Below are 56,767 nucleotides of genomic sequence, written 5' to 3'. Positions count from 1 at the left end.
TCACCGCGATCGGCCTGGTCCCGGCGGACCGTACGGCCCGCGCGTCCGGCGTGGTCGTCAGCGGGCTGAGCCTGGCGATGATCGCCGGTGGGCCGGCCGGGGCGATGATCAGCTACTTCACCGGGTGGCGTGGCGGGTTCTGGGCGGTGACCGCCCTCACCGTGGCGGGCGCCGTGCTGACGCTCGTCGCGCTGCCCGCCGCCGGCGGTCCCGTCCGGGCGAGCGTGCGCAGCGAACTGCGCACGATGCGACGGCCGCAACTCTGGGTGGTGTACGCCGTCACCCTGCTGAGCACCGCCGCCTACATGATCTCCTACAACTACCTGGCGGCGTTCCTGACCGACGTCACCGGTGTGCCCGGGGTCTGGGTGCCGGTGATCCTGACCCTGTTCGGGGTCGGGGCGTTCGCCGGGCTGTCGGTCGGGGGCCGGATCGCCGACCGGCTGCCCACGCACGCGCTGCTGGCCGGGGCACTGGGGATCGGGGTCTGTTCCGTCCTGCTCGCCGTGCTCGCACGGCACGCGCCGGCCGTCGTACCGCTGGTGTTGCTGCTCGGGGTCGCCGGGTTCGTGCTCAACCCGGCGATTTACGGGCGCGTGTTCGCCATCGCGTCCGGGGCGCCGACGCTGGCCGGGGCCACCACCGTCTCGGCCTTCCAGCTGGGCATCAGCCTCGTTCCCGTACTGGCCGCGGCCGCGCTGGACGCCGGGGCGGGGCTCACCGCCGTACCGTGGATCGCCGCGGGACTGGCCGCGGCCACACTCGTCCCCATCCTCCTGGACCGCGCGATGTCACGACGAGCGAGCGGCGGCACGTAGGGCTCCGGACGGGTTCTCCGCAGGGGTGCCGGGCCAAAAGTGCGATTAAGAGGACGAAAGTTTATTGAGGCGATGATTGCCGGAATTCGACTTGCCGACCTCGCAACTCCGTCCACCCCTGTGCGATTATCGCACTATGAAGGAGCCGGGAGAGTGGCTGGACATCGGCGAGCGTGTACGTGAGTGCCGCATGGCAGCCGACATGTCCCAGGAAGAGCTGGCATCTGAGCTGAAGCTCGACCGGACGATGATCGCGAAGATCGAAAGAGGCGTTCGCCGGGTTGACGCCCTCGAACTCGCCAGATTGTCGGCGGTTCTCCAGGTTCCCCTGAGTTATTTCCTCGATCCGCCACCTCTGGTCGTGTCCCGGCGTACGGAGCTGGCTGACGACACGGTCACCGACGCCTCACGTCAATCCCATCGATTGGCGGTCGCGCTCTCCACTTGGCTGGCGGACATCAGGCAGCTCGTGGGCGCAGGAGTGTTCACTCCGCCTGCGATCGAGCACTGTCCGGAACCGGTTCAGGACGCATCGAGCGCCCGCCGTGCGGCTCTTTGGGTGCGCGAGTGCTCGGGGCACGGCCTGGAGCCCATCGATTCCCTCATGAGCGTGTGTGAAAAGCTCGGGCAGCTGGTCGCGGTGGTCGAGGTGCCCGGCGAAGGCGCTTCCCTGGTCGAGGACGACGTGGCCGTGGCGGTCGTCGGCAAACACGGCGATCCCGGCCGCCGCCGGGCGACCGCGGCTCACGAGCTGGGACACCTGATCGTCGGAGACGAGTACTCCACCGACATAGGCGTCCATGCCTCTCGTGACGACAGAGAAGCCATCATCGACGCGTTCGCCGCGGAACTGCTGCTACCGGCCGAAGCCTTTCACCGTGGGGTTCGTACCGGTGAACGGGCCAGGCGCGAGCATCTGGTGATTCTCGCGGCGCGGTACAGGACCTCCTGGTCTTTGACCGTGCGGCAGGCGGTGGAAGCCGGAGCCATCGCCAGAGGCGTCGCGAAAGACATGCGCCGGAGAAACCCGACCAGAGCGGAGTTGATGGAAGCGGTCGGGTGGGCGCCGCAGCCGGATCTGGAAACGGTTCGAGTGCCTCCGAGTTTCGCGCACGCGGTGCTGGAATCGTTCAAGAGGTCGCTCATCACGGGGTCCCGTGCGGTCGAACTCATGCGCGGTCAGATCGCGGCAGCTGACCTGCCGGTGCGCGACGATACGGATTGCGAGCTGTGAGCGACGTCGGCCCGGACCCCGTCCTGGTGTTCGACGCGATGTGCCTGAACCACTTCGCTCGCGCCGAGCGTCTGGACGTGCTGCGCGATCTCCTGGCCGGCACAGTGTGCCTGACGACTCATGTGGTCCGGGAAGAGATACGCGCGGGGGTGGAGACCTATCCGCTCCTCCACACGGTGCTGGATGCGGACTGGCTGGGGCTGGCGCGGCTCGACTCTCTTGACGAGATCAGGTGTTTCGCGAAGTGGGCGCAGCGCATCGGCTCCTCGGGGCGCAACCTGGGTGAGGCCAGTGTGTTCTCCGCGGCCGAGTTGTCGCGGGGGATCGCCGTCACCGACGACCGTGAGGCGGTGGCCGTCGGAAGGGCGCACGGCCTGGAGGTGCACGGCACCGTGTGGTTGCTCGCGCGGGCGAGCCAGGACGGGAAGCTCAACGAGGTGGCCGCGGGAAACATCGTGGACGCTCTGATCGCCACGGGAATGCGGCTGCCGTGCAGCGGCTCGACCTTCGGGCCGTACGTTCGCCGCCACGGCTGCCCCTGAATCGGTGTGGCGGAGGTCACATCGGCTGGATGTCACGGACGGGTGGGGTGCTTCCATCACGTGGTCGTACGCATCGAACGAAAGGTACGGCGATGACCACGCAGCACGAAACCGGCACAACTCCCCACCACATCCTGATCCTGGGCGCGGGGTACGCGGGCATGGCCGCGGCGATCCAGCTCGCGGCGCGGACCAAGGGGCGTGCGGACGTGCGGGTGACCCTGGTCAACCCGCGGGAGCGGTTCACCGAGCGGCTTCGGCTGCACGTCGCGGCGACCGGGCAGCAGGTCGCCGAGCTGAGCATTCCGGAGCTGCTGGAGGGCACCGGCGCGCGGTTCGTACGCGGCTGGGTCACGGCCGTGGACGCGGACGCGCGGACCGTACGGATCGACGACGACCGGGTCCTGCACTACGACACCCTGGTGTACGGGCTGGGCAGCGTGGCCGACACGGTGACGGTGCCCGGCGTGGGGGAGCACGCGTACACGCTGGACGGCGTCCAGGACGCCGAGGCGCTGGCCGACCGGCTGGCCCGGCTGGCCCGCCAGGGGCGCGGCACGGTCGTCGTCGGCGGCAGCGGCCTGACCGGCGTCGAGTCGGCCGCCGAGATCGCCGAGCGCCACCCCGAGCTCGACGTCGTGCTGCTGGGACGGCAGGAGCCCGGCGCGGCCATGGCCGCCAGGCCGAGGGCGTACCTGCGGGCCGCGCTCGCGCGGCTGGGTGTTCAGGCGCGCGGCGGGGCCGAGGTGGTGAAGGTGCTGCCCGGCTCGGTCGAGCTGGCGGACGGGGAGAGCGTGCCCGCCGACGTCGTGCTGTGGACGAGCGGCACGCGGGTGTCGCCGCTGGCGGCCGCCGCCGGTCTGACCGTCGACGAGCGCGGCCGTATCGTCACCGACGCCGCCCTGCGGTCGGTGTCGCACCCGGACGTGTACGCCCTCGGCGACGCCGCCGCGATCCGCCAGGGCTACGGCGTCATGCACGGCACCTGCCAGGGCGGCATGCCGACCGGCGTGCACGCCGCGCTGTCGATCCTGCGGGTGCTGGCCGGCAAGGAGCCCAGGCCGTTCCGCTTCGGCTACTACCACACCCCGGTCAGCCTGGGACGGAACGACGGCGTCGTGCAGTTCACCCACCCGGACGACAGCCCCCGCAGGGTGTATCTCACGGGCCGGTTGGCCGCACGGTATAAGGAGACGGTGACCGCCTCGCCCTGGCCGACCTACGGCCGTATGAAGAAGATGCCCGCTTCGGGCGCGTTCTGGCCGCGCGGCGGCCGGTTCACCCGCGTGGGGGCGGCGGGATGAGCCGTCCGTACTCCGAGCGGGACCAGCAGGTCTTCAACCAGCATCGCAACCTGCTGTTCTCGGTGGCCTACCGCGTCCTCGGCACCGCGGCCGACGCCGAGGACGCGGTCCAGGACGCCTGGATCAAGTGGTCGGCCGACGACCGTTCGCAGGTGGCCGATCCCAAGGCGTACCTGGCGCGGATCGTGTCGAACCTGGCGTTGGAACGGCTGCGCTCGGCCCGGTACCAGCGCGAGACGTACGTCGGGCCGTGGTTGCCGGAGCCCATCCTGACCAGCGGCGACACCGCCGACGACGTCACGGCCGCCGACTCGGTCTCGACGGCGATGCTGGTGGTCCTGGAGACGCTGAGCCCGCTCGAACGGGCGGTGTTCGTGCTGAAGGAGGTCTTCGGCTTCAGCCACGCCGAGATCGCCGAGGCGGTGGAACGTTCCGAGGCCGCGGTGCGGCAGGCCGCCCATCGCGCGCGGGAGCACGTACAGGCCCGGCGGCCGCGCTTCCAGGCGGACCGGTCGCGGCAGCGCGACGTCACGCGGCGTTTCCTCGCCGCCGCGACCGGCGGCGACATCAACACCCTGATGGAACTGCTGTCCCCCGACGTCACCCTGTGGACCGACGGGGGCGGGAAGGTACGTCAGGCCCTGCGTCCGGTCGTGGGCGCGCAGACGGTGGCCGCGTGGTTCGCCGCGATCGGCACGGTCACCTACCAGGGCGTCGAGCCCGCCGACATGAGGGCCGAGCCGGCCGAGATCAACGGCGGCCCCGGTCTGGTGTTCAGCGGTCACGGGCGCGTCGTCGCCACCGTGACCTTCGACTTCGACGCGGAGGGACGCATCACCGCCGTCCACAACGTCGCCAACCCGGACAAGCTCCGCGCCGTCGCCACCGGAACCGCCCGCGACGTCACACCCTGACCGCGGCACGGTCACTCGTAGACGGGCGCGGCCAGTTCCCAGATGCTGATGGGGCGGATGGTCCCCAGGGCGGCGAGCAACCGCTTCTCCGGCACGGCCCCGCTGCCGATCTCCATCATGGCGTCCCCGAAGGCGGCGAACATGGAGCTGCCGTACTCGGTGCGCAGGGCCCAGACGTCCTGCGACACCTCCACGCAGGTCTCGTCGTTCTGGAGGTCGAGCTCGTCCTCGCAGGCCTGTTCCGGGGTCATGGTCCCCTGCCGGATCTCGAACAGGATGTCGGCGCCGGGGCGCTGGTACTGGAGGAAGAGCTCCGGACCTTCGACGGTCGTCTCGGTCAGGCGGAAACCGGGCAGGTCAGGCGCGACGTGCGGGATGTTCCGGTCGGCCATGGCCTGCTCCTGGGCGGCGAGCGCGATCACCTCCTGGTTCGACCACGCCGCCAGGAACAGGGACGCGGCCACGCCGACCGCCGAGACGCGCAGGGGTGTGGCGGCCGGCATGGCCAGCCCGGCCCCCAGGGCGTAGCCGCACGCTCCGGCGGTCATGACGATCAGGCCGAGGCGCCAGTCGCCGAAGCCGACGAGGGCGGAGACGGGCGCGGTCATGGTCAGGCCGGCGTACAGCGCGATGACGGCGAACTGGCCCAGCAGCGACACGAGCCACCAGTTGCGCAGCATGGCGTACCAGGAGAGCAGCATCCCCAGGGGCAGGGGCGCGAACAACATCAGCACCAGGTTGGCCGCGTCGTTCTGCGGCCCGCGCAGGACGATGACCACCTGTGCCAGGCCCACCACGGCCCCCACGAGCGCGGCCCGGATCAACGCGTTCATGCCCGATCATGGACGACCCTCGCCCGTCCCTGTCAAGAGCGGTCGCGGGTCAGCAGATCGTGACAGGAGCCACGCCCGGGGCGTACTGGTCCCAGCGCTGGGCGCTCAGCCGCGCGCCCGCGGCCCTGGCGCACACCCGGGACGCCAGCAGGCCGCCGTCGACCGGCACGTCCCTGCCGGTCCCCGCGTCGAGCAGGACGTGCAGGCCGGGACCGTCGAACCGCAGGTCAACGGGCCGCTCGCCGTCCTCGGTCAGATACAGCGGCTGCGCGCCGCCCACCCGGGTCCTGGTGGGGACGTCCCAGAACATCAGACCGGCGTCGGTCACGGCGGCCACGGTCGCGCCGTCGGGGGAGACGGCGAGAGAGCCCACGCCCTTGCCCGTCTCGAAGCGGCCGATCAGCCGGGTCAGCCCGCCGTCCCAGATCCGGACGATGCCGTCGAAGTCCGCGACGGCGGCCAGGGACGGGCCGAAGGCGATCGTGCTCACCTCGCGCAGGGCGTCGGGCAGCGGCAGCGGCCGGGCCGTGGCGACGTCCACCAAGGAGGGGGGATCGCCGGTGACGACGAGGCGGCGGCCGTCCGGGGTGAAGACGAGCGGCACGCCTGAGTTCTCGACGCCGGGTACGGTCCTGGCGGTCCCGGCGACCGTGTCCCACAGCAGCAGTCCGCGCCGGCCCTCGTCGTACGCGGCCAGCCCGGCGGCGAGCACACGGCCGTCGGGCCCGAAGCTCAGGTCGGTGACCGAGAAGCCGGAGGTCGTGAGCTTGGCGCGCTTCGCCCCGGTGGCGACGTCCCAGAGCTGGATCTCGCGGGGACGTTCGCTCGACGACGTGGCCAGGACGCGGCCCGTACGGTCCATGGTGAACCGGGTGGTGAAGTCGGTCGGCTCCAACCGTCCGGCCCGTACCGTACGGAAGAGCCGCCCGTCGGGACGCCACACCATGACCCGGCCGCCGCCCGCGTCCGACAGCAGGTAGCGGCCGTCGCCAGCGTGGACGGGCGACATGGGCACGTCGTCGCCGGTCGGCCGGTTCTCGCGGTAGCGGGTCAGGTCGAGCGAGGTCACGGTGCCGTCCGAGGAGAGCAGTCGCAGCACGCGGCCGTCCCGGCTGAACCGCGGGACGTGCTCGACGAGCTGCTGGCCGCGGGTGTCGTAGGTCAGCAGGCGGCGGCCGTCGACGGCGGACAGCGTGAGCCGCCGGTTCGACAGGACGGCGATCATCGTGTGATCGGGGCCGAACGCGGCGATGTCCATCCCTGTGGGCTTCAGCGTGCCCACCTGCTCGCCGGTCGCGGATTTGCGCACCCGCACGCGGGTGACGTCGCTGATCGCCACGAGGGAGCCGTCGTCGCTGAAGACGGCGTGGGTCATGGTCTTCAGCCAGGGGGCGGCACGTTCGCGCGTGACCGGGTTCCAGCCTTCGGCATGCATGCGGTTCTGGTCGTCCATGGTGGTGAGCAGGGCCAGGCGGCCGTCAGGGCTCACTGCCTCGGCGTCGCCGGAGGGCGTCCTGACCGGGGTCTTCGTGGTCAGGTCGAGCTGGGTGCCGCTCTCGTTGGGCAGGCTCAGGAACCTGCCGTCCGGGCTGAAGTCCATCTCGGCCGCCACCACGGCGTCCCAGGAGTCGTCCTTCCCGCTCGTCCAGGTCTGCCCGGTGGCCAGGTCCCTGATCGTCAGATGGTCGGCGTACTGCAGGGCCAGCCTGCCGCCGTCAGGGCTCAGTGCGATCCCTTCGGCGCGCGGCTCCAGACCGGACACGGACCGGACCTGTTCGCGGGTGTCCACGCGCCAGACGGCGGCCGTCGTCCCGTCCGTACCGGCGAGCAGGCTGCCGTCGTGGTTGAGCGCGTACCGGCCGGCCGGCCGCTCGGGCGGCACGAAGACCTCGTTCTCCACCTGCGTCAACGCGCCGTACATCGCGCCGCGCGCGGCCACGGTGGGCGCGACGCGGTAGGCCGCCACCGCCAGCAGCATGCCCTCCTTCGGGTCGGTACGCCGTAGCGCCACCGCCTGCGCGGCCAGCGATTCCGACAGCGCCCGGTCACGCTGGCCGCTCACGAGCCGCCGTTGCTGGTCGGCCAGGACCGAGGCGGTGACCGCCACGCCGAGCAGGACGACGAGGACGCCGGTGAACCACCGCCGCCGCAGCCTGCGCCGGCTCGCCAGCCGCACCCCGCCCGCCACGTACGCCCGTTCCACGGGTGTCAGGGTGAGCAGCCGCGGGCGGGTCTCCGTCCAGTCGCGCAGTGATTCCAGCAGGCTGCCGTGCGGCAGATCGGCGTCCTGCCGGCCGCCCGCGTCCCACTCCCAGGCGTCCTCGGCCAGCCGGCGATGCGTCGGCAGCCCGTCGCGCTCGGCCGCGTACCAGCCGCGCAGCCGCGGCCACGCCTTGACCAGGGCCGGATGGGCCAGACGTACCCACTCCCCGGTCACGGAGAGCAGGTCGGAGAACGCGGTGACCGCGGCTTGCGGCAACTCGCCGGCCGGCGTGCGGCGCAGTGTCTCCCGCCCTTCGTCGTCGATCGCCACCAGCCGCAGCAGCATCCCCGGCACGAGCTCCCTGATCTCGGGGGAGAGCTCCTGGTAGAGGCGCTCGGCGCGCTCTCCCAGGGCCGGGTCGGGGTCGGCGTGCGGCGGCGCGACCCCGCCTCCCTCCCGCGACCCCTCGCTCAGCAGCGCGACGTTCCCGTTCCCGCCGATCAGCGCGAGCAGCAGCTCGCGCGCCGTCGGCCGCTCGGCGGGTGTCTTGGCCAGGGCCGCGGCCACCAGCGGGCGCAGCGGATCGGCCAGCGCACCGAGGTCTGGCTGCGCGGACAACACCCGCTGCATGTGGGCGTAGGGGTTGTCGTTCCCGGCGCGGAACGGGTCCTGGCCGGTCGCCGCGAACAGGATGACCGCGCCCCAGGCGAACAGGTCGGCGGAGGTCTCGGCGCGTCCTCCGCTGATGACCTCGGGCGCCATGTACGTCGGCGTGCCGGCGGCCGACGTCGTGGAGGTGAGTGTCATCTCCGTGGCCCTGGCGATGCCGAAGTCGATCACTCTCGGGCCGTCCGGGCCGAGCAGCACGTTGTCGGGCTTGAGATCCCGGTGCACGACCCCGGCCTCGTGGATCGCGGCGAGCGCGGTGGCCATGGCGATGGCCAGCCGGTAGAGGGCGTCCCCGGAGAACGCGCCCGACTCCCGTACCGCGCGCCTGAGGCTGGGGCCCTCGACGTACTCGCTGACGATGTACGGCCGTTCGCCGTCCAGGCGGGCGCCGAGGATCTTGGCGGTGCAGAAGGAGGCGACCCGCTGGGCCACGGCGACCTCCTTGGCCCACCGGCCGCGCAGGTCACCCGATCGCAGCACCTTGAGCGCGACCCGGGTGCCGGCGGCGTCGTACGCCTCGTAGACCACACCCTGCCCGCCGCTGCCCAGCCGTCCCGCCAGCCAGTAGTCGGCTATTCGCTGCGGATCGTCCGGTAAGAGTTCCTCCATACGCCTTTGGATGCGTGATCAGTCGAGGTGGTTCGGCCGCGAGAACCAGCGCCAGGACGGCGGCAGGAGCAGCCGACGTCCGGCGGGACAGAGAAACCTCGCGTGAATCGTGCCTTTCGATCAGGCGACGATCGTCCGTCCCGGCGGGCCTCAGGTGGACAGGGGCAGGCGCGCAAAGGATATTTGACGGGAATGGGAGGATCTATCACATGGATGCGCGTCTGGACCATCTCGTCTGCTGGGTTTCCGACCAACTCGCCGCCCTCCACTTCTACGAGCAGGTGGTGGGCCTTCCGGGAGTCCGGGGGGAGGAGTTCCGCGAGGGGAAGGCGGGGTTCCCGAGCGTACGGATCTCAGCCGAGACGATCATCGACCTGATGGCGCACGACGTGTCGAACGGCGTGGAGGAGGGGACGGGCGTGACCGGCAGCGCCGGGCACCAGATCAACCACTTCTGCCTGTCCGTGAGCCGCGAGGACTTCGACGCCCTCCAGGTCCGGCTGAAGGACCACGGGACCGCGATCACCGGCAGCGGCTCCAACTCCTTCGGCGCCCAGGGCATCGCCCCCGAGACCATCTACTTCCCCGACCTCGACGGCAACGTCATCGAGGTGCGCTACTACCGCTGACCGGGCGGGATTGTCGGTCGGGTTTGGTAGACAGTCGGCATGGGTGTGAGCGTCGACGAGTTCCTCGACCTGGTGCGCGGGTTGCCGGAGGTGACCGAGCACCCCAGCGCGGAGTGGGTCGGTTTCAAGGTCCGTGGCAAGGGCTTCGGCTACCTGTGGGAGAAGACCGAGACCGTCGGCGTCAAGGCCACCGTCGAGGAGCAGCTCGCGATGGTGGCCGAGCGGCCCGACGTGTTCGAGGTGCAGTTCACGGCGGGGCGCTTCGGGTGGGTCGTGGTCCACCTCGGCAAGATCGACCACGACGAGCTGTTCGAGCTGATGGCCGAGGCGTGGTGCCTGACCGCGCCCCGGCAGCTGGTCACCGCCTTCGAGGCGGCACACCAGATCGGCCCGTCGTGAGCCGGCGGTAATCTCGGGCAGCGTGACCTCCATCGACATCCGGCTGCGCGAGTGGCACGAGGACGACGCGCCGGCCGTGCTGGGCGCGTTCCAGACGCCTGACCTGCGCAGACAGGCGCCCTTCCCCATCGTCACGCTCAAGGACGCCGTGGGCTGGATCGCGGCCTGGACGGGTGTCGGTCACGCGTTCGCCGTGGTGGCCGAGGGCGGCACGGTGGTGGGGAACGTGGCGGTGGCCGGGATCGACGTGCACGACAACGGGTGGGTGTCCTACTGGGTGTTGCCCGCGTACCGGGGGCGGGGGGTCGCGACGGCGGCCACCGAGAAGCTGGCGCGGTGGGCGTTCGACGAGCGCGGGCTCTTCCGGCTGGAGCTGGGGCACCGCACGGACAACCCGGCGTCGTGCCGGGTGGCGACCAAGGCGGGGTTCCGGCCCGAGGGCGTCGAGCGCGGCAAGCTCTGCTACGAGGGCGTCCGCCACGACGTCGAACGCCACGCCCGCCTGGCGACCGACTGACGCGGGTCGCGTGCGGCGACTGGGCGCGTGCGGGCTTGTGGTGATCGGGCTGCCTGGTCACGGGGTGGCGGGGTGAACTAATCTTGCCCGCGTGGACAGCGAGCTGCGGGCCGCGGCCGGGCTGCTGGCGGCCCTGAGCAGAGCGGCCGAGATCCTCGCCGGCTTACGCCACCCCTTCGTGCGCAACACCCCCTTCACCTACTTCGTCCCGCCGTCGGGCGTGTGCACCGGCGCCGCGTTCGTCCTGCCCGACGGCCGCGAGGTGCGCTTCGAGCTCTCCCTCACCACCTCCGACAGCGCCTTCCACGTGGAGGGCGGGATCACCGCCGAGGGCGAGCCGCTGCTGGAGCTCCCGCGCCGCAGCCTGCCGAGCGTGCACGACGCGCTCGCCGTCCTGGACGACTACATGGGCGACCTCGCCGCCCCCGCTGACCGCATGCTGGACGGACTGCTGGACGAAATTGTCTAATTGTCTGACAATGTAGCCATGAAGAAGGGACCTCTCGCCGTCGTGGGCGCCTCCGCGCTCTGGGGCACGGCGGGCACCGCCGGACTGCTCGTCTCGGCCGACTCGGTCGCCCTGGCCGCCGCGCGGCTGGTCATCGGCGGCGCGGTGCTCGGGGTGTGCGCCGGGGCCGGGCTCAGGCGGGCGTTGCGGCCGGGGCTGCTGCTGGCCGCCCTGGCGGTGGCGGCGTACCAGTTGTGCTTCTTCGCGGCGGTCGGGCGCACCGGGGTGGCCATCGGCACGGTGGTCGCGATCGGCAGCGGGCCGGTGTTCACGGGCGTGTTGTCGTGGGCGCTGCACGGGCGGCGGCCGAGCGGGCGGTGGGCGCTGGCGACCACGGCGGCGGTCTGCGGGTGCGCGGCGCTGATCGTCGGCGGCGGCGCGCAGGCGGGCGGGCAGATGGTGTCGGGCGTGCTGTTCGCGCTGCTCGGCGGGCTGCTCTACGCCTTCTACGCGGTCTCGGCGGCCAGGGCCATCGAGACCGGGTCCGAGTCCGGCGCCGTGATGGGGGTGTTGTTCGGCGGCGCCGCCGTCGTCATGCTGCCGGTGCTGCTGATCAACGGGGTGGGGTGGCTGGGGGAGCCGCGCGGGCTGCTCGCCGTGCTCTACCTGGGGATCGGCACCACCGCGCTGTCCTACTTCCTGTACGGGCGCGGCCTGCGTACGACCCCCGTCGCCACGGCCGCGACGCTGGCCCTGACCGAACCGGCCGTCGCCGCGCTGCTCGGCCTGCTGGTGCTGGGCGAGCGGCTGGCCCCGCTGTCCGTCGCCGGGCTCGTGATGCTGGTGCTCAGCCTGGTGGCGGTGGCCGTGCCCGAACGCGTACGGGAAACGGCACTAGCATCACAGCCGTGATGTTGCCCCTCAAACCCGTCTCCACCGTCGGCGCGCTCGCCGACGCCCTGCGCAGCAGGGTGCTCTCCGGCGAGATCACGCCGGGGACGCCGCTGCCCGAGCAGGAGATCGCCGTGTCGTACGGCGTGGCCAGGCCGACCGTGCGCGAGGCGCTGGCCGCCCTGGTGCACGAGGGACTGCTCAGGCGGGAGCGCAACCGCAGTGCCTATGTCCCCGAGGTGACGATCTCGGACCTCCAGGACCTCATGTACGTGCGCCGGCCCCTGGAGGACCTCATGGCCCGGGCGGTGGCCAGGGGCCGGGTGCCCGCCGCCGAGGCCGCGCTGCGCAGGTGGGAGGAGCTGCCCGCCGACGCGCCGTGGTCGGCGACCGTGGCCGAGCACATGGCCCTGCACGAGGCGCTGATCGAGGCGGCCGGCAGCCGGCGGCTCGTCCGCCTCTACGCCGCGCTCGCCGCCGAGACCAGGCTCGGCATGGTCCGCCTGCGCGAGGTCTACCGCGACCGGGACGTCCTGGTCCGCGAGCATCGCGAGCTGCTCGACGCCATCGCGGCCGGCCCGGTCGAGGTGGCGCAGGCGGCGGTGGCGGCGCATCTCAGCCACAACTGGGGCAGTCCCGCACACCTCTGAACGGCTACGCCATGTGCACCAATGAGCGCGAACCCTTGCGGGACAACCCCAGGACTCGCAAGAATCGCGCCCATGCACGGCAACCCGATGCCGGACTCCTACGTATATGTCACGGAAGAGGGCGTCACCCGTCACTACGCCGACGGCAGCGTAGAGGCCCTTGCGTGGGAGGACGTGGTGGAGGTCCGTGTCGTCACCGAATCCGGGGAAGACGTCCACTACATCCTGCTCGATCGTGACGGCGAAGGCTGCGTCGTGCCGCGTTCCGCGACTGATGCCACCTTTCTCGCCCGTCTACGCTATTTGCCCGATTTCGATCTCGACCGGCTGAACCTCGCCGCCGATTCCGCGCACGACGGAGTTGTGGTCGTGTGGCGTAGCCCCGATCCGCCGTCCGCATTGCCGGATCTGGAGTACGACTAGCCGGGTTCATTGCCCGGTAACCTGGCGAAATGTCGTCATAAACCTCACATTTCCCCGCCCCGGCGCTGCACTTATGGATCGTTCCGTCAACCCCCGGAACCCCTAGATCCGCGTCCGATTGTGGACATTTCCCGTTATTCCCCAGGTTGGAATCGATCTTTACTCTTTAGTGGGGGCCGCCGCCCTTGATAACGCATGGGTCATTGTCAACCTATGTGGCACAAGGAACGTCAAGTTATCGCGGTGAAAGCAGTTATCACAGGGTGGTGCTATGAGGGTGGGGACTGGGGAGTCCACTGCTGTGCTCCTCAAGGCCGCGCCGCGCCTTGAGTCCAGCATCTGGACCCGGGCGTACCTGCGGCTCCTGTTAGGAGGAGACACGGCGTGCGCGCTGCTCGCGTGCGTCTGCGTTCTGGGCGTACGGCTGGCCTCCGGCGTGTACGTCCCGATCGCCGAGTACGTGCTCGGGCTCAGCCTGCTGGTCGGCTGGCCCGTCGCGCTCATGATGGGAGGGGCGTACCGACAACGCGCGAACGGCGAGGGCACGGAGGAGTTCAAGGCCGTCTTCAACGGCGGCATCGGGCTGATGGCCACCACGGCCATCCTGGCCTACGCCACCCAGACGGCCATCGCGCGCAGCTTCGTCATGGCGATGTTGCCGCTGGCGCTGGGAGGCACGCTCTACTTCCGCTACCGCATGCGAAAACGCCTCCATCGCAGGCGGGCGATCGGCGAGTACACGCGGCAGGTGATCGCGGTCGGGCACCGGGAGTCGATCCTCGACCTCGTGGTGCAGTTCCGCCGCCAGCCGCACCACGGCATGCGGGTGGTGGGTGCCTGCCTGCCCGACGACACGCTCGACGTCGACGTCGACGGCATCCCCGTGCTGGGCTCCTTCAGCGACGTGGCCAAGGTCGTGGAGCACTCGCGGGCCGACGCCGTGGCCGTCCTGGCCTGCCCCGAGCTGGACGGGGCGGCGCTGCGCCGGCTGGCCTGGAGCCTGGAGACGGCGCGTACGGACCTGTTCGTCGCGCCCGCGCTCATGGACGTCGCCGGCCCGCGCATCAGCATCAGGCCCGTCGCCGGGATGCCGCTGTTGCACGTGGAACATCCCGAGTTCGACGGCACGCGGCAGCTCGCGAAGGCGGTGTTCGACCGGCTGGTGGCCGGCGTGGCCCTGCTGGTGCTCGCGCTGCCGCTGCTGGCCCTCGCCCTGGTGATCCGGCTCACCAGCCAGGGGCCCGCGCTGTTCCACCAGACCAGGGTGGGCAGGGGAGGCGAGGAGTTCCGGGTCGTGAAGTTCCGCACGATGGTCGTCGACGCGGAACGGCTCAAGAAACAACTTCTCGAAGCGAACGAGTTCGACGGAGTGCTGTTCAAGATAAGGAACGATCCAAGGATCACCCGGGTCGGCGCCTTTCTCCGCCGCTACTCCCTGGACGAGCTGCCACAGCTCCTCAACGTGATCCGTGGTGAGATGTCCCTCGTCGGCCCCCGGCCGCCGCTGCCGGAGGAGGTGGCCAGCTACGGCGCCGACGTGCGCCGCCGCCTGGTGGTCAAGCCCGGCATGACCGGTCTGTGGCAGGTCAGCGGCCGTTCCGACCTGACGTGGGAGGAGTCCGTACGCCTCGACCTGCGCTACGTGGAGAACTGGTCGCTCATCCTCGACCTGCAGATCCTGTGGAAGACCTGGTCCGTCGTCACCCGTGGAGAAGGGGCTTACTAGCAGTGAAGGCACTCGTGCTCGCCGGAGGGTCGGGCACACGGCTCCGGCCCATCACGCACACCTCGGCCAAGCAGCTGGTCCCCGTCGCCAACAAACCGGTCCTGTTCTACGGGCTGGAGGCCATCGCGGCGGCCGGGATCCAGGAGCTCGGCCTGGTGGTCGGGGACACGCAGGCGGAGATCGAGTCGGCCGTGGGGGACGGCTCGGCGTTCGGGCTGCAGGTGACCTACCTCCGCCAGGAGGCGCCCCTCGGGCTGGCGCACGGCGTGCTGATCGCCCGCGAGTTCCTGGGTGACGAGGACTTCGTCATGTACCTGGGCGACAACTTCATCGTCGGCGGCATCCGCGACCTGGTGGACAGGTTCACCAGGGAGCGGCCCGCCGCGCAGATCATGCTGACCGAGGTCGGCGACCCCAGCCAGTTCGGGGTCGCCGAGCTGGACGCGAACGGCCGCGTCGTCGGCCTGGAGGAGAAGCCGGCCCGGCCCAAGAGCGACCTGGCCCTGGTCGGCGTGTACCTGTTCAGCCCGGCCGTCCACGCGGCGGTCGCCGAGCTCAAACCGTCGTGGCGGGGCGAGCTGGAGATCACCGACGCCATCCAGTGGCTGATCGAGGCCGGGCTGCGGGTCGAGTCGTCGGTGATCTCCGGATACTGGAAGGACACCGGCAACGTCACCGACATGCTGGAGGTCAACCGGCTGGTCCTGGAGTCGGTCGAGCCCGGCGTGCGCGGGCACGTGGACGAGGTCAGCGAGCTGATCGGCCGGGTCGTGGTCGAGCCGGGCGCGGTGGTCGAGCGCTCGCGCGTGGTCGGCCCGGCGATCATCGGCCGGGACGCCCGCATCCAGGACAGCTACGTCGGCCCGTTCACCTCCGTCGGCGCGTCGTGCGTCGTCACCGGCAGCGAGATCGAGTACTCGATCCTGCTGCCCCGCGCGTCCATCGACGGCGTGGGCCGGATCGAGGCCTCTCTGATCGGCCACGACGTCGAGGTCACCCGAGCGCCCAACACGCCCAGAGCCCACCGTCTCGTGCTGGGCGATCACAGCAAGGTACAGATCACTACATGACAAGAATCCTGGTGACCGGCGGGGCGGGGTTCATCGGCTCCCACTTCGTCCGGGGGCTGCACGACGTGTACGTGACCGTCCTCGACAAGCTCACCTACGCAGGCAACCGCGCCAACCTCGAAGGCGTGCGCCACGAGTTCGTCCATGGCGACATCTGCGACGCCGAGCTGCTGCGCGAGGTCGTGCCCGGTCACGACCTGGTGGTGAACTTCGCCGCCGAGTCGCACGTCGACCGGTCGATCGAGGGCGCCGCCGCCGAGTTCATGCGGACCAACGTGCTCGGCACGCAGACGTTGTTGCAGGCGTGCCTGGAGGCGGGCACGCCGAAGGTGGTCCAGGTCTCGACGGATGAGGTCTACGGGTCGATCGACATCGGCTCGTGGGACGAGTCCGCGCCGGTCCGGCCGCGCTCGCCGTACGCGGCCAGCAAGGCGGGCGGCGACCTGATCGCCCGCTCGTACGCGATCACGTACGGGCTGGACGTGTCGATCACCCGCTGCGGCAACAACTACGGCCCCCGGCAGTACCCGGAGAAGCTGATCCCGCTGTTCATCACGAACCTGCTGCGCGGCCGCCAGGTCCCGCTGTACGGCGACGGCGGGAACGTGCGCGACTGGATCCACGCCGAGGACCACTGTGCCGGCATCCGCCTGGTCGCCGAGAAGGGCGAACCCGGCGAGATCTACCACATCGCGGGCACCGCCGAGCTGACGAACAAGGACCTGACCGCCCGCCTGCTCGAAGCCTGCGGCCGTGACTGGGACTCGGTGCGCTACGTCGAGGACCGCAAGGGCCACGACCGCCGCTACTCCCTGGACGACACCAAGCTGCGCAGGCTCGGCTACCGCCCGGAGATCCCGTTCGAGCAGGGTCTGAAGGACACGATCCGCTGGTACGCCGACCACCGCGACTGGTGGCCCTCATGAGGTGGCTCATCACGGGCGGCGGCGGCATGCTGGCGGCCGACGTGCTCGTACGCGCGACGCTGACCGGCGAGCCGGTGCTCGCGCTCACCCGTTCGGAGCTCGACCTGTCCGACGGGCGCGCGGTACGCGACTTCGTCTCCGCCTACCGGCCAGGAGTGGTGATCAACTGCGCCGCCTGGACCGCCGTGGACGACGCCGAGACCCACGAGGACGAGGCGCTGGCGATCAACGGGCACGCGGTGGGCGTGCTGGCCGAGAGCTGCGCGCTGGCCGGGGCGCGGCTCGTGCACGTGTCCACCGACTACGTCTTCGACGGCACCGCGCCGGGGCCGTACCCGGAGGACGCGCCGACCGCGCCGGTGAACGCGTACGGCAGGACCAAGCTCGCCGGCGAGCTCGCGGCGCTGAAGCACGGGCACCACGTGGTGCGCAGCGCCTGGCTCTACGGCGCGTCAGGGCCGAACTTCGTGCGGACCATGATCAGGCTGGCGGCCGAGCGCGAGACCGTGGACGTGGTCGACGACCAGCGCGGCCAGCCGACGTGGACCGCCGACCTGGCCGACTACCTGGTACGGCTGGCGCGGTCCGAGCTGCCGCCGGGCGTCTACCACGGCACCAGCTCCGGGGAGACGACATGGTGCGGCCTGGCCAAGGAGATCTTCACGCTGCTCGGCCTGGACCCGGCACGGGTACGCCCGGTGAGCTCGGCGGGCTTCCCGCGCCCGGCGCGGCGTCCGGCCAACAGCGTGCTCGCGCACACCAAGGGAGAGCCGATCCGGGACTGGCGTCAGGCGTTGCACGCGGCCTGGCCGGTGCTGACGCTCGGGCGCCGGTGCGGCGCCGCCTAGGCGAGGCGGTGCTGTGGCTCATGGTGGCGGCCCTGGCCGGGTGGGCGGGGCTGCGGCTGTGCGGGTGGGAGCCGAAGTTCGTCTGGTCGCAGCTCGTGTCGTTCACGCCCTACGCGGCGGCGTTCTCGGTGGTGCCGCTGGGGTTCGCGCTCTACCTGCGCGCCGGGCCGCTGATCGCCGCAGCGCTCGCCGTGACGTGCGCCTTCGCGGTGGCCGTCCTGCCGCGCGTGTTGCCCGAGGGCAATCCGCCCGCCGCCGGGCCGGTGTTGCGGGTGATGGCGGTCAACCTGCTGCACTCCTCCGTGTTGCCGCCGGTCCTGGTGGAGACGGTCGAGCGCGAGCGGCCGGACGTGCTGCACCTGCTGGAGTTCACCGGGCTGATGCAGAAGCGGGTGGAGGAGCTGGGGCTGACGCGGTCGCTGCCGTACCGGATCGTGTTGCCGGGGGAGGACTCCTCGGGCGCGGCGATCTACTCGCGTTACCCGCTGCGGGCGGCGGACCGGCCGATCGCGGCGCCCGCGTTCGAGGGCAGCCCGCGCCACCTGCCCGCCGTGGTCACGCTGCCGGGCGGGCGGGAGGCCGAGATCGTGGCGGTGCACGCGTGCGCGCCCTCCGAGGGCTGGCGTACGGCGTGCTGGGCGTCGAGCGTACGGGCGCTGCCGCCGGCCGGCGGACCCCTGCGGATCCTGGCCGGGGACTTCAACTCCACCCTCGACCACGCGGTGCTGCGCGACCTGATCGCCACCGGCTACCGGGACGCCGCCGACGTCACCGGCAAGGGGCTCTCCATGACCTGGCCCTACTACGAGCAGCCGCGGCTGTTCCCCAAGGTGGCCATCGACCACGTGCTGGCCGACCGGCGGATCGCGGTCCGGAGCTTCCGGACCCTGCGGGTGCCGCGGACCGATCACCGGGCGACGCTCACCGAGCTCGTCCTCCCTTGATGTGACGTTTCCGGAGCTGAGACCGATATGTCATGGACACCCAGGGGGACGGATGACGAGGTTGCCGGAGAGGAAGACGGTGTTCGGCGTCGTGCTGGACGCCCTCACCATGAACCAGGTGATCGCCCGTTGCGTGTCGGCGGTCACCGAGGACAGGCGGATGACCATCGGTGTGGTGAACGCCGCCAAGGTCGTCAACATGCGCGCCGACGCCGCGCTGCGCCAGTCGGTGCTCGACAGCGATCTCGTGCTGGCCGACGGTCAGGCGGTGGTCTGGGCCGCGCGGGTGCTCGGTCACCGCGTACCGGAGCGGGTGGCGGGCATCGACCTGTTCACCGGGCTGATGGCCGAGGGCGGCCGGCGCGGCTACCGGGCCTACTTCCTCGGCGCGACGGGTGAGGTGCTGGCCGGAGTGCTGGACGAGGTACGCGCCCGCTACCCCGGGCTGGCGATCGCCGGCTCCCGCGACGGCTACTTCGCGCCGGAGGAGTCGGCCGAGGTCGCCGCCGAGATCGCCGCCTCGCGGGCCGATCTGCTGTTCCTGGGCATCACCTCGCCGAAGAAGGAGATCTTCATCCGCGAGTGGGGCGAGCGCACCGGGGCGCGGATCATCCACGGCGTGGGCGGGTCGTTCGACGTGCTCGCCGGGCGGACCCGCAGGGCGCCGCTGCGGTGGCAGCGCTTAGGGCTGGAATGGCTCTACCGCATGCTTCAGGAGCCGCTGCGGCTCGGACCGCGCTACGTGCGCACCAACGGCAGATTCCTGCTCCTGGTGGTCAGGGAGTGGGCCGGTGTCAGACGCAGGATCGAGGAGACGACGTGACGGATCACCGGATCGCTCTGCTGAGCTCCGGCCATCAGGACTTCGTACGGGACATGCTGGACCTGTCGGTCCGCGGGCTGCCCCCCGGCTACGCCGACGGCGGGTTCGTCTTCACCCGCCGGGGCCGCCGGCAGCCGGACGGCATGTGGACGGCCGTGCCCGAGGGGCGCAGCATCCGCTACTCGGCGATCGTCGCGCTCGGCGCCGGCACCCTGGACGAGACGCGGCAGCGGGCCGCGCTGGCCGGTGACGACGTGCTCGACCTGGTGGGGAACCTGGTCAAGCGGCTGCCCGAGGTGACCGGCGCCGGTGACGCCGCGCTGATCTGCTGGGCGGCGGCCGAGACCGGGCACGCCGATCTCGACCTGGCCCTGAGCCGGCTGGGCGAGCTGGACACGGGCCGGCAGATCTACACCGTCGAGGCGGCGTGGGTGCTGGCCGCCCTGGTCGCGGCGGGCGTACGCGACAGCCGGGCCGAACGCGCCCGCGAGCGCCTGCTCGGCGGCCTGGCGGGCAACCGGCTCTACCCGCACGCGCTCGGCCACGGCTCGCTGGTGCCCCGGTACCGCGACCACGTGGGCTGCTTCGCCGACCAGGTCTACCCGCTGCTGGCGCTGGCCAGGCTGCACGCCGCCACCGGCGACGCCGAGGCGCTGCGGGCCGCCGAGCAGGTGGCCGCGGGCATCTGCCGGGCCCAGGGCCCGCAGGGTGAGTGGTGGTGGCACTACGACGCCCGTACCGGCTCGGTGGTGGAGGGATATCCGGTCTACAGCGTCCACCAGCTCTCCATGGGGCCGATGGCGCTGCTCGACCTGGCCGACGCGGGCGGCACCGCGTACGTGGCGGAGATCTCCAAGGGGCTCGACTGGATGATCGAACGGCCCGCGTTCGTGCTGGACGACCTGGCTCTCACCTGGCGCAAGGAGGCCAGGGCCGACCCGCGCAAGCTGGTACGCGGGCTGCGCGCGATGGCGACGGGCGTGCATCGGGACCTGCGGCTCGGCGTGCTGGACCGGGTCTACCCGCCGGTCGCCGTGGACCGGGAGTGCCGGCCGTACGAGCTGGGGTGGTTGCTCTACGCATGGCTGGCCAGATGCGGACAAAGCGCGTGACTTCCGCCTGAATCGGTGCGATAGATCGATTCAGGGCTCGGGGGAGTTTACGGCTCAAGGGGGTTCCCGTGTTGAGGCGGCTTCGCCATGCGCTCCTGTCCGTCCTGCTGATCACGACCGGCCTCGCGATCGTCGCGCCGCCGGCCGCGCAGGCACTGCCGGGCAGTTTCCAGAAACAGGTCGTCTTCAGCGGCCTGACCAACCCGACCAACATCGAGTTCGCCTCGGACGGCCGCGTGTTCGTCGCCGAGAAGAGCGGACTGATCAAGGTCTTCGACTCTCTCACCGACACCACACCGGCGGTCTACGCCGACCTGCGCACGCAGGTGCACAACTTCTGGGACCGCGGGCTGCTCGGCATGGCCCTGCATCCCAACTTCCCGGCCGACCCGCGCATCTACGTGCTGTACTCCTACGACGCGGTGCCCGGCGGCAGCGCGCCGCGCTGGGGGACGGCGGGCGCGACCGCCGACCCGTGCCCGACGCCGCCCGGCGCGACGGGCGACGGCTGCCTGATCACCGGGCGCCTGTCGGCGCTGGCGCCCTCGGGCGGCTCGGTCGTGGAGACCCCGCTGATCACCGACTGGTGCCAGCAGCACCCCAGCCACTCCGTCGGCGACCTGAAGTTCGGCCCCGACGGCATGCTCTACGCCAGCGGCGGCGACGGCGCCAGCTTCAACTTCGCCGACTACGGCCAGGACAACCTGACCAGCTCGGACGTCACCCCGGACAACCCCTGCGGCGACCCGCCGTCGCCCGTCGGCACCGCGCTCAGCCCGCCGGCCGCCGAGGGCGGCGCGCTGCGCTCGCAGGACCTGCGTACGAGCGGCGACCCGGCCGGCCTCAACGGCAGCATCATCAGGATCGACCCGGACACCGGCGCCGCCGCCCCCGGCAACCCGAACGCCGGCAGCGCCGACCCCAACGCGGCCCGGATCATCGCCTACGGCCAGCGCAACCCGTTCCGCATCACCGTACGGCCCGGCACGAACGAGATCTGGGCGGGCGAGGTCGGCTGGAACACCTACGAGGAGATCAACCGCATCGCGTCGCCCACCGGCCCGGTGAGCAACTTCGGCTGGCCCTGCTACGAGGGCCCGGCCCGGCAGGGCGGCTACGACAACCTGAACCTGACCCTCTGCGAGAACCTGTACGCGGCCGGCCCGACGGCGGTGGCGCAGCCGTACTTCGCCTGGAACCACTCGTCCAAGCCCGCCCCGAACGACCCGTGCCCGTCCGGCGGCTCGTCCTCCAGCGGCGTGGCGTTCCACACGGGAGGCTCCTACCCGGCCGCCTACGACGGCGCGCTGTTCTTCTCCGACTTCAGCAGGTCGTGCGTCTGGGTCATGACCAAGGGCGCGAACGGGCTGCCCGACCCGGCCACCGTCACCACGTTCGACTCGGGCATGCCCGCGGTCGAGGTGCAGAGCGGCCCCGGCGGCGACCTGTTCGCCGTCGACTACACCAACGGGCAGGTCGTCCGCTACATCTACGCCAACCACCCGCCGTCCGCCGTCATCGGCGCCAGCGCCACCACGGGCGTCCCGCCCCTCACCGTGAACTTCACCGCCGCGGACTCCAGCGACGCCGACGGCGACCCGCTCACCTTCCAGTGGGACCTGGACGGCGACGGCGAGCTCGACGACTCCACCGCGATCACGCCGTCCTTCACCTACACCCAGCCCGGCTCCTACGCCGTACGGCTGCGGGCCGGTGACGGCCACGGCGGACAGGGAGACGCCACCGTCACGATCAACGTGGGCAACACGTCGCCGCAGGCGACGATCAACACCCCGTCCACCGCGTTCACCTGGGCGGTCGGCGACACCATCGCCTACTCGGGCACCGCCACGGACGCCCAGGACGGGACCATCCCCGGCTCCCGGATGGTGTGGAAGCTGTCCCTGCTGCACTGCCCGCTCACCTGCCACGAGCACGAGATCACCTCGGCCACCGGCACCAGCGGCAGCTTCGTCGCGCCCGACCACGAATATCCCTCCTACCTGAAGCTCTCCCTGACCGCGACGGACGCGCAGGGCCTGACCGACATCAAGAGCGTGGTGCTGCAACCGAAGACGGTGAACATCGGCTTCGAGACCTCGCCTCCCGGGTTGCAGATCGGCTTCAACAGCGAGCAGTCCGTCACGCCCTTCGTCAGGACCGTGATCGCCGGGTCCCACAACTCGATCTCCGCGCCGTCGCCGCAGAGCGCGGACGGTTTCACCCATACGTTCGCCTCCTGGTCCGACGGCGGCGCGATCAGCCACAACATCACCGCGTCCGCCAACGCCACCTACACGGCCACCTTCGAGCGGGCCCAGGCGCCCGACGGGCTCGTGGCCGCGTACGGGATGGACGAGGGCGCCGGCACGGCGGTCGCCGACTCCTCCGGCAAGGGCAACGCCGGCACGGCGGCGAGCACCACGTGGAGCACGACCGGCAAGTTCGGCAAGGCGTTGTCGTTCAACGGCACGTCGAGCTGGGTGACGGTGGCCGACTCCGGCTCGCTGCACCTGACCGACGGCATGACCCTGGAGGCATGGGTACGCCCGACCAGCGTGACGGGCTGGCGGACGGTGCTGATGAAGGAGTTCGGCGCCGATCTCGCCTACGCGCTCATGGGCAGCGGCAGCAGCGGCCCTGCGGCGTTCGTCTACACCTCAGGAGGGACGGCGAACGCCCCGGCGGCCACGAACCTGCCGTTGAACACCTGGAGCCATGTGGCGGCGACCTACGACGGCGCCTCGTTGAGGTTGTACGTCAACGGCGTCGTGGCGGACTCCAACACGATGAGCGGCAACCTGCGCACCGGGACGAGCCCGCTGCGGATCGGCGGGAACAGCGGTTCAGGCGAGTACTTCAGCGGCCTGATCGACGAGGTGCGCGTCTACAACAGGGCGCTCACCCCCGCGCAGATCGCCACCGACATGAACACCCCCGTCGGCCCGCAGGGACCGCCCGACACCCAGCCGCCGACCGCCCCCGGTCCGCTGACGGCGACCGGCGGGCCGGGCAGCACGCAGCTCGTCTGGACGCCCGCGACCGACAACGTCGGGGTGACCGGGTACACCGTCCACCGGTCGGCGACCGCCGGGTTCACCCCGTCCGGGGCCAACCAGGTGGGCTCGGCCACCGGTCCGTCGTTCATCGACTCGGGGGTCGCGCCGGGCACGTACTACTACCGCGTGGTGGCGTTCGACGGCGCGAGCAACACCGGGCCGCCGTCCAACGAGGTGTCGGCGGTGGTGACCCAGCCGCCCACGGTCAGCGGACTGGTGGCCGCGTACGGCATGAACGCCAGCACCGGCGCCGCCGTCGCGGACACCTCCGGCAACGGCAACAACGGCACGGCCACCGCGGCGACCTGGACGGCCGGCAAGTACGGCCAGGCGTTGTCGTTCAACGGCACGTCGAGCTGGGTGACGGTGGCCGACTCCGGCTCGCTGCACCTGACCGACGCCATGACCCTGGAGGCATGGGTACGCCCGGCCGGCATGTCCGGCTGGCGGACGGTGCTGATGAAGGAGTTCGGCGCCGATCTCGCCTACGCGATCATGAGCAGCGGCAGCAGCGGTGTTCCGGCGGCCTTCATCTACACCTCCTCGGGGGTGAACGCGCAGGCGGCGAACAACCTGCCGCTGAACGCCTGGAGCCACGTGGCGGCCACCTACGACGGCGCCACGCTGCGGTTCTACGTCAACGGCGTCCTGGTGGCCACCAACCCGACGGGCGGCAACCTGCGCACCGGGACGAGCCCGCTGCGCATCGGCGGGAACAGCGGTTCAGGTGACTACTTCAGCGGCCTGATCGACGAGGTGCGCGTCTACAACAAGGTGCTCACCCCCGCCCAGATCGCCACCGACATGAACACGCCGGTCAGCTAGTCCCGGCTGCTCTCGTCGCGCAGCCAGGTGGTGTAGTCGCCCGCGCGGATCGCGCGGGCGGCCCGCCGCCTGGCCAGCACGGCCATCGCGGCGAAGACCGCCGCCGCGCCCGCCAGGCGCGGCTCGCGGGCCACGATGGCCACCAGGTCACGCAGGCCGGTGCGCTCGCCGGCCGAGGCTGTGGTGCGTTCCAGCTCGGTCACGCTGGTCTGGGCACGGACCCGGCGGCGCAGCAGGTCGGTGAGCGTGCGCGGCGGATGGATCACCGCATGGACCGCGGTCACGATCACGCGTTCGTCGGGCGCGAACGCCAGCGAGACGGCCAGGTCGTCGGCCATCGCGGGCGGCAGCGCGCGGATGCGCTCGTTGCCCGCGTCGGTCACCGCGATCACGCCCCGGGCGAACAGCCCGGAGCGGACGTGCGGCAGCCGCGTCCAGATCGCGTAGTAGGCGCGCACCGGCCACGGGCGGTCGTCCAGTGTCAGGTCCCGTTCCGGGGCGGCGGCCAGCGGCCCGTCCGGCGCGGCCAGCGCGGCCGCCAGGGCGCGGGCGGCGGCGGTGCTGAGCTCGATGTCGGCGTCCACGTACAGGCGGGGGTAGCCGCGGGCGGCCTCGTCGCCCATGCGCAGGGCCGCGCTCTTGGACGGGACGGGCGTGGTCAGCACCCGGACGTCGTACGGGCGGGCGACCTCGGCCGTGCCGTCGGTGCAGCCGTTGGCCACGACCACCACGTCGAACTCGCCGGGGGCGGCCTCGCCGAGCAGGCCGTCCAGCAGGCGGCCGATCACCTTGGCCTCGTTGTGGGCCGGGATCACGACGCTCACCACGACGGGAGGATCCCCGCGTCGCGGGCCTGCTTGAGCGTGGGGGCGGCGGCGTCCTTCGCCGACAGGACCGGCTCCACATCGGCCGGCCATTCGATGGCGAGGTCGGGGTCCAGCGGATGGATGCCGTGCTCGATCGCCGGGTCGTACGGGGAGGAGCAGAGGTAGACGACCGTGGCCGACTCGCTGAGCGCCATGAAGGCATGGCCCAACCCCTCGGTGAGGTAGATGCCCTGGCGCGAGACGTCGTCCAGCCGTACGGCCTCCCACCGCCCGTACGTCGGCGAGCCCACGCGGATGTCCACGACGACGTCCAGGGCCTCGCCCGACACGCACGTCACGTATTTGGCCTGGCCGGGGGGCACGTCGGCGAAGTGGATACCGCGCAGCACGCCGCGGCTGGAGACCGAGCAGTTGACCTGTGCCAGCTCGATCGAGTGCCCGATCGCCTCCCGCAGGTCGGCGGCGCGGAAGCTTTCCAGGAAAACGCCCCGGGGATCGCTGTGGATGCGGGGGGTGTAGAGCAATGTTCCATCGATGCTCAGGCGTTTCATGAAGACACTTGTAACACTCATTGGCGCTGACCCGAAGTATGGCTGTGGGTTTCCAAAGGGGGAAATCTTGTCATTTCTGGGTGGGGCCCATTGTTGAGTACATCGTGCCGGTTGTGCGGCTCGGCGGACCTGGTCGGCGTGGTGGATCTCGGGGCGACACCGCCCTGTGAGCTCTTCCTCACCGCGGAACAACTCGATCAGCCCGAGCTCACCTATCCCCTTCATCTGCGGGTCTGTACCGGGTGCTGGCTGGCCCAGATCCCGCCGTTGATCACGCCTGAAGAGACATTCACGGAATATGCCTACTTTGCGTCATATTCCGGCTCCTGGGTGGAGCATGCGCGGCGGTTCGTCGACGCGGCCGTGGAACGGTTGAAGCCGTCGTTCGTGGTCGAGGTGGCCAGCAACGACGGATATCTGCTGCAGCACGTGGTCGAGCGCGGCATCCGGTGCCTCGGCATCGAGCCGTCGGCCAACGTGGGGCAGGCGGCCAAGGACAAGGGCGTGCCGACGCTCACCGCGTTCCTGACGCCGGAGACGGGCGCCTCGGTACGGGACGGGAACGGTCCGGCCGACCTGGTCGTGGCCAACAACGTCTACGCGCACATCCCGGACGTCATCGGCTTCACCCAAGGGCTGCGCGCCCTGGTGGCCGACGACGGATGGGTGTCGATCGAGGTCCAGCACCTGCTCACGCTCGTGGAGCTGAACCAGTACGACACGATCTACCACGAGCACTTCCAGTACTACACGGTGGCCTCCGCACAGCGGGCGCTGGCGAGCGGCGGCCTGACCCTGGTCGACGTCGAGCTGCTGCCCACCCACGGCGGGTCCATCCGGTTGTGGGCGCGGCCCTCGGGCACGCCGTCCGCCCGGGTGCTCGACGTGCTCGCCAGGGAGAAGGCCGCCGGGCTGCACGATCTCTCCGGTTACGCGGGGTTCGCGGAACGGGTCGCACGCGTCCGCCGCGACCTGCTGCGATTCCTGATCACCGCCGCCGAGGAGGGCAAGACGGTCGCCGGGTACGGCGCGCCGGGCAAGGGCAACACGTTGCTCAACCACTGCGGGATCCGTCCGGACCTGCTGGCTTACACGGTTGATCGCAACCCGTACAAACACGGCAGGTTCACGCCGGGCACCCGGATCCCGATCGCTCCGCCGGAGCGCATCGCCCAGGACCGCCCGGACTATGTGCTGGTCCTGCCGTGGAACCTGCGCGAAGAGCTCACAGCTCAGCTCTCCTATGTGCACGAATGGGGAGGCCGGCTGGTCTTCCCGATCCCACACCTGGAGGTCGTGTGAAGGTTGTCCTGTTCTGCGGAGGATTCGGGACCCGAATGCGTACCGGGGTGCCCGGCGAGGTGCCCAAGCCGATGGCGCTCGTCGGCCCGCGACCACTGCTCTGGCACGTCATGCGCTACTACGCCCACTTCGGGCACAAGGAGTTCGTCCTGTGCCTGGGGTACGGCGCCCACCACATCAAGGACTTCTTCCTCGACTACCGGGAAGCCACGTCCAACGACTTCGTGTTGCGCGGCGGCAAGGTCGAGCTGCTGTCGAGCGACATCTCCGACTGGTCCATCTCGTTCGTGCAGACCGGGACCAACTCCCCGATCGGCGAACGGTTACGCCGGGTCCGCGGGCATCTGGGCGGTGACGAGGTGTTCCTCGCCAACTACGCCGACGTGCTCACCGACGCGCCGCTGCCCGAGATCATCGACCGGTTCACCGAGTCCGGCGCGGCCGCCTCGATGATGGTGGTGCCGCCGTCCCAGACCTTCCACTGCGTGGACGTCGGCGAGAACGGCCTGGTCGGCGGCATCTCGCCGGTCAGCGAGATGCCGGTGTGGGTCAACGGCGGCTACTTCGTGCTGACCCAGGAGATCTTCGAGCACATCCCGGAGAACGGCGACCTGGTCGCCGACGGCTGCGCCGAACTGGCCAAGCGCGGACGCCTGCTGGCCTACCCGCACCGCGGCTACTGGCGGCCGACCGACACCGTGAATCAGCGCATGGAGCTGGACGACGCGTACTCCCGCGGGGACCGTCCCTGGGCTCTGTGGGAACGGTCCCAATGATCGGACTGCGTCCCGGAGGCGTGACCTCCGTGGTGGCGCTCGCCGCGCACTGCGACGACCTGGCGATCGGAGCCGGCGGCAGCCTGCTGACGATCTGCGCCGCCCGTCCCGGCCTGCGCGTGGACGCGCTGGTCCTGTCCGGCGGCGGCACCGAGCGTGAGGAGGAGGAACGGGCCGCGCTGGCCGACTTCTGCCCCGGCGCCGACCTGCGGGTGAGCGTGCTCAAGCTGCCCGACGGCTACCTCCCGGCCCGGTGGGAGGAGGCCAAGGCGGCGGTCGAGGAGCTGCGGGCGCGTACCGAGCCAGGACTGATCCTCGCGCCCTGGCGGGGCGACGCCCACCAGGACCACCGGGGGCTGGCCGAGCTGGTGCCCACCGCCTTCCGCGACCACCTGACGCTCGGCTACGAGATCGTCAAATGGGACGGCGACCTCGCCGCGCCCGCCGTGTACCAGCCGCTCACCCGGGAGGTGGCGGAGCTGAAGGTGGACCTGCTCCAGCGCCACTACGCCTCCCAGCGGCACCGCCCCTGGTACGACCGCGAGGCGTTCCTGGGCCTGGCCCGCATTCGCGGCATCGAGTGCCACACGCGGTACGCCGAGGCGTTCCACGTGTCCAAGCTGACCATCGATCTGGAGAACTGATGCGGGTACTTCTCACCGGCCACCAGGGCTACCTGGGCAGCGTGATGGCCCCCGTGCTGGCCGAGGCCGGGCACCAGGTGGTCGGCCTCGACTCCGGCCTGTTCGCCGACTGCGTGCTCGGGCCCGAGCCTGAGCACGTCGAGGCGCACGCCGTGGACCTGCGCGACGCCGGTCCCGAGCACGTGGCCGGGTTCGACGCGGTGATCCACCTGGCCGCGCTGTCCAACGACCCGCTCGGCGCGCTCGCGCCCGACCTGACCTACGACATCAACCACCACGCCTCCGTACGGCTGGCGCGGCTGGCCAAGGAGGCGGGCGTGCGCCGCTTCCTGTACGCCTCCACCTGCTCGGTCTACGGCGCCTCCGGCGGCGCGGACCTGCTGGACGAGGAGGCCCCGCTGCGCCCGGTCACGCCGTACGCCGAGTCGAAGGTACGGGTCGAGGACGACCTGACCGCGCTGGCCGACGACGACTTCACCCCGGTGTTCCTGCGCAACGCCACCGCCTTCGGGTTCTCCCCGAGGTTGCGCGCCGACATCGTGCTGAACAACCTGGTGGGCCACGCGCACCTGACCGGCGAGGTACGGGTGTTGTCCGACGGCACCCCCTGGCGCCCGCTGGTCCACGCCAGGGACATCGCCGACGCGTTCGCCGCCGCCCTGACCGCCCCGCGCGAGGCCGTGCACGCGACGGCCTTCAACGTGGGCACCGAGGCCAACAACGTGACCGTCGCCGAGATCGCCGCCGAGGTGGTCGCGGCCGTGCCCGGCTCGACGCTGACCATCACCGGCGAGACGGGCGCCGACCCGCGTTCCTACCGCGTCGACTTCTCCCGGATCAGGTCCGCCCTCGGGTACGAGGCCCGCTGGACGGTCAAGGCGGGCGCCGTCGAGCTGATCGACGCCTACCGCGAGTACGGCCTGACCAGGCACGACTTCGACCGCCGCTTCACCCGGCTGGCCAGGCTCGCCGACCGCCGCGAGTCCGGCACCGTCGACGACACCCTCCGGCCATGACCGGCCCCGAGATGCACGACCTGGTACGCAGGCTCTACCCGCTGTGCCGCAGCATCACCGGCGACGGCCTCCGGCGCACCCTGGACGTCATCGACGGGTCGATCCCGTTGAAGGTCAGCGAAGTGCCGACGGGCACGAAGGTGCTCGACTGGACGATCCCCCGCGAATGGAACATCCGCGACGCCTACGTCAAGGACGCCGCCGGGAACCGGGTCGTCGACTTCCACGACAACAACCTGCACGTCGTCGGCTACAGCGTGCCGGTCGAGGCCACCATGTCGCTGGAGGAGCTGCGCGGGCGCCTGCACACGCTGCCCGGCCAGCCGGACCTGGTGCCGTACCGGACCAGCTACTACGCCGAGACCTGGGGCTTCTGCCTGAGCCAGAACACCCTGGACGGGCTGGCGGACGGGCCGTACGAGGTCAGGATCGACTCCACGCTCGCCGACGGCCACCTGACGTACGGCGAGCACGTGGTCCAGGGCCGCAGCTCGGAGGAGGTGCTGATCTCCTGCCACGTCTGCCATCCCTCGCTGGCCAACGACAACCTGGCCGGGGTGGCGGTGGCGGTGGCGCTCGCCCAGAGGTTGTCCGACCCCTGGTACACCTACCGGTTCGTCTTCGCGCCCGGCACCATCGGCGCGATCACCTGGCTGGCTCGCAACCGGGAGCGCACCGACCGGATCAGGCACGGCCTCACCATGGCCTGCGCCGGGGACGCCGGGACGATCACCTACAAGCGCAGCAGACGCGGTGACGCCGAGATCGACCAGGTCTTCGCGTACGTCCTGAAGGACCGGCCGCACACCATCCTGGACTTCTCGCCCTACGGCTACGACGAGCGGCAGTACTGCTCGCCCGGCTTCGACCTGCCCGTGGGCTCGCTGACCAGGACGCCCTACGGGAGCTACCCGGAGTACCACACCTCGGCCGACAATCCCGACTTCGTGCGGCCCGAGGCGATGGAGGACACCCTGGAGACGCTGTGGAGCGCCGTACAGGTCCTGGAGGGCAACCGCCGCTACCAGAACCTCAGCCCGTACGGCGAACCCCAGCTCGGGGCGCGCGGCCTGTACGGCTCGCTCGGCGGACGCAGCGACACGAAACAGGCCCAGATGGCCATGTTGTGGGTGCTGAACCTGTCCGACGGGCTGCACAGCCTGCTCGACATCGCGGAACGGTCGAACCTGCCGTTCCAGGCATTGGCTGACGCGGCGAACGCCCTGCGGAACGCGGGCCTGCTGAAGGAGTGGGTGGATTGAGCCTGGCGCTGAAAGTCGGCGACGTGGTCGAGGTTCTCAGTGCTGAAGAGATCCTGGCGACCCTGGATGAGCGCGGAGAGCTGGACAGCCTCCCGTTCATGCCGGAGATGTTGCGGTTCTGCGGGCAGCGGCTCACCGTCCACAAGGTGGCCAACAAGCTCTGCGACACGATGACCAGGACCGGGATGCGGAAGATGGAGGACGCCGTCCATCTGACCGGGTCCCGCTGCGACGGCGCCGCCCACGGCGGTTGCCAGACGGCCTGCCTGCTCTACTGGAAGACGTCCTGGCTGAGGAAGGTCGACGGGCCGCCCACGGCCGGCGAGCAGAACCGCCCCGAGCGGCCGCTGCTGCCGATCCTGGAGGTCAACACCCGCAAGGAGCCCGCGCCGGACGGCGAGGAACGTTTCCGCTGCCAGGCGACCGAGTTGCTGCGCGCCGCCCCCGAGCTGCTCCCGTTCCGCGAGCTGAGCCAGTACGTCACGGACGTACGGGTCGGCAACGCCGGGATCGCCTCGACCGTCCGCACGCTGTTCTTCGGCCTGTTCAACCGCTATCAGCGGCTGTCCAGGAAGCTCCCCCGCGCGCTGCGCTTCAGGAACGGCCTGGACTGGGGGTTCGTGCAGCCCGGTCCGCACAACGGCCCGGCGCCGACGGGGACGACCGATCTCCAGCCGGGCGAGCTGGTCCGCATCAAGTCGAAGGACGAGATCGTCGCCACGCTGACCACCAAGGGGTTCAACCGCGGCCTGGGCTTCGAGGAGGACATGGCGCGTTCGTGCGGGAAGGTCGCCCGGGTGACCGCGCGCGTCGAACGCTGCATCGACGAGAAGACCGGACAGCTGCTTGAGATGAAAAATCCATGCATCGCGCTCGATGGAATCATCTGCGACGGTGTGTACAAGTCCAACTGCCCCCGCGCATTCATCCCGTTCTGGCGGGAGATCTGGTTGGAGCGGGTCAACGAGCCGAAGTAGGGCAGAGCATGGCGGAACAAGCGAGCCCGGACGTGAGCCCGGACATCAGTGACATCGGGCGCAAGGCGGGTCGAGGGGCGGTGTGGAGCCTGCTCGGCACGCTCGTCACCCGTGCGGGCTCGTTCATCCTCGGGCTGGTCCTGGCCCGGCTCCTCGCACCGGCGGACTTCGGCACGTACGCCGTCGCGCTCGCGGCCACCCAGTTCGTCATGGTGGTCAAGGACGTCGGCGTCATGTCGGCCGTCGTGCAGTGGCGTGGCCGGCTGGAGGACATCGCGCCCACGGCCACGACCCTCACGTCGATCTCCGCGCTCGGCCTGTACGGGATCTTCTGGGTCGGGGCGCCGTACTTCGCGACGCTGGCGGGCAGCGTGGAGGCCACCTCCGTGGTGCGCATCCTCACCGCGGTCATCCTCGTCGAGGCGGTCACGGCGGTCCGCAGCGCGGCCCTGCTGCGCTGGTTCCGCACCGGCAAGAACGCCAAGGCGGTCCTCGCGGGCTTCCTGGTCAACGCGCCGGTGGCCATCGTCCTCGCGGTCAACGGCGCCGGCGCGTACAGCTTCGCCTGGGGGCAGCTCGCCGGGGCCGTGGTCACCGGGGTCTTCATGCTGATCTACGCGCGGCTCCCCTACCGGTTCGGGTTCGACCGGCACATCGCGGGCCGGCTGCTGAGGTTCGGCATCCCCTCGGCGGCCGGGATCGCCCTGGAGGCCCTGCTGCTCAACGTGGGCTACATCATCGTCGGCAACATCATGGGCGAGGCGTGGCTCGGGTTCTACCTGATGGCGTTCAACGTGTCGAGCTGGGTGCCCGGCATCATCGGCAGCGCCATCCGCATGGTGTCGATCGCCGGCTTCTCCCGCCTGGCCGAACGGGACGAGGAGTCGTTGTCGTTCGGCGTGCAGCGGACCGTGCCGCTGCTCATCGCCATGGTGCTGCCGCTGGCGGTCTTCATGGCGGTGATGGCGCACTCGCTGATCATCTTCATCTACGGCCCGGAGTGGGAGCAGGCCGCCGGGGTGCTGCGCTTCCTGGCGGTGCTGATGGTGGTGCGCATGCTGACCGCGTTCGCGCTCGACATCCTGAACGCCCACGGCACCACCCGCTCGACGGTCTGGATGAACCTCGGCCACGCGGCGGCGATGATCCCGGCGGTCATCGTCGGCACGCACCTCGACGGCATCCGCGGCGCCGCGATCGGGCAGGGCGCCGCCGCCGTGCTGGTCGCGCTGCCGCTCGCCATGATCGCCGTGCAGCGGGCGGGGGTCCGGCTCGGGCCGGTGCTGCCCGGTCTCGTACGTCCGGCGCTCGGCGCGCTGGTCTGCGCCGCCGTCATGCTGGGCCTGGTGTCCCTGACCCACGGCAGCCCGTTCGTCCAGCTCGTCGTGGCGGGCGGCGGCGGTCTGCTGGCGTACGTGCTGGTCGTGGTGACCCGCGACCAGTTCCACCTAGTGAGCGATCGTCTGGTGCGGCTGCTGCCCGCCCGCGCGCGCTGACCCCGAGGAGAAACGATGCTGGTGTCCATCGGAATCCCGGTCCGCAACGGCGCGGACCGGCTGGAGATGGCCGTGCGCTCCGTGCTCGCCCAGGATCACGCCGACCTTGAGGTCGTGATCTCGGACAACGCCTCCACCGACGGCACGGAGGAGCTCTGCCGCGAGCTGGCCCGGCAGGACAGCCGCATCGCCTACCACCGGCAAGCCCGCGACCTGCGGGTGATCGGGAACTTCGTGGAGGTGCTGCGGCGCTCGCGGGGCGAGTACTTCCGCTGGATGGGCGACGACGACCTGCTCGAACCGACCTACGTCTCGCGGACGCTGGAGCCGTTCCTGGCCGACGAGCGGCTCATCCTGGTCACCTCGGACGTCAGCTACACCGGCGCGGACGGCACCGTCCATGAGCCGCGTTACCGCGGCACCCGCATGTTGTCGGACGACCCGGTCGACCGCCTCGACGAGCTGTGGGACGTGGTCACCACCCAGCACCACGGCCTCGACCCTCTCTACGGCCTGATGCGGCGGGAGCGGGTGGCCGCCGTGCCGAGACCGCTGATGATCCGCGAGGACGAGGTCTACGCCACCATGCTCGCGCTGACCGCGCCCTGGGGTCACGTCCCGGAGGTGCTGGCACACCGCAACCTGCGCGAACGCCGCCTGTCCGGGATCGCGGCGGCGCTCGGCGTACCGGCGTGGACCGCCCATTTCGCCACCACGCTGCAGTTCCGGGCCATGCATCAGGCGCTCGGCATCACCGAACTGTCGGCGGAGCAGCGAGCCCGCGCGCGGGCCGTGCTGCTGCGCACGTACTGGCGGCGTCAGCAGCAGATGCTGACGCACCGCAGCCGAAAGATCGCCGGGTTGGCGGCCCGACTCGTCTCCTCGAAAGGGTGAAACCCTCGTGCTGATTCGCATCGTGCGGCTGCTCATGCAGCCGGGCCGCATCCTGCTGGCCGTCCTGCGGCGTCTGCCGTTCGGCTCGTACGACCTGCGCTGCGCGCTCGACCTCTACCCACGGCCGCACTATGCCTACGGCGTGCGGCAGGCGGCCGAGCTGGCCAGGCGCCTCGGCGTCGGCCGGATCAGCGTGGTGGAGTTCGGCGTCGCGGGTGGCGCGGGCATGGTCGAGCTGAACCGCATGGCGGCGCTGGCGACGTCCGCGACCGGTGTGAAGATCGACGTGTACGGCTTCGACACCGGCGCCGGCCTGCCCAAGCCCACCGACTACCGGGACCTGCCCTACATCTGGCGCGAGGGCGACTTCGTCATGGACGTCGACGCCCTGCGCGCCCGCCTGGGAGCCGCGAGCCTGATCCTGGGCAACATCGAGGACACGGTCGGGGAGTTCCTGGACGGCGAGCGCCCCGCGCCCATCGGTTTCGTCTCCATCGACGTCGACTTCTACTCCTCGACCGCCGCGGCACTCAGGTTGTTCGCCGGCGACCACAAGTACTTCCTGCCCCGCGTGTTCGTCTACCTCGACGACACCGTGGGCGACGACGACCAGGTCATCCACAACGACTACGTCGGCGAGCTGAGCGCGATCCGGGAGTTCAACCAGGACAACAAGGCGATGAAGCTGGCCCCGATCAACGGCCTGCGGCACAAGCGCCCGGTCCCCGCCCCCTGGAACGACAACATCCAGGCGCTGCACCGGTTCGACCACCCCGACTACTCGACCTACGTGGCCCGTCCGGACACCGAGACACAATTGCCTTTGTAGACCTCTGTAACGAAGAAGCGGGCAATGGCGAGAGAAAGGAAAAGAACGACGCGAGGGGGAAAATCTCGCTATGTCCGTTATATTAGCCAATAGCCGAATTCGGGATGATGTTCGGCGTCAAATGATCTTCAATGGGGACGTGTTCCTCTACTCCGCCACCCCCGCCTCGACCAAGCTGATCGAGTTCGCCCGCGAGCTGATCGAGGAGGCGTTCGAGGGCCGCGACCCCCAGACCGCCCAGCACGAGATGCCGGTGGAGGCGTTCGCCGCGCTGCTCGCCGAGCTCAAGCCGCGCTTCATCCATCATCCCACCAGCAAGAAGATCCTCGCCGCCCTGCTGGAGGAGCTGGGCATGGCGTTGGACAAGACGTACTTCGACGTGCCGAGACTGCGTACCTCGACCGCCGACCACTACCTCGACTCGGGCATCTCCTACGCCTACCACGCGCACCGGGACTGCTGGTACTCCGCGCCGTTCTGCCAGGTCAACTGGTGGATGCCCATCTACGAGGTGGTCCCGGAGAACGTCTTCGCCCTGCACCCGCACTACTTCGACCGCCCGGTGCTCAACGGCAGCGGCCGCTACGACTACGCCGAGTGGACCGCCGTGAGCCGGCCCACCGCCGCGCAGCACATCCACAGCGACACCAGGGAGCAGCCCAAGCCGGAGGAGGCCGTCGACCTCCAGCCCGAGCTGCGGCTCGTCCCCGAGCCGGGCGGCATGATGTTGTTCTCCGGGGCGCACCTGCACTCCACCGTCGCCAACACCTCGGGCAGGACCCGCTTCAGCATCGACTTCCGCACCGTCCACATCGACGACGTCCGCTCCCGCGCCGCCGCGCCCAACGTGGACGCCACCTGCCGTGGCACCACGCTGCGCGACTTCCACCGGGCCGACGACCTGTCGCACATCCCCGAGGAACTCGCCGCCGCCTACGAGGCCGAGGCGCTGGCCAAGGTCACCTGAACCGCGCGCGGACGGCCTCCCGCAGGCTCCTCCAGCCTCTGTGCCGCTGGAAGGGCAGCTCGAAGACGGAGGCGAACAACCACGCGGCCACCACGCTCGCCGGCACGGCCAGGGCGAGCGTGAGGAGGAAGGCGGGCATGCCCGGCGGCACCCGCGGGGCGACGACCAGCCGGTTGATCATGACGACCAGCGGGGCGTGGATCAGGTAGAGGCTGTAGGAGAACGATCCAAGCCGCCGTACCGGCCGGGTGTCGAGCAGCCGTACGAGCCAGCCGGGCCGGCCCGTCGCCACGCCCGCCAGCAGCAGGCCGGCGGCGGGCCCGACCGTCAGGTCCACCCAGAAGAAGTGCCCGACCACCCAGACCGGGCCGGCGACCACGACCAGCGTGAGCACCGGCAGCGCCGCCGCCGCGGCGAACCAGTGCCAGGGCAGGCGGCCCGTACGCTCCCGCGCCCGCACCACCCCCGCGCACACCGCGCCCACCGCGAACAGCGCCGCGAACTGCGGGGTCAGCCGCATCAGCAGGTCCACGGCCGGCACGTACGGCGCCAGCGCCCCCACGGCCACCACGATCAGGGTCACCGCGCCGAGCATCACCGCCGCCCCCCACTTGCGCAGCACCAGCAGCATCAGCGGGAACACCAGGTAGAGCTGCGCCTCGACCGCGATCGACCACATGGCGCCGTTGGGGCTGGGGGAGCCGAAGACGTCCTGGAGCAGCAGCCCGTAGAAGAGCACCGACTGCCCGGTCGGCGCCTGCTGACCCGGCTGCGGGATGACCGTCCACGCGATCACCAGGCTGAACGCCAGCGCCGCCCAGTACGGCGGCAGGATGCGCCAGGCCCGCCGGTTGAAGAACGTGGGAAGGCTGCCGAGCCGCCAATCGGACCGGGCCGGCGAGACCGCCAGCGAGAACCCCGACAACACGATGAACACCACGACCGCGAAGTGCCCGTACAGCAGCCAGCCCGTCCACCAGGGCGCGTCGTTGACCGGGAACCCGGGGAACGACAGCAGCCAGCAGTGGTGCAGGACCACGAACAGCGCGGCCAGCCCCCGTAAACCGTCCAGTCCGGCGAGTCTGCTCCGCGTCGCCGGACGCTCGATCGTCAGCCCCACCAGAAGCCCCCGTCGCCGTAGTCGGTAGGTCTATCGCGGGGACCGTGCCGGATGTAACCGTTCTGAGGCGATGTAACGTCTGCTGCTGATTGTGCGATGGTCCGCTATAGGGCAAGTTCGCTGATGCGGGGGAACGTACCAAAATGGAGTTCTGGAAGGCGATTCTTGGACTTCTCCGGCGACTTCTCATAGGCCCACCACTGCTTCTGCTCTCGATCCTGGTGGGCGTCGTGGTGTACGCCGTCCTGCCGGCCCACTACACGACCGACGTCTCACTCGTCCTGGCCACGCCGGTGAACGGCGGCACGGTCAACTCCGACAAGACCAAGCAGGGGCTGACCAACCCGTTCCTCTCCTTCAACGACGCGCTCAAGACCGGGGCCAGCATCGTGATCCTGGCGATGAACACCCAGGACGTCTGGACCGAGCTCGGCGCGCCCAAGGACGGCCCCACCGAGATCACGATCGACGACGGCCGCAGCAACCCCAACGTCCTGGACATCAACGGGCCCTACATCTACATCCGGGTCGACAGCGAGTCCCCGCAGCAGGCGACGGCCGTGCTCATGGCGGGCCGCGAGCGCGTGGCGAGTGAGCTGTTCAAGTGGCAGAAGACGCTCGGCGCGCCGGCGAACACCTTCATCACCTCGACCGACATCGTGCCGCCGTCCAAGCCGGAGGCCGACCACAGCGTCAACTGGCAGGGGGCGATCGGCGGCGCGCTGCTCACCCTGCTGCTGGGCCTCGGCATCGCGTACGGCGTCGTGGTCCGCCGGAACCCCGGGCGGCGCGGGCCCGCCGCCCCGCCGGCGCCCCACCCCCCGGTGTCGGCCCCGGTCCCGGAGCCCGTTCCGGCGGCGCAACCGGTGGAGGCGCAGGCGGGCGAGCCCGCCGAACGCCCGATCCTCGACGAGGACAGCTCGGCCACCATGGAGTTCCCCGCCTACCGGGGCGGCCCCCTGTCGCCCGTGCCGGGGCCGAGGAAGGCGAACCGCGCCGACGGCGAGAAGTGAGGGCTCGCCATGGACTTCTGGGCGACGGTGAAGATCCTCTTCAAACGCTGGTACGTGACGGCTCCCGCGTTCCTGCTCACGATCGTGACGGCCCTCGGCGTCTTCGCCGTCGCGCCCAAGACCTTCATCTCCAGCTCGGCGCTCGTCCTGACCCTGCCGGTGACCGGCGGCAGCGTGCCGAGCGACCCCAAGTTCCCCAACCCGCGCACCAACCCCCTGGTCTCCTTCGACCAGGGGCTCAGCATGACCTCCTCGATCCTCATCCAGGCGCTGAACACGCCCCAGACGGCCGCCGCCGTGGGTGCGCCGATCGGCGGCAAGATCACGCTCAAGATCACCAGTGGTGGCACCAACCCCGAGCTGATGCCCGCGACGCCGTTCATCGTGATCACCTGTGAGGCGCCGACCGCCGAGCTGGCCCACGGCATCGTGGTGAAGGTCACCGCCCTGGCCCAGAAGGAGCTGCGGGCCCGGCAGCAGCAGGTCAAGGCGCCGCCCACCACGTACGTGACCGCCACCGTCGTGATCCCGCCGACCGCTGCCGACGAGAAGAAGGGCAGCCGCATGCGCAGCGCGGTGGTCACCGGCGCGCTGGCGTTCTTCATGAGCCTGTTCGCCGCCTTCGCGGCCGAGAGCTTCGCCCGGCACCGCCGCTCGCGCCGCCAGGCGGCGGGCGCCTCCGCCCGGTTCGAGCCCGCGCTCAGCAACGGCGCCCGGACGCTGGCCGGACACGAAGGATGAGCACCCCCGTCCTGCCGCGGCGCGCCGACGGCGCCACCCTGGCCTGCCTGTTCGTCCTGTCCCTGCTGATCCTCCCGGCCCGCCTGGCGGTCGCCGGGCTCCCGCTGTCGCTCACCCCGGCCGAGATCCTGGCCCTGTCCCTGGGCGTGGTGTGGGTGTGCGCCCAAATGGTCAGCACGACCGGCGTGGCCAAGGGCGGCAACCCGGTCCGCACCGCGCTCTTCGTGTACGGCATGCTCCTGCTGGCCGTCTACGGCTACACGACCTACCTCTACCTGCCCTCCGACGAGCTGAACCTGGCCGACCACACGCTGGTCCTCTACCTCGGGTACGCCAGCCTGCTGCTGGTCATGTGCGACGGAATGGGCACCCGCGAACGCCTCGACTTCGTGCTCAAGGCGGTCGTGATCGGCGGCACGTTCGCCGCGATCGTCGCGCTGCTCCAGTTCAGGCTGGACTTCGACCTCACCGAGTACATGCGTATCCCCGGCCTGCGCCACTCCTCGGTCGAGGAAGTGCCGACCGTGATCTCGCGGTCCGACCTGCGCAGGGTCGCCGGCACGCTCGGCCACCCGATCGAGTTCGGCGCGTTGTCGGCGATGTTGTTGCCCCTGGCCGCCCACCTCGGCTTCCAGGCCCGCAGCCGGGGCGAGGCGGCGGCCCGCTGGTGGATCTGCGCCGCCGTCATCGCGGCCGGCCTGATGTTCTCGGTCTCCAGGACGGCCGTGCTCGGCCTGGCCGGAGCGGGACTGATCCTGCTGGTGGGCTGGTCCAACCGGCGGCGGCTGGTCACCCTCGGCGCGTTCCTGGTGTTCCTGGGCGTCATGAAGGTCCTGACGCCGGGCCTGATCGGCACGTTCTACAACCTGTTCGCCGGCGCGGGCGAGGACAGCAGCGTCATCTACCGCACCCATGACTACCCCTTCGCGATGCGGGAGTTCGCCAAGAGCCCGATCTTCGGCCGTGGGCTCGGTACCTGGTACCCGTTCAAGCACCAGGTGTTCGACAATCAGTACCTGCTGTCGCTGGTGGAGACCGGGCTGGTCGGCGTGCTGGGGTTCGTCGGGGTGATCGTGTGCGGGATCGTGGTCGCCCTCCGGGTCCGCCGCATGAGCACCGACCCGAACGTGCGCAACCTGGGGCTGACCATCGCGGCCTGCCTGGTGATCCCGCTGCTCGGCGCGGCCACGTTCGACCTGCTGTCCTTCCCCGGCATCACCAGCGTGTTGTTCCTGCTCGTCGGCGCGGCCGGGGCGCTGATGCGGTTCGAACGCCGCGATCAGAAGGACAGGACGGTCATCAGTTCCTTCCACGAGCCAGCCGACCTGTCCCGCTCGCTGATCGCGGTCACCGGCAACGGCCACGGCAGCGCGAGGTCGGAGTCGTCGTAGCGGACGGCCAGGTCCTCGGCCGGGTCGTGCTCCCTGTCGATGCGGTAGCAGACGTCGGCGTGCTCGGTCAGCGCCTGGTAGCCGTGCAGGATGCCGGGCGGCACGTACAGGTGGGCGAAGGTCACGTCGTCGAGCCGTACGGCGGCGTGCGAGCCGAACGTCGGCGAGCCGGGCCGCGTGTCCACCAGGATGTCGAGCACCGCGCCATGGGCGGCGCGTACGAGCTTGGCCTCGCCGCGGCCCGACCGGCCGTGCATGCCCCTGATGGTGCCGAGCCGCGAGCGCGACTGGCTGTCCTGGACGAACGCCGTGTGGTCCAGCCCGTGCTCGGCGGCGATCGCGGCGTCGAAGGTCCTCGTGAACAGGCCGCGGTCGTCGTGACTCGGCGTCGGTATGAACAGCAGCACGCCTTCGAGCTCAAGCTGCTCGACTCTCATCGTGTTCCTCTCCTGAGGTGGTCGCCGGCGATTGTCAGACGGCCGGCGGTTCAGCCCGGCAGGGCCCGCAGCCGGCGGGACGGCCTGAGCAGCGCCACGACCGAGGCCCTGGCCGTACGCCGGCCGGCCGCCGCCCGGATCGCCTCGCCGAGCAGCACGGCCAGATAGAAGCCCGCGGTCGCGATCCGGCCCCGGCGCCGCCGGAACAGCCGTACGCGGTTGACCGTGAGCAGCGCGGCCAGCATCTCGCTGGTCTTGGCCTCGCCGCCGATGTGCTCGACGACGGCGGCGGGCTCGTACCAGAGGGTCCGGCCGGCGTCGGCGGCGCGCAGCGCGTACTCGGTCTCCTCGCTGTAGAGCAGGAAGGACTCGTCCCAGGGGCCGAGCTCGGTCAGCGTCTCGGCCGAGATGAACATGGCGGCGCCGGTGGCCCAGTCGGCGGGGCCTGGGCGTTCGTAGCGGTCAGGGTCGGTGATCATCTCGCCCAGCGTGCCGATGCGGCCCGCCAATCGGCCGCCGACCAGCGACTCGGCCAGCGCGCGGCGTACGGCGGGGGTACGGCGCAGCGAGTGGTGGAGCACCCCCTCGGTGCTGACCAGCCGGGGGACCGCGATGCCGACGGCCGGCCGGTCGAGGACCGCGCCCAGCACGGCCAGCGCGCCGGGGCGCAGCCGGCAGTCCGGGTTCAGCACGAGGACCGCGTCGAGCTCGGCCAGGTCGAGGGCCGCGATCCCGGCGTTGATCGCCGCCGCGTACCCGGCGTTCCTGCCCACCTGCAGAGGTCGTACGGGCAGGTCGGCCGCCTGGCGGGCGAGGGCGAGCGAGTCGTCCTTGGAGGCGTTGTCGGCCACGACGACGGCGGTGAGCCGGACCCCCTCGGCGCCTTCGGGCAGGGAGGCCAGGCAACCGCCGAGGACCGGCGCGCTGTTGTAGGTCACGATCACGATCGCGACTCGGGGAGGGCCGGGCGTCACATGTCGCCATCGCGGGCCGGGAATGGATCGTTACAGGTAACAGAAGGCACTGCTGAGGCGATGAGGAGATAGGGGCCGGGTGTCGTAGAAGACGGAGACACATTCCATGCAGGATCTGCAGGCTTTCACCTTCCGCAGGGACGAGCTGTTCCCCCTGGCGGACAAGTACTCCGAGCAGTTCCGTACGGCCTCACCGTTCCGTCACGTCGTCATCGACGACTTCCTGCCGCCCGAGGTGCTGGAGCCCGTCCTCGACGAGTTCCCCGAGCCGCGCGACGCCACCTGGCAGCGGTTCGACACCGCGCGCGAGGTGAAGCTGGCGCTGGCCGACACCGAACGTATGGGCCCGGCCACCAGGCGCCTGCTGGCCGAGTTCAACGGCGGCGTGTTCGTCGAGTTCCTGGAGCGGCTGACCGGCATCACGCAACTGGTCTCCGACCCGCACTTCGAGGGCGGCGGCCTGCACCAGATCCGGCCGGGCGGCTTCCTCAAGGTGCATGCCGACTTCAACAGGAGCCGCAAGCTCAACCTCGACCGCCGGCTGAACGGCCTGCTCTACCTCAACAAGGACTGGGAGGAGAGCTACGGCGGCCACCTGCAGTTGTGGAACAAGGACATGACCGAGTGCGAGGGCAAGGTCCTGCCGGTCTTCAACCGGTTCGTACTGTTCGCCACGACCGACGACGCCAACCACGGCCATCCTGACCCGCTCACCTGCCCCGAGGACCGGGCACGCCGTTCGATGGCGCTCTACTACTACTCCAACGGCCGGCCCGAGGACGAGGTCACCGACGACCACACCACGCTGTTCAAGCAGCGGCCGGGCGAGGCGTGGAAGAGCAACCTCCGCCAGGTCGCCAAACGCTGGACGCCGCCCGCGCTGGCCGACCTCGTCGGCGGCCGGAGGACCAAGGGCGAGTGAGGTCGTACGCCCGAGGGGGCTGGTGTCTCGTCGCGGGCCTGGTCATGCTGCTGAGCGGCTGCACCGGGTCCCCCGGCAGGCCCGAGGTCACCCGCTCGCCCGCCGTGGCGACGTCCAGGCCGGGCACGCCGCCGCCGGCGAAACCGGCCGAGCGGACCTGGCCCGGGGCGGACAACACGGGCGTCCCGGACGGACTGACCCTGCGCAAGTCGGGGTCGATCGAGGTGACCAAGAACGGCACGGTCATCGACGGCGTCGAGGTGACCGGCTACATCACGGTCGAGGCCGACGACGTCGTCATCCGCAACACCCGCGTACGCGGCGTCAAGGGCTGGTGGGGCATCCTCCAGCGCGAGGGGCACACCGGCCTGACGGTCGAGGACTCCGAGGTCTTCGGCAACGGCAAGGAACGAACCCAGTTCGGCATCCTCAACCAGGGCAAACTGATCACGGTCCGCCGCGTGGACATCCACACGATCTCCAACGGCATCCTGACCCAGCAGGGCCTGATCGAGGACTCGTACGTGCACGACCCCAAGTACTACTCCGGCGACCACACCGACATGATCATGTCCACCGGCCCGCCCGCGCCCGGGACCGAGCTGGTCATCCGGCGCAACACCGCGATCAACACCCTCGACCAGACCGGCGCGATCGCGCTCTTCCAGGACTTCGGCGTGGTGAAGAACGTGACGGTCGAGGGCAACCTGCTGGCCGGCGGCGGCTGGTCGCTGTACGCCGGTGCGGGGGTGAAGGGCAGGTCGTCCGGCATCAAGGTGATCGGGAACGTCTTCAGCCGCCGCGTCTGGTCCAAGGGCGGAGCGGCCGGGCCGGTTTCATATTGGGATAAGGACGGGCCCGGAAATCGCTGGCACGGGAACACCTGGGAAAACGGCGACACGGTAACGCCGGGATAACGACCATTTGTCGGATTTAACGTGATATTTGGGAAACATGAGCCCTGTGTGATTTAGGGGGATAACGAGTTTATTTCGGTAAAAAGCCACACTGTTCCTTCCGGCATGGCTACTCTCTCCCCTTGGGGGACTCGGACTCGGCCACGATCGGAAGGAGTCGCCTGTGTCGCGGCATCGAAGTGGAAAGAGGCGTACCGGCTGGTTATCCCTGGCCGGCGTCTCCGTGGTGGCGGTGCTGGCCGGTGGGTACGGCCTCGTCGTCTCCGACGTACTGGAGCCCCGGGCCGTCCTGACGGACGCGAGCGGGGCGAGGAGCGCGGCATCGCCGCACGCCGCCGCCGGCCAGCGAGCAAGGCCACGTCCCACCACCCACAAGCCCCGGCCCAAGAAGACCCGGAGCCAGGAGCCGTGGTCGTGGCCCAGGCGGCCGACGAGGAAGCCGACCGCGCGCCCGACGCGCCCCACCCACCGGCCGACCTTGACGGCCACCGCGCCCGGGGAGCCCACGGCGACCCCCGGCCGGCCGCCGTCGCACACGCCCAAGCCGACGCTCACGGCCACGAGGACCGCGACCCCGACGCCCACGGCGACCCGCCCGAGCACGCCGCCCAGCGAGCCGCCGACGCCCACGCCCACGCCCACCAGGACGCGGACCAGCACCCCCACGGCGACCCCCAGCGAGCCGCCCACGGCGACCCCCACGGCGACCCCCACGGCGACCCCCACGGCGACGCCCACGAAGACGCCGCCCCGGACACCGACGTCGACGCCCACGAAGACGCCCACGACCTCGCCCACCATCTCGCCCACTTCCGGCCCGCCCTCCGGCGGCTGGCCCGGAGCCGGCAACACCGGCGTCCCCGACGGCACGGACCTGGTCAAGAAGACCGGCTCGATCGTCATCAAGGAGGACGGCAAGGTCATCGACGGCTGGGACGTCACCGGCGACATCACCGTCGAGGCCGACAACGTCACCATCCGCAACACCCGCGTACGCGGCCAGAGCGACTACTGGGGCATCCTCCAGCGCGAGGGCTTCTCCGGCCTGAAGGTCGAGGACAGCGAGATCTTCGGCAACGGCAAGGTCCGCACCCAGTTCGGCATCCTCAACCAGGGCAAACTGATCACGGTCCGCCGCGTGGACATCCACACGATCTCCAACGGCATCCTCACCGACCAGGGCCTGATCGAGGACTCGTACGTGCACGACCCCAAGTACTACTCCGGCGACCACACCGACATGATCATGTCGACCGGCACCGCCGCCCCCGGCACCGAGCTGGTCATCCGGGGCAACACCGTGATCAACACGCTCGACCAGACCGGCGCGATCGCGCTCTTCCAGGACTTCGGCGTCACCAAGAACGTCACCGTCCAGGGCAACTTCCTCGCGGGCGGCGGCTGGTCCCTCTACGCGGGCGCCGGCCGGAAGGGCCTGTCCTCCAACATCAAGGTGATCGACAACGTCTTCAGCCGCAAGGTCTGGCCCAAGGGCGGTTACGCCGGCCCGGTGTCGTACTGGGACGCGAAGGGGCCGGGCAACGTCTGGCGGGGCAACTCCTGGGAGGGTGGCGGCGCCGCCATCATGGGCTCGGACTAGCCGCTAGCTCCGGATCGCGATGACCGACTTCACCAGCCCGGCCAGCCGCTCGAAGCGGATCTGCGACTTCGGGAAGTAGTGCCGCATCTCGGTCACACTCAGCAGCTCGACCTCCATGGCGATCATCCGGGCGGCGTCCCGGTCGGAGGTCGGAGTGTGGACCAGCGGCCAGCGCCGCAGGATCGTCGTCCGCGCGGCGAGCGGCAGGAACTGGAACCCCGGGAACAGGAAGTGCGGTTCGACCGGGAAGTACCGGTAGGGCGTCTGCACCCAGTGGCGCTCGGCCATCTCGTGCACGGTGTCGGCGAAGCGTTGACGGCGCAGGTGGCCGCCGACGTGCTCGATGACGGCGTTGGAGAAGACCAGGTCGTAGCGGCTGGAGCGGATCCCGGGCGGGAGGTCGCAGGCGTCGGCGACGTCGGCCCGCAACCACGCCGGCAGGTCGGCGGGCGGTTGTTCGAGGTTGACGATGTGCACGTGCGCGGGCCTGACCGGCGCGCGCATCCAGGCCCCGGCCGTGCCGCCGAGGTCGAGGACGCTCATCCGGTCGAGGTCGGGGAAACGGCCGGCGAACCATTCCCACCTACGTGCCCGCGCCTTGGCCCCCAGCGAGTCGGGAGCGTCCACGAAACGACTGCGCAGGGCGTTCAGGCGGCTCATAAAGGCGCTCCTTCGGGCCGGAATAAGTAGCCCTATGCTCCCAGAATTTCGCCTGCGCGGCTAAGAGCGCGTTTCTTCGTGACATTCTTGGGATGCATACCAATTGACCGTCCGGCGCAACCCTTCGTCCAATTCCGTGGCAGGGGTCCAGCCGAGCCGGTCGGCCGCCGGGGCGATGTCGCCGACCTGGGTGATGTCGTGCGGGCGGTCGGGCGCGGCGCCGAACTCGGGCCGCGCGCCCGCGCCGGCGATGCGGTAGAGCCGCTCGACGACCTCGTACGCGGCGGTCCGTACGCCGGTGGCGATGTCGAGCGTGTGGCCGACCGCCTTGTCCGTCTGGCCCGCCAGCACGAACGCGTCCACGACGTCGTCCACGTAGATCCAGTCGGCCAGCTTGGCGCCCCTGCTGAGCCGGGGACGTTCGCCCCGCAGGAGACAGAGCGTCACGTACGGCACGAGCTTGGTCACGTCGGGCTGGGCCGGGCCGTAGACCATGCTCGGACGCAACACGGTGACGGGCAGGTCCCAGAGCCGGTGGTAGAGCTGGGCGTAACCGGTGGCGGCCCACTTGGACATCGCGTACGCCGACGACGGCGGCGCGTGGTCGTTGCCCGGCCGCGGCTCCTCGATCGAGCCGGTGAACACGGTGCGGACGTCGTGCTCGCGGGCGGCCGACAACACGTTGACCGCGCCCACGACGTTGCTCTCCAGCGTGGCGCGGACGACCTCGTCCCCCCGCGACCCGGTGACCTCGCCGGCGAGGTGGAACAGCAGCCCGGGGCGTACGGACCGGAACAGCCGCGCGGTGCCGGCGGCGTCGTCGAGGCTGGTCTCGTGCCAGATCTCGCCGTGGCGGGCCTGCTGCGGACGGCGGCTGACCGCGTGCACCTGCGCGCCGAGCGCGCGCAGGCGCGCGACCAGATGGGAGCCGATGAATCCGGCGGCTCCGGTCACCAGCACCACGGTCTCGGGCCAGTACGACATCGTGGAGCGACCTCCGGTGGAAGATGGAGCCGTTCGGGCGACGGCTCCATCTTCTACAGGAACTAGCCGATGCGCCAGGTGTCTCCACCCATGAGCAGCTCGCTCAGGTCGCCGGGGCCCTTCTGCGCCACGGCCTCCTCAAGCTGCCCGGCCATCAGCACATCGTAGGCCGGGCGGTCGACCTGCCGGAAGATGCCGATCGGCACGTGCTCGAAGGCGGGCTCGTCGAGCCTGCTGAGCGCGAAGGCCACCGACGGGTCGGGGTTGTGGGCGTCGTGCACGAGGATCTGGTCCTCGCTCACGGTGTCCCTGGCGACCACCTCGATGCCGCCGCCGGCGGCGCGCACGACGGCCTTGGAGTTGCTCACGATCGGCTGACCGTGCTCAAGGCGCACCGTGATGTCGTCGCGGACCTCGGGGTCCTTGAGCTGCTCGAAGGCGTTGTCGTTGAAGATGTTGCAGTTCTGGTAGATCTCCACCAGGGACGTGCCCCGGTGGGCGGTGGCCTCGCGCAACACCGACTGCAGGTGCTTGCGGTCGGAGTCGATCGTCCGGGCCACGAACGACGCCTCGGCGCCGATGGCCAGCGAGATCGGGTTGAACGGCTTGTCCAGCGAGCCCATCGGCGTCGACTTGGTGATCTTGCCGACCTCGGAGGTCGGCGAGTACTGGCCCTTGGTCAGACCGTAGATCCTGTTGTTGAACAGCAGGATGTTCAGGTTGACGTTGCGGCGCAGCGCGTGGATCAGGTGGTTGCCGCCGATCGACAGCGCGTCGCCGTCACCGGTGATCACCCACACCGACAGGTCGGGCCGGGAGGCGGCCAGGCCGGTCGCGATCGCGGGCGCGCGGCCGTGGATCGAGTGGAAGCCGTAGGTGTTGAGGTAGTACGGGAACCGCGAGGAGCAGCCGATGCCGGAGACGAACACGATGTTCTCGCGTCGCAGCCCCAGCTCCGGCAGGAAGCTCTGCACCGCGGCCAGGATCGCGTAGTCGCCGCAACCCGGGCACCAGCGCACCTCCTGGTCGGACTTGAAGTCCTTCAGCCCCTGCTTGACGTCCGTCTTGGGAACCAGGCTCAGGCCCTTCCCGTTCACCAGCTCAGTCACTGTCGATCACGTCCTGAATGACTCCGGCCAGCTCCTCGGCCTTGAACGGGAGCCCGCGCACGCGGTTGTAGCTGATCACGTCGACGAGGTAGCGGGCCCGCAGCAGCAGCGCGAGCTGACCGAGGTTGATCTCGGGCAGCAGCACCTTGTCGTAGCTCTTGAGCACCTCGCCGGTGTTGGCGGGCAGCGGGTTGAGGTGGCGCAGGTGGGCCTGGGCGACCTTGCCGCCGCCGCGCCTGATGCGCCGTACGGCCGCCGCGATCGGCCCGTACGTCGAGCCCCAGCCGATGACCAGCACCTTGGCGTCGCCGTCGGGGTCGTCGACCTCGAGGTCGGGCACGTCGATCCCGGCGATCTTGGCGGCCCGGGTGCGGACCATCAGGTCGTGGTTGTCCGGGTCGTAGGAGATGTTGCCGGTGCCGTCGGCCTTCTCGATGCCGCCGATGCGGTGTTCGAGGCCGGCCGTGCCGGGGATGGCCCAGGGGCGGGCCAGCGTCTCGGTGTCCCGCTTGAAGGGCAGGAACTCGCCGTTCTCGCCGTTGGGCTCGGTCGTGAATTCCTGCGAAATGTCGGGCAAGTCGGAAACTTCGGGCAGGCGCCACGGCTCCGAGCCGTTGGCCAGGTAGCCGTCCGAGAGCAACATGACCGGGGTGCGGTACTTGACCGCGATCCGCGCCGCCTCGACGGCCGCGTCGAAGCAGTCGCTCGGCGACAGCGGCGCGACGATCGGCACCGGCGACTCGCCGTTGCGGCCGAACATGGCCATCAGCAGGTCGGTCTGCTCGGTCTTGGTCGGCATGCCCGTGCTGGGACCGGCGCGCTGGACGTCAACGATGATCAACGGCAGCTCGGTGGTGACCGCGAGGCCGACCGTCTCGGCCTTCAGCGCCACGCCGGGGCCCGAGGTGGTGGTCACGCCCAGCGCCCCGCCGAACGCGGCCCCCAGCGCCGCGCCGACGCCCGCGATCTCGTCCTCCGCCTGGAAGGTGCGGATGCCGAACCGCTTGTGCTTGGACAACTCGTGCAGGATGTCGCTGGCCGGCGTGATCGGGTACGAGCCCAGGAACAGCGGCAGCTTCGACTGCACGCTGGCCGCGATCAGCCCGTAGGCGAGGGCCTGGTTCCCGGAGATGTTGCGATAGACGCCGGGAGCCAGCCTGGCCGGCTTGACCTCGTAGGAGACCGAGAACGACTCGGTCGTCTCACCGTAGTTCCAGCCCGCCTGGAAGGCCGCGATGTTCGCCTTGGCGATGTCGGGCTTCTTGGCGAACTTCTGCTCCAGGAACGACACCGTCTGCTCGGTCGGCCGGTGGTAGAGCCACGACAGCAGGCCGAGGGCGAACATGTTCTTGGCGCGCTCGGCGTCCTTCTTGGAGATCTCGAAGCCTTCGAGCGCCTTGACCGTCAGCGAGGTCAGCGGCACCGCGTGCACGCGCCACTCACTGAGGGAGTCGTCCTCCAGCGGGCTGGCCGTGTAGCCGACCTTCTGCAGGTTGCGCTTGGTGAACTCGTCGATGTTGGCGATGATGTCGGCACCCCGCGGCAGGTCGCCGAGGTTGGCCTTCAGAGCCGCCGGGTTCATGGCCACGAGCACGTTGGGCGCGTCGCCGGGCGTCAGGATGTCGTGATCGGCGAAGTGGAGCTGGAAGCTCGACACACCGGGCAGGGTTCCTGCGGGCGCGCGGATCTCGGCGGGGAAGTTGGGGAGCGTCGACAGGTCGTTGCCGAACTCCGCCGTTCCCGCGGTGAAGCGGTCGCCGGTGAGCTGCATGCCGTCGCCGGAGTCTCCGGCGAACCTGATGATCACGCGGTCGAGTTGCTGGACCTGCTTCGTCACAGCTCAGTCCTCCTCGACGCGCCAAGGCGCGGTTGCTTTGGGCGCGTTCTCTGTTTCCATGCTAGATCCTCGGAAGGTCACGCGTTTGCCAGCCCGACAAAGCGGGTAACGCGGTCGGAAGTCAGGGTGAGGTGGGAGAACGACGACACAGCCCTGACGCGAGCCTGCAGAGGTCTACATGCAGGCGTGCGAAGAGGACGGTTCGGGTCACGAGCGCCAACTATACGTCCCCCCAACACGTGTGCTACGTCAGGGGTTGCTTACGCGACTGCGGGCTCCCCGACTCGTACAGGCGTCCGGCGCGCATGTCTGCTGAGCCGTACAACTCTGGAACGGTCACGAAGGTGTAACCCTTCCCGCGGAGTTCTCGCAGGATGCTCGGTATCGCGTCGATCGTCGCGCGGTTGGTGTCGTGCAGCAGGACGATGGCGCCGGGATGGGCCTTCTCCAGCACGCGGTCGGCGATCTCCGACGACTTGGCGCCGGGTTCGTCCCTGCTGTTGACGTCCCAGCCGACCAGGGACAGGTCCAGGTCGCGGGCGACGTCGCGGACGTCCTTGCTGATCGCCCCGTAGGGCGGGCGGACGAGCGTGGGCTCCTGCCCGATCGCCGCCCTGACGGCGTCCTCGGTACGCCCGAAGGAGTCGGCGATCTTGCTGGTCGGCTGCTTCGACAGGTCCCGGTGGGACCAGGAGTGGTTGCCGACCAGGTGGCCCTCCGCGCTCATCCTGCGCAGCAGGCCCGGCTGCGCGATGGCGTTCGTCCCGATCGTGAAGAACGTGGCCCGCGCCTTCTCCGCGGCCAGCAGGTCGAGCAGCTGCCCGGTCTGCGGGCCCGGCCCGTCGTCGAACGTCAGCGCCACGCACTTGGTCCTCGCGCAGTTCACGCTGCCCGCCCGGTTGCTGGACGCCTCCGGGCTGGTCGTGGGGGTCGTCTCCGGCCCGGCCGGAGGGGCGTTGCGGGCGGCCTCCCGTACGCTCTCCTGCGCCCGCCGTCCCAGCTCGGACAGCAGCGGCGCCACCCGCCCCGCCTGGACGGCCACGGCCACCCGGCCGAGCGAGCACGGCCCGACCTGGCAGTCGTCGAACTCGACCACCAGGTCACCGCTCCGATTGAAGGCCATGGAGTCGAACTGGTCGGCCTCGGCCCGTACGCCGGCCCGCTCGATCTGCGGCCCGCGCCCCTTGAGCTGCTCCTTGACCAGCACCGCGAGCCGATCCAGCGACTGCTGCCCGCCGAGCAGCGCCATGGACCCGGCCGCCTTGCCGGTACGCGGGTCGAACCAGAAGGTACGGGTGGAGTTGCCCCAGCTCGCGCCCAGGAACTCGCCGGTACGCAGCCGTACCCCGACGGCCTGCGGGGAACGGGCGGCGAGCTGCCAGTCCACGTTCAGCTCGGAACGCGGGTAGTCGCCGTTGACGCTCTTGGCGGCGCGGAAGGCGTGCAGCTGCCGCTCGGCCTCCGCGCGCAGGGCGTGGTTCAGGCCCGGCGCGTCGGTCAGTTCGGGGTAGCTGATGTGCACGTATCTGCTGTGGTCGTCCTCGTTGGTGAGGGTCGCGGTGGACAGGCCGACGACTGTCGCGGGGTCGACGAAGTCGATCGCTGTCGGCTCTGCCGGGACCAGCACGTCCCGCTCGGGGGAGGCGGAGGCCAGCCCGCAGCCTCCGGCCGAGAGGGCCAGCAGAGCGATTCCGGCGAAGAATCGCGTTTGGTGCATGTCTGTCAGGGTATGTGGGGGATCTTACCTTTTGCCCCGTCTTGGGGGTATGGGGTCAGAGGTTTGACTGGGTTACGATCACGTCATGGAGGACTACTACGGGTCCTACGTGCTGGTCGCCGTGCTGTTCGGGATCGGTGTCGCCATCGTGGCCGGGGCTCTCACGATCAACCGGCTCCTGCGGCCCACCAGGCCGACCGCGGAGAAACTGACGACGTACGAATGCGGCGTCGACCCGGTCGGCGACGGCTGGGCGCAGTCCCAGGTCCGCTACTACGTCTTCACCTACCTCTACGTCGTCTTCGCCGTCGACGCCGTCTTCCTCTTCCCTTGGGCCACCGTCTTCGACGCGCCCGGCTACGGGGTCACGACACTGGTCGAGATGTTCGTGTTCCTCGGCTTCATCGCCCTCGGCATCCTGTACGCCTGGCGCAAACGCGTCCTGTCCTGGACGTAGATCGTTACCACCGCGTGCTGGCCGCGGCCCGCGCCACTCGGCAGGTTGTGAGCCGTGCCGAACACCGTGAAGAGCCGACGGGCGCGACGGCACACGGCCGCCGTCCAGGGCCTGCACCGCGACGTGATCACAGCCGCCCGCGAGAACGCCAGCACCGACAAGGGCGGCTCCGGCGGACTCGCGCGGACGGCCGGTTACGCGCTCGCCGCTGTGGTCCACCTGCTCCCGTTCGCCTTCCTGGCTCTCGGCGGCTATCTGGTTACCAGGTTCACCGTCCTCAGCGTCCCGATCGGGGCGATCGTGCTCGACCTCGCCTGGCTGCTGCGTCCCCGTCCCGTACGCGTCCCCGGGGGAGCCGAGACCCTCACACGGCAGAACGCGCCGCGCCTGTTCGAGCTGATCGACCGGATCGGCGCCGAGGTCGGCGCGCGCCGCACCGACCTCGTCGTTCTCGGCGGCGACGTGAACGCCTCGTTCACCGCGTACGGCTGGCGCAGGCGCCCCTTGATCGAGATCGGCTACCCCCTTTGGCTGATCCTGACCCCGGCCGAACGCGTGTCGGTGCTCGCCCACGAGATGGCGCACTCGCGCAACGGCGACGCCCGACATGGGTTCGCCGTCGGCGGGGCGCTGTATTCGCTGGGTGAGTTGCGGGAGGTGACCCGGTTCGGCTGGCAGCCGGGCGACGGGTTGTCGACGCTGGCTGCCGAGAGCCTGCTCGTGATCGTCGGGCTGCCCGTCAGGGGGCTCATCTTCGTCCTGGAGCTGCTGATGTACCGGTCGTCGCAGCGGGCCGAGTACCGCGCCGACGCGATCGCGGCCCGCGTAGGCGGGACCGAGGCGGCCATCTCCGCACTAGGCGCCACGACCACGAAGGGCGTACGCGCCGCCCGGTTCCTGAGCACGCAGACCCTCGCAGTGGGACGGCAGGACCTGTGGGCGGAGTTGCGGGCACGTGTCTCGGGCATCTCGGAGGCCGAGATCGACGAGTTGCGAGAGGAGGCAAGGCAGGAGGAACTGCGGGTCGACAGGACGCATCCGCCGACGTACCTGAGGTGTGAACACCTGGAGGCGCTGCCGTACACGGAGGCGCGGGTGCGGGCGGAGGCGATGGAGGAGATCGAGGAGGAGCTGGCGCGCCCGGCGGACCGCGTGGCCCACGGTCTCCGCGAACACGCCCAATCAGCCCTGTACTACTGACCCGCTTCCTCTTTACGGCGGTTTTGCTGCGGTCACGCGCTCGCCGAGCACGGTCGCCTCCGGCGCGGCCGCGCTTGTCGCGGCTGGTTGGTCTCCTGTGGTCGCGCCGTTCCGGCGGTTGCTTTCGTGTGGTCGTGCTGTCGCTACCGGTCGTCTTCGTGTGGTCCTGTGCCGTCGGCTTGGGTGTGTCCTTTGCCTGACCTGCGATTCGCGCAAGAATGGGCGACATGGCAGCAACGGATCTCCCGATGCCCACCGTCGGACCTGTCTCCAGGCTCGCGCCCAAACCGATGCGCTTCGTGCTCAACTGGGGGCGGCGCTACTCGCTGTGGGTGTTCAACTTCGGGCTGGCCTGTTGCGCCATCGAATTCATCGCGACCTCCATGAGCAGGCACGACTTCATCCGGTTCGGGGTGATCCCGTTCGCCAACGGCCCCCGTCAGGCCGACCTGATGATCGTCTCCGGCACGGTCACCGACAAGATGGCCCCGGCCGTGAAACGCCTCTACGAGCAGATGCCCGACCCCAAGTACGTGATCTCGTTCGGCGCCTGCTCCAACACCGGCGGCCCCTACTGGGACTCCTACTGCGTGACCAACGGCGTCGACCAGATCATCCCCGTCGACGTCTACGTGCCCGGCTGCCCGCCCCGGCCCGAGGCCCTGCTCTACGGAATCATGAAGCTCCAGGAGAAGATCGCGGGGGAGAAGCTCAGCGACCGCTACGTCTGGTCCCGTTCCCACGGCTCGGAGGACGAGACGTGACCGCCCCCGTCACCGCCGAGATCACCGCCCGCTTCGGCGACCGCGCCGGCATCAGCGAGTCGTACGGCGAGACCACGATCGACGTCGCCCCCGCCGACTGGATCGAACTGCTCACCTTCGCCCGCGACGACCTCGGCCACGCCTTCTTCGACTGGCTCACCGGCGTCGACGAGCCGCCCGACGACTTCGTCGTCGTCGCCCACGTCTACGACCCGGAGACACGCGCGCGGCTGCTGCTGCGCACCCGCGTGCCGCGCGCCGACCCGCGCCTGCCCTCCGCCGTCGGCGTCTACCGCGGGGCCAACTGGTACGAACGCGAGACGTACGAGATGTTCGGGGTGATCTTCGAGGAGCATCCGTACCTGGTGCCGCTGCTCCTGCCCGACGGGTTCGAGGGTCATCCGCTGCGCAAGGACTTCGTGCTCGCCGCCCGCGTGGCCAAGCCCTGGCCGGGCGCCAAGGAGCCGGGCGAGTCCGGGCACGGCGCCCCGAGCCGCCGCAAGACGCTTCCGCCCGGAGTACCGGCCGATTGGGGTCCGCCTGATGCTTGAAGTGGTGCTGAGCTTCGTCGTCATCCTCGTCGTGTTCCTGGTGCTGCCGCTGATCATCGGCCAGACCGAGCACAAGGTCATGGCCCACATGCAGTCGCGGCTCGGCCCCATGTACGCGGGCGGTTTCCACGGCTGGGCGCAGCTCATCGCCGACGGGGTGAAGTTCATGCAGAAGGAGGACGTCATCCCGGCCGCGGCCGACCGCCGCATCTTCATGATCGCGCCGGGGGTGGCACTCGTCCCCTACCTGATCGTACTGATCGTCATCCCGCTCGACCGCGACCTGGTCGCCGTCGATCTCGATCTCGGGCTGTTCTTCGTACTCGCTGTCATGGGCGTCGGCGTGCTCGGGGCGATCATGGCGGGCTGGGCGTCGGCCAACAAGTATTCGATGCTCGGCGCGATGCGCGCCGCGGCCCAGCTCATGTCGTACGAGCTGCCGCTGGTGCTGGCGGCCTCGTCCGTGGCGATGGCGGCGGGCACGTTGTCGCTGCCCGGCATCGTCGAGGCGTGGCAGTGGTGGTGGCTGCCCTGGCAGGCGATCGGCGGCGTGGTGTTCTTCGTCGCCGGGCTGGCCGAGCTGCGCCGTCCGCCGTTCGACATGCCGATCGCCGAGTCCGAGATCATCATGGGCCCGATGACCGAGTACACCGGCATGCGTTTCGCCCTGTTCATGCTCTCCGAGTACGTCGGGATCGTCGTCCTGTCCTTCCTGACCACCGTGCTCTTCCTGGGCGGCTGGCACGGCCCGTTGCTGCCCGGCTGGATCTGGACCCTGGTCAAGGTGTTCGTGCTGGCGTTCGTGGTGATCTGGTTGCGGGTCACGTACCCGCGGCTGCGCGAGGACCAGCTCCAGAAGCTCGCCTGGGCGGGTCTGGTCCCGCTGGCGCTCGTGCAGCTCGCGCTCACCGGAGTGGTGAAGGTCCTCATCTGAGTATTCGCGGCGGCGGAAACTTTATTACGTCCTTATCCGTCGTACCCGGCAAGGGGGCTCCGGATGAGGGAGATCACTTGTGAACGCGCAAATCCTTCCCGTCGCCGGCGCGATGAAAGGCACCCGCTGCCCGAAAACCAGACTGACCTCCGACGGCCACACTCTGACCGTCACCGACAATGCCGGCGGCCGTTCGGCATCCCTGTCGCCCGCTTCGCTCTACCGCTACGACTATTCCGTCGACGGCTCAGGAAAGAGGTCGCGTACCTTGACGGGCGTCGCGGCCCTCGACCCCGACGGCCTGGTCATGCTGGACCTCCCAGGTGACTGGCACCCACCCCACCTGCGGAACTTCTCCGCCAAAGCCGGCATCCCCCTCGTGGACGGCCGGAACGACAGCTCGGCGCGGGCCCGCCGGATCCTCGCCGCCCGCGGGTCCGGCTGGCAGCGTTTCCGCGGAATCCCGGTGCCCCGGACCACCAAATGGAACAAGGCGCTCAGCGTGTGCGCGGGAATCGCCGGGCTGGGATTGATGGTGTATCTGGGCACCATCGGAATGTGGGGGGCCTGGCGCAGTGTCTCGTCCTTAGGTCGTTTCCTGCTGGAGATGATCGAGGCCAAATGGCTGATGGTGGTGTTCAGTCCCGCATTGCTGATCACGCGGCCGTTGTTGACCGGGATGCATCGGTGGCAGGCCGGGCGCGGGGCGATCGTGGGGCCGCCCGGGGGGCCGTACCTGCGGATGAAATCCTCGCGGAGGTTGTCGGTGTACCGCAGGACCGGAGTGATCGCCGAGGTTCCCGTCGAGCCGGGCACCTCCGTCCTCCTGTACCGCTACGACGACCTGTCCGGCATCTTCGTCCTCGACCCGGCAGGCGCCCCCCTGCTCCACCTCCCCGGCCACTGGCCCCCGGCGGCCCTCCACCGCTTCACCGAACGCAACGGGCTGAGCCTGGCGATACACCGAATCCCCCGAAACGAATACACCACCCTCGCCACCCACTGCCCCCAAGCAATCCCCTGACCCCCTCCTCCACGAACCCGCCCGGGCCAGGCACCCGCCTTGATCAGCCCCCCGCCGAGTCGGAAACCGCCAGGCAGACCACCCACACCGCGCCGAACACCCGCCGAGCCAGCCGCCCGGCTCAGCGGGACATCCAGCTCGATATGACGCCCGCGTGGGCTGGACGCCCGCGTGGGCTGGACGCCCGCGTGGGCTGGGCCTCGCTCTGTCCGAGCCGGTGGCCTCAGCGGCACGTCCGCGCCCGCCTGCGCCCTCACCCGACCTCCAGCGGGCCGGCAGTCGCGTCCGCCAGCCCCGCGCCGGCTCCAGCCCGTACGGCGCGTTCCGGCGGCTAGTGAGCCGGCTTTGAGATTCGGTCGCAGTAGCGACAGATACGGTCGATGATCTGGTCGGCGGTCTTGGTCCAGCGGAACGGCTTGGCGTTGTCGTTCCAGAGCTCGATCCATTCCTCCAGCGTG

The 56,767-nt window shown here is 70.3% G+C and carries 55 protein-coding genes (1 of these 55 cut by a window edge); 42 read left to right on the top strand and 13 right to left on the bottom strand.

The window, feature by feature from the left end; genetic code table 11:
- The 5 genes from DMB42_RS38980 to DMB42_RS38960 form a co-directional block, all read left to right on the top strand.
- Positions 1-818, top strand: the 3' portion of a protein-coding gene (locus DMB42_RS38980; RefSeq protein WP_125643784.1) for an MFS transporter. 391 nt of this gene lie to the left of the window's left edge; the window shows 818 of its 1,209 coding nt (coding positions 392-1,209); its start codon lies beyond the left edge, outside the window; the stop codon is at positions 816-818.
- Between the two features lie 136 nt (positions 819-954).
- Positions 955-2,052, top strand: a complete 1,098-nt coding sequence (locus DMB42_RS38975) for a helix-turn-helix domain-containing protein (RefSeq protein ID WP_125643782.1) — start codon at positions 955-957, stop codon at positions 2,050-2,052.
- Positions 2,049-2,594: a hypothetical protein gene (locus DMB42_RS38970; protein WP_125643780.1), complete on the top strand. Its 546-nt coding sequence runs from the start codon at positions 2,049-2,051 to the stop codon at positions 2,592-2,594. Before DMB42_RS38975 ends, DMB42_RS38970 begins: the two co-directional genes overlap by 4 nt.
- Positions 2,595-2,686: 92 nt before the next feature.
- Positions 2,687-3,898: an NAD(P)/FAD-dependent oxidoreductase gene (locus tag DMB42_RS38965; RefSeq protein WP_125643778.1), complete on the top strand. Its 1,212-nt coding sequence runs from the start codon at positions 2,687-2,689 to the stop codon at positions 3,896-3,898.
- Entirely contained in the window at positions 3,895-4,812 is a 918-nt protein-coding gene (locus DMB42_RS38960) for an RNA polymerase sigma-70 factor (RefSeq protein ID WP_125643776.1), read from the top strand. Before DMB42_RS38965 ends, DMB42_RS38960 begins: the two co-directional genes overlap by 4 nt.
- Before the next feature lie 11 nt (positions 4,813-4,823).
- Here the strand turns inward: DMB42_RS38960 and DMB42_RS38955 are convergent, their stop codons facing one another.
- Both DMB42_RS38955 and DMB42_RS38950 read right to left on the bottom strand, forming a co-directional pair.
- On the bottom strand, positions 4,824-5,645 hold the full coding sequence (locus DMB42_RS38955; RefSeq protein WP_125643774.1) for a hypothetical protein: 822 nt from the start codon (positions 5,643-5,645) through the stop codon (positions 4,824-4,826).
- 49 nt (positions 5,646-5,694) lie between these two features.
- Positions 5,695-9,126 (bottom strand): WD40 repeat domain-containing serine/threonine protein kinase, encoded by a 3,432-nt coding sequence (locus DMB42_RS38950; RefSeq protein WP_125643772.1) that lies wholly within the window; start codon positions 9,124-9,126, stop codon positions 5,695-5,697.
- A gap of 209 nt (positions 9,127-9,335) precedes the next feature.
- Between DMB42_RS38950 and DMB42_RS38945 the strand changes: the two genes are divergently transcribed.
- The 15 genes from DMB42_RS38945 (at position 9,336) to DMB42_RS38875 (ending at position 24,416) form a co-directional block, all read left to right on the top strand.
- The gene (locus DMB42_RS38945; protein WP_125643771.1) at positions 9,336-9,755 is read left to right on the top strand and encodes a VOC family protein; all 420 of its coding nucleotides are present in this window, start codon (positions 9,336-9,338) and stop codon (positions 9,753-9,755) included.
- Positions 9,756-9,794: 39 nt separating this feature from the next.
- Positions 9,795-10,154, top strand: a complete 360-nt coding sequence (locus DMB42_RS38940; RefSeq protein WP_125643769.1) for an MmcQ/YjbR family DNA-binding protein — start codon at positions 9,795-9,797, stop codon at positions 10,152-10,154.
- A 22-nt stretch (positions 10,155-10,176) separates the two neighbouring features.
- Complete coding sequence (locus tag DMB42_RS38935) at positions 10,177-10,671, top strand: GNAT family N-acetyltransferase (protein ID WP_125643767.1); 495 nt, start codon at positions 10,177-10,179, stop codon at positions 10,669-10,671.
- A gap of 91 nt (positions 10,672-10,762) precedes the next feature.
- On the top strand, positions 10,763-11,140 hold the full coding sequence (locus DMB42_RS38930) for a hypothetical protein (protein WP_125643765.1): 378 nt from the start codon (positions 10,763-10,765) through the stop codon (positions 11,138-11,140).
- Between the two features lie 18 nt (positions 11,141-11,158).
- On the top strand, positions 11,159-12,031 hold the full coding sequence (locus DMB42_RS38925; protein ID WP_125643763.1) for a DMT family transporter: 873 nt from the start codon (positions 11,159-11,161) through the stop codon (positions 12,029-12,031).
- Positions 12,031-12,660: a GntR family transcriptional regulator gene (locus DMB42_RS38920; RefSeq protein ID WP_260478220.1), complete on the top strand. Its 630-nt coding sequence runs from the start codon at positions 12,031-12,033 to the stop codon at positions 12,658-12,660. Before DMB42_RS38925 ends, DMB42_RS38920 begins: the two co-directional genes overlap by 1 nt.
- Before the next feature lie 72 nt (positions 12,661-12,732).
- Complete coding sequence (locus DMB42_RS38915) at positions 12,733-13,083, top strand: hypothetical protein (protein WP_125643760.1); 351 nt, start codon at positions 12,733-12,735, stop codon at positions 13,081-13,083.
- 271 nt (positions 13,084-13,354) lie between these two features.
- Positions 13,355-14,809 (top strand): sugar transferase, encoded by a 1,455-nt coding sequence (locus DMB42_RS38910; RefSeq protein ID WP_125643758.1) that lies wholly within the window; start codon positions 13,355-13,357, stop codon positions 14,807-14,809.
- 2 nt (positions 14,810-14,811) lie between these two features.
- Positions 14,812-15,879, top strand: a complete 1,068-nt coding sequence (locus DMB42_RS38905; protein WP_125643756.1) for a glucose-1-phosphate thymidylyltransferase — start codon at positions 14,812-14,814, stop codon at positions 15,877-15,879.
- A complete protein-coding gene (gene rfbB / locus DMB42_RS38900; protein ID WP_125643754.1) occupies positions 15,876-16,805 on the top strand; it encodes a dTDP-glucose 4,6-dehydratase in 930 nt (309 codons plus the stop codon). The genes DMB42_RS38905 and rfbB overlap by 4 nt, the downstream gene beginning before the upstream one ends.
- Positions 16,802-17,653, top strand: a complete 852-nt coding sequence (gene rfbD / locus DMB42_RS38895; protein WP_125643752.1) for a dTDP-4-dehydrorhamnose reductase — start codon at positions 16,802-16,804, stop codon at positions 17,651-17,653. Before rfbB ends, rfbD begins: the two co-directional genes overlap by 4 nt.
- Positions 17,638-18,597: an endonuclease/exonuclease/phosphatase family protein gene (locus DMB42_RS38890; RefSeq protein WP_125643751.1), complete on the top strand. Its 960-nt coding sequence runs from the start codon at positions 17,638-17,640 to the stop codon at positions 18,595-18,597. Before rfbD ends, DMB42_RS38890 begins: the two co-directional genes overlap by 16 nt.
- Positions 18,598-18,649: 52 nt before the next feature.
- Positions 18,650-19,420, top strand: coding sequence for a WecB/TagA/CpsF family glycosyltransferase (locus tag DMB42_RS38885; protein WP_221762542.1), 771 nt, complete (start codon positions 18,650-18,652; stop codon positions 19,418-19,420).
- A complete protein-coding gene (locus tag DMB42_RS38880; protein ID WP_125643749.1) occupies positions 19,417-20,532 on the top strand; it encodes a hypothetical protein in 1,116 nt (371 codons plus the stop codon). The genes DMB42_RS38885 and DMB42_RS38880 overlap by 4 nt, the downstream gene beginning before the upstream one ends.
- Before the next feature lie 68 nt (positions 20,533-20,600).
- Positions 20,601-24,416, top strand: a complete 3,816-nt coding sequence (locus DMB42_RS38875) for a LamG-like jellyroll fold domain-containing protein (protein WP_125643747.1) — start codon at positions 20,601-20,603, stop codon at positions 24,414-24,416.
- Here the strand turns inward: DMB42_RS38875 and DMB42_RS38870 are convergent.
- Both DMB42_RS38870 and rfbC read right to left on the bottom strand, forming a co-directional pair.
- Complete coding sequence (locus tag DMB42_RS38870) at positions 24,413-25,243, bottom strand: glycosyltransferase family 2 protein (RefSeq protein ID WP_125643745.1); 831 nt, start codon at positions 25,241-25,243, stop codon at positions 24,413-24,415. The two genes, DMB42_RS38875 and DMB42_RS38870, sit on opposite strands and share 4 nt — an antisense overlap.
- Positions 25,237-25,794: a dTDP-4-dehydrorhamnose 3,5-epimerase gene (gene rfbC, locus DMB42_RS38865; RefSeq protein WP_125643743.1), complete on the bottom strand. Its 558-nt coding sequence runs from the start codon at positions 25,792-25,794 to the stop codon at positions 25,237-25,239. The genes DMB42_RS38870 and rfbC overlap by 7 nt, the downstream gene beginning before the upstream one ends.
- A gap of 90 nt (positions 25,795-25,884) precedes the next feature.
- Between rfbC and DMB42_RS38860 the strand changes: the two genes are divergently transcribed.
- The 10 genes from DMB42_RS38860 to DMB42_RS38815 all read left to right on the top strand — a co-directional run bounded on the left by DMB42_RS38860 (position 25,885) and on the right by DMB42_RS38815 (position 35,957).
- Positions 25,885-27,096 carry a class I SAM-dependent methyltransferase gene (locus tag DMB42_RS38860; protein ID WP_312024789.1) on the top strand — a complete coding sequence of 404 codons (1,212 nt, stop codon included), beginning with the start codon at positions 25,885-25,887 and terminating at the stop codon, positions 27,094-27,096.
- 35 nt (positions 27,097-27,131) lie between these two features.
- On the top strand, positions 27,132-27,872 hold the full coding sequence (locus DMB42_RS38855) for a glucose-1-phosphate cytidylyltransferase (protein WP_229825007.1): 741 nt from the start codon (positions 27,132-27,134) through the stop codon (positions 27,870-27,872).
- Positions 27,869-28,516, top strand: a complete 648-nt coding sequence (locus DMB42_RS38850) for a PIG-L deacetylase family protein (RefSeq protein ID WP_125643737.1) — start codon at positions 27,869-27,871, stop codon at positions 28,514-28,516. Before DMB42_RS38855 ends, DMB42_RS38850 begins: the two co-directional genes overlap by 4 nt.
- Entirely contained in the window at positions 28,516-29,532 is a 1,017-nt protein-coding gene (locus tag DMB42_RS38845; protein ID WP_125643735.1) for an NAD(P)-dependent oxidoreductase, read from the top strand. The genes DMB42_RS38850 and DMB42_RS38845 overlap by 1 nt, the downstream gene beginning before the upstream one ends.
- A complete protein-coding gene (locus DMB42_RS38840; protein ID WP_125643733.1) occupies positions 29,529-30,794 on the top strand; it encodes a DUF4910 domain-containing protein in 1,266 nt (421 codons plus the stop codon). The genes DMB42_RS38845 and DMB42_RS38840 overlap by 4 nt, the downstream gene beginning before the upstream one ends.
- The gene (locus tag DMB42_RS38835; protein ID WP_396984995.1) at positions 30,782-31,771 is read left to right on the top strand and encodes a hypothetical protein; all 990 of its coding nucleotides are present in this window, start codon (positions 30,782-30,784) and stop codon (positions 31,769-31,771) included. Before DMB42_RS38840 ends, DMB42_RS38835 begins: the two co-directional genes overlap by 13 nt.
- Before the next feature lie 8 nt (positions 31,772-31,779).
- The gene (locus DMB42_RS38830; protein WP_125643731.1) at positions 31,780-33,267 is read left to right on the top strand and encodes an oligosaccharide flippase family protein; all 1,488 of its coding nucleotides are present in this window, start codon (positions 31,780-31,782) and stop codon (positions 33,265-33,267) included.
- Between the two features lie 15 nt (positions 33,268-33,282).
- Complete coding sequence (locus DMB42_RS38825; RefSeq protein ID WP_125643729.1) at positions 33,283-34,161, top strand: glycosyltransferase family 2 protein; 879 nt, start codon at positions 33,283-33,285, stop codon at positions 34,159-34,161.
- A gap of 7 nt (positions 34,162-34,168) precedes the next feature.
- Positions 34,169-34,990: a hypothetical protein gene (locus DMB42_RS38820; protein WP_125643727.1), complete on the top strand. Its 822-nt coding sequence runs from the start codon at positions 34,169-34,171 to the stop codon at positions 34,988-34,990.
- Positions 34,991-35,111: 121 nt separating this feature from the next.
- Positions 35,112-35,957, top strand: coding sequence for a hypothetical protein (locus DMB42_RS38815; RefSeq protein WP_260478194.1), 846 nt, complete (start codon positions 35,112-35,114; stop codon positions 35,955-35,957).
- On the opposite strand, the gene DMB42_RS38810 is transcribed toward DMB42_RS38815, so the two are convergent.
- Positions 35,950-37,077 (bottom strand): acyltransferase, encoded by a 1,128-nt coding sequence (locus tag DMB42_RS38810; protein WP_260478193.1) that lies wholly within the window; start codon positions 37,075-37,077, stop codon positions 35,950-35,952. The two genes, DMB42_RS38815 and DMB42_RS38810, sit on opposite strands and share 8 nt — an antisense overlap.
- A gap of 143 nt (positions 37,078-37,220) precedes the next feature.
- Here DMB42_RS38810 and DMB42_RS38805 point away from each other — a divergent pair, with 143 nt between their 5' ends.
- Genes DMB42_RS38805 through DMB42_RS38795 form a run of 3 tightly spaced genes read left to right on the top strand, consistent with a single transcriptional unit; the run spans position 37,221 to position 40,222 of the window.
- On the top strand, positions 37,221-38,090 hold the full coding sequence (locus tag DMB42_RS38805) for a hypothetical protein (RefSeq protein WP_125643723.1): 870 nt from the start codon (positions 37,221-37,223) through the stop codon (positions 38,088-38,090).
- Between the two features lie 9 nt (positions 38,091-38,099).
- Positions 38,100-38,831, top strand: coding sequence for a hypothetical protein (locus tag DMB42_RS38800; protein ID WP_125643721.1), 732 nt, complete (start codon positions 38,100-38,102; stop codon positions 38,829-38,831).
- A complete protein-coding gene (locus DMB42_RS38795; protein WP_125643719.1) occupies positions 38,828-40,222 on the top strand; it encodes an O-antigen ligase in 1,395 nt (464 codons plus the stop codon). Before DMB42_RS38800 ends, DMB42_RS38795 begins: the two co-directional genes overlap by 4 nt.
- On the opposite strand, the gene DMB42_RS38790 is transcribed toward DMB42_RS38795, so the two are convergent.
- Positions 40,111-40,659, bottom strand: coding sequence for a dTDP-4-dehydrorhamnose 3,5-epimerase family protein (locus DMB42_RS38790; protein WP_125643717.1), 549 nt, complete (start codon positions 40,657-40,659; stop codon positions 40,111-40,113). The two genes, DMB42_RS38795 and DMB42_RS38790, sit on opposite strands and share 112 nt — an antisense overlap.
- A 50-nt stretch (positions 40,660-40,709) precedes the next feature.
- Positions 40,710-41,633, bottom strand: coding sequence for a glycosyltransferase family 2 protein (locus DMB42_RS38785; protein WP_125643715.1), 924 nt, complete (start codon positions 41,631-41,633; stop codon positions 40,710-40,712).
- Positions 41,634-41,739: 106 nt separating this feature from the next.
- Between DMB42_RS38785 and DMB42_RS38780 the strand changes: the two genes are divergently transcribed.
- The 3 genes from DMB42_RS38780 (at position 41,740) to DMB42_RS38770 (ending at position 45,072) form a co-directional block, all read left to right on the top strand.
- Positions 41,740-42,555 (top strand): 2OG-Fe(II) oxygenase, encoded by an 816-nt coding sequence (locus tag DMB42_RS38780; protein WP_125643713.1) that lies wholly within the window; start codon positions 41,740-41,742, stop codon positions 42,553-42,555.
- The gene (locus DMB42_RS38775) at positions 42,552-43,472 is read left to right on the top strand and encodes a right-handed parallel beta-helix repeat-containing protein (protein WP_125643712.1); all 921 of its coding nucleotides are present in this window, start codon (positions 42,552-42,554) and stop codon (positions 43,470-43,472) included. The genes DMB42_RS38780 and DMB42_RS38775 overlap by 4 nt, the downstream gene beginning before the upstream one ends.
- 163 nt (positions 43,473-43,635) lie before the next feature.
- Entirely contained in the window at positions 43,636-45,072 is a 1,437-nt protein-coding gene (locus tag DMB42_RS38770) for a hypothetical protein (RefSeq protein WP_125643710.1), read from the top strand.
- Between the two features lie 3 nt (positions 45,073-45,075).
- Here DMB42_RS38770 and DMB42_RS38765 read toward each other — a convergent pair whose 3' ends face one another.
- From DMB42_RS38765 to DMB42_RS38745, 6 genes are all read right to left on the bottom strand, one after another.
- A complete protein-coding gene (locus DMB42_RS38765) occupies positions 45,076-45,732 on the bottom strand; it encodes a class I SAM-dependent methyltransferase (RefSeq protein ID WP_125643708.1) in 657 nt (218 codons plus the stop codon).
- A gap of 60 nt (positions 45,733-45,792) precedes the next feature.
- On the bottom strand, positions 45,793-46,716 hold the full coding sequence (locus tag DMB42_RS38760; RefSeq protein ID WP_125643706.1) for an NAD(P)-dependent oxidoreductase: 924 nt from the start codon (positions 46,714-46,716) through the stop codon (positions 45,793-45,795).
- Between the two features lie 62 nt (positions 46,717-46,778).
- Complete coding sequence (locus tag DMB42_RS38755) at positions 46,779-47,825, bottom strand: 2-oxoacid:ferredoxin oxidoreductase subunit beta (protein ID WP_125643704.1); 1,047 nt, start codon at positions 47,823-47,825, stop codon at positions 46,779-46,781.
- Complete coding sequence (locus tag DMB42_RS38750) at positions 47,818-49,662, bottom strand: 2-oxoacid:acceptor oxidoreductase subunit alpha (protein ID WP_125643702.1); 1,845 nt, start codon at positions 49,660-49,662, stop codon at positions 47,818-47,820. Before DMB42_RS38750 ends, DMB42_RS38755 begins: the two co-directional genes overlap by 8 nt.
- Before the next feature lie 121 nt (positions 49,663-49,783).
- Positions 49,784-49,873 carry a putative leader peptide gene (locus DMB42_RS56480; RefSeq protein WP_311132193.1) on the bottom strand — a complete coding sequence of 30 codons (90 nt, stop codon included), beginning with the start codon at positions 49,871-49,873 and terminating at the stop codon, positions 49,784-49,786.
- A gap of 33 nt (positions 49,874-49,906) precedes the next feature.
- Positions 49,907-51,379 (bottom strand): polysaccharide deacetylase family protein, encoded by a 1,473-nt coding sequence (locus DMB42_RS38745; RefSeq protein WP_125643701.1) that lies wholly within the window; start codon positions 51,377-51,379, stop codon positions 49,907-49,909.
- 85 nt (positions 51,380-51,464) lie between these two features.
- Between DMB42_RS38745 and DMB42_RS38740 the strand changes: the two genes are divergently transcribed.
- From DMB42_RS38740 to DMB42_RS38715, 6 genes are all read left to right on the top strand, one after another.
- Positions 51,465-51,836, top strand: a complete 372-nt coding sequence (locus DMB42_RS38740) for an NADH-quinone oxidoreductase subunit A (protein ID WP_125643699.1) — start codon at positions 51,465-51,467, stop codon at positions 51,834-51,836.
- A 54-nt stretch (positions 51,837-51,890) separates the two neighbouring features.
- Positions 51,891-53,036: a M48 family metalloprotease gene (locus tag DMB42_RS38735; protein ID WP_125643697.1), complete on the top strand. Its 1,146-nt coding sequence runs from the start codon at positions 51,891-51,893 to the stop codon at positions 53,034-53,036.
- Positions 53,037-53,284: 248 nt separating this feature from the next.
- On the top strand, positions 53,285-53,800 hold the full coding sequence (locus DMB42_RS38730; RefSeq protein WP_221762560.1) for an NADH-quinone oxidoreductase subunit B: 516 nt from the start codon (positions 53,285-53,287) through the stop codon (positions 53,798-53,800).
- Positions 53,797-54,351: an NADH-quinone oxidoreductase subunit C gene (locus tag DMB42_RS38725; RefSeq protein ID WP_125643694.1), complete on the top strand. Its 555-nt coding sequence runs from the start codon at positions 53,797-53,799 to the stop codon at positions 54,349-54,351. Before DMB42_RS38730 ends, DMB42_RS38725 begins: the two co-directional genes overlap by 4 nt.
- On the top strand, positions 54,344-55,285 hold the full coding sequence (nuoH, locus tag DMB42_RS38720; protein ID WP_125643692.1) for an NADH-quinone oxidoreductase subunit NuoH: 942 nt from the start codon (positions 54,344-54,346) through the stop codon (positions 55,283-55,285). Before DMB42_RS38725 ends, nuoH begins: the two co-directional genes overlap by 8 nt.
- Positions 55,286-55,364: 79 nt before the next feature.
- Positions 55,365-56,309: a hypothetical protein gene (locus tag DMB42_RS38715; RefSeq protein WP_125643690.1), complete on the top strand. Its 945-nt coding sequence runs from the start codon at positions 55,365-55,367 to the stop codon at positions 56,307-56,309.
- Positions 56,310-56,767 lie beyond the last annotated feature (458 nt).

It is taken from the genome of Nonomuraea sp. WAC 01424 (genome assembly GCF_003947315.1).
Lineage (GTDB): Bacteria > Actinomycetota > Actinomycetes > Streptosporangiales > Streptosporangiaceae > Nonomuraea > Nonomuraea spiralis.
The sequence above is the reverse complement of the archived record's forward strand: the minus strand, read 5'-3'. Positions and strand labels throughout refer to the sequence as shown.

What these genes read in the sequence shown, in the direction of transcription:
- DMB42_RS38925 (WP_125643763.1), top strand. Translation starts at nt 11,159, where the DNA reads ATGAAGAAGGGACCTCTCGCCGTCGTGGGCGCCTCCGCGCTCTGGGGC.
- DMB42_RS38765 (WP_125643708.1), bottom strand. Translation starts at nt 45,732, where the DNA reads ATGAGCCGCCTGAACGCCCTGCGCAGTCGTTTCGTGGACGCTCCCGAC.
- DMB42_RS38950 (WP_125643772.1), bottom strand. Translation starts at nt 9,126, where the DNA reads ATGGAGGAACTCTTACCGGACGATCCGCAGCGAATAGCCGACTACTGG.
- DMB42_RS38855 (WP_229825007.1), top strand. Translation starts at nt 27,132, where the DNA reads ATGCGTACCGGGGTGCCCGGCGAGGTGCCCAAGCCGATGGCGCTCGTC.
- DMB42_RS38730 (WP_221762560.1), top strand. Translation starts at nt 53,285, where the DNA reads ATGCCCACCGTCGGACCTGTCTCCAGGCTCGCGCCCAAACCGATGCGC.
- DMB42_RS38940 (WP_125643769.1), top strand. Translation starts at nt 9,795, where the DNA reads ATGGGTGTGAGCGTCGACGAGTTCCTCGACCTGGTGCGCGGGTTGCCG.
- DMB42_RS38795 (WP_125643719.1), top strand. Translation starts at nt 38,828, where the DNA reads ATGAGCACCCCCGTCCTGCCGCGGCGCGCCGACGGCGCCACCCTGGCC.
- nuoH (WP_125643692.1), top strand. Translation starts at nt 54,344, where the DNA reads ATGCTTGAAGTGGTGCTGAGCTTCGTCGTCATCCTCGTCGTGTTCCTG.
- rfbB (WP_125643754.1), top strand. Translation starts at nt 15,876, where the DNA reads ATGACAAGAATCCTGGTGACCGGCGGGGCGGGGTTCATCGGCTCCCAC.
- rfbC (WP_125643743.1), bottom strand. Translation starts at nt 25,794, where the DNA reads ATGAAACGCCTGAGCATCGATGGAACATTGCTCTACACCCCCCGCATC.
- DMB42_RS38850 (WP_125643737.1), top strand. Translation starts at nt 27,869, where the DNA reads ATGATCGGACTGCGTCCCGGAGGCGTGACCTCCGTGGTGGCGCTCGCC.
- DMB42_RS38945 (WP_125643771.1), top strand. Translation starts at nt 9,336, where the DNA reads ATGGATGCGCGTCTGGACCATCTCGTCTGCTGGGTTTCCGACCAACTC.
- DMB42_RS38840 (WP_125643733.1), top strand. Translation starts at nt 29,529, where the DNA reads ATGACCGGCCCCGAGATGCACGACCTGGTACGCAGGCTCTACCCGCTG.
- DMB42_RS38790 (WP_125643717.1), bottom strand. Translation starts at nt 40,659, where the DNA reads ATGAGAGTCGAGCAGCTTGAGCTCGAAGGCGTGCTGCTGTTCATACCG.
- DMB42_RS38825 (WP_125643729.1), top strand. Translation starts at nt 33,283, where the DNA reads ATGCTGGTGTCCATCGGAATCCCGGTCCGCAACGGCGCGGACCGGCTG.
- DMB42_RS38885 (WP_221762542.1), top strand. Translation starts at nt 18,650, where the DNA reads ATGACGAGGTTGCCGGAGAGGAAGACGGTGTTCGGCGTCGTGCTGGAC.
- DMB42_RS38760 (WP_125643706.1), bottom strand. Translation starts at nt 46,716, where the DNA reads ATGTCGTACTGGCCCGAGACCGTGGTGCTGGTGACCGGAGCCGCCGGA.
- DMB42_RS38745 (WP_125643701.1), bottom strand. Translation starts at nt 51,379, where the DNA reads ATGCACCAAACGCGATTCTTCGCCGGAATCGCTCTGCTGGCCCTCTCG.
- DMB42_RS38805 (WP_125643723.1), top strand. Translation starts at nt 37,221, where the DNA reads ATGGAGTTCTGGAAGGCGATTCTTGGACTTCTCCGGCGACTTCTCATA.
- DMB42_RS38845 (WP_125643735.1), top strand. Translation starts at nt 28,516, where the DNA reads ATGCGGGTACTTCTCACCGGCCACCAGGGCTACCTGGGCAGCGTGATG.
- DMB42_RS38740 (WP_125643699.1), top strand. Translation starts at nt 51,465, where the DNA reads ATGGAGGACTACTACGGGTCCTACGTGCTGGTCGCCGTGCTGTTCGGG.
- DMB42_RS38920 (WP_260478220.1), top strand. Translation starts at nt 12,031, where the DNA reads ATGTTGCCCCTCAAACCCGTCTCCACCGTCGGCGCGCTCGCCGACGCC.
- DMB42_RS38975 (WP_125643782.1), top strand. Translation starts at nt 955, where the DNA reads ATGAAGGAGCCGGGAGAGTGGCTGGACATCGGCGAGCGTGTACGTGAG.
- DMB42_RS38780 (WP_125643713.1), top strand. Translation starts at nt 41,740, where the DNA reads ATGCAGGATCTGCAGGCTTTCACCTTCCGCAGGGACGAGCTGTTCCCC.
- DMB42_RS38910 (WP_125643758.1), top strand. Translation starts at nt 13,355, where the DNA reads ATGAGGGTGGGGACTGGGGAGTCCACTGCTGTGCTCCTCAAGGCCGCG.
- DMB42_RS38915 (WP_125643760.1), top strand. Translation starts at nt 12,733, where the DNA reads ATGCACGGCAACCCGATGCCGGACTCCTACGTATATGTCACGGAAGAG.
- DMB42_RS38800 (WP_125643721.1), top strand. Translation starts at nt 38,100, where the DNA reads ATGGACTTCTGGGCGACGGTGAAGATCCTCTTCAAACGCTGGTACGTG.
- DMB42_RS38955 (WP_125643774.1), bottom strand. Translation starts at nt 5,645, where the DNA reads ATGAACGCGTTGATCCGGGCCGCGCTCGTGGGGGCCGTGGTGGGCCTG.
- DMB42_RS38960 (WP_125643776.1), top strand. Translation starts at nt 3,895, where the DNA reads ATGAGCCGTCCGTACTCCGAGCGGGACCAGCAGGTCTTCAACCAGCAT.
- DMB42_RS38830 (WP_125643731.1), top strand. Translation starts at nt 31,780, where the DNA reads ATGGCGGAACAAGCGAGCCCGGACGTGAGCCCGGACATCAGTGACATC.
- DMB42_RS38965 (WP_125643778.1), top strand. Translation starts at nt 2,687, where the DNA reads ATGACCACGCAGCACGAAACCGGCACAACTCCCCACCACATCCTGATC.
- rfbD (WP_125643752.1), top strand. Translation starts at nt 16,802, where the DNA reads ATGAGGTGGCTCATCACGGGCGGCGGCGGCATGCTGGCGGCCGACGTG.
- DMB42_RS38815 (WP_260478194.1), top strand. Translation starts at nt 35,112, where the DNA reads ATGATCTTCAATGGGGACGTGTTCCTCTACTCCGCCACCCCCGCCTCG.